This window comes from Streptosporangium nanhuense (assembly GCF_059358815.1).
Genome location: NZ_JCADBG010000015.1, coordinates 1 through 57394, shown reverse-complemented (window position 1 = coordinate 57394; position 57394 = coordinate 1). Strand labels below are relative to the sequence as shown.

Below are 57394 nucleotides of genomic sequence, written 5' to 3'. Positions count from 1 at the left end.
TTGACCTCGTCCACGTACAGGACGCCCCGGTGGGCGCTCGCCAGGAGGCCGGGTTCGAAGGACTTCACGCCCTCGGTGAGGGCGCGCTCGATGTCGAGGGAGCCGACGAGGCGGTCCTCGGAGGCGCCGACGGGCAGCTCGACCAGGCGGGCGGGCCGCGCGGCGCCGTCCCGCGCCCCGCCCGGCTCGGCTCCGTCCGGCTGAGCTTCACCGGGCTGGGGCTCCGTTCCCGTACGGGCCTCGTGCGGCCCGTCCGGGCAGCCGGGGTCGGGGGCGGCGGGGTCGCAGGAGAAGCGGCAGCCGGCCACCACCTCGACGGGCGGCAGGAGCGCGGCCAGCGCCCGCACGACCGTGGACTTGGCGGTGCCCTTCTCCCCCCTGACCAGCACTCCCCCGACGCGGGGGGAGACCGCGTTGAGGATCAGCGCGAGTTTCAGGTCCTCCAGCCCCACGATCGCGGTGAAGGGATAGCGGGAGTCACGCACCTTCGGGATCTCCTGTCCGTCTCGTCGGGTCAGTCGAGTCAAGGGGTCGCCGGGTGCTCGAACCGTCGGCGAACCGTCATGGGAAGTAGCTGAGCCGCCAGTGCCCGCCGCGCCCGGTGAGCGTCACACGGGCCAGTGGCGCGACGTCGACGCGCCAGAACGACCGGGCGGGGGCGCCGAGGGCGTGGACGACCGCGGCGCGGATGACCGCCGGGTGGGTGATCGCGACGGCCCTGCCGGGGGCGCGGGCGGCGAGCCAGCCGGACACCCTGGCCAGGAGCGCGGTGACCGGTTCCCCGCCGTGCGGCGCCGCGCCGGGGTCGCCGAGCCAGGAGGCGAGCGCCTCGGGCTCGGCGGCCTCGACCTCGCCGAGCGTCATCCCGCTCCAGCGGCCGTAGTCGCAGTCGGCCAGCAGCGGATCCCGCTCGGCCCGCAGGCCGAGCGCCGCCGCCGTCTGGACGCAGCGCAGCTCGGCCGGGCAGGCCGCGGGTCCCGGGCCGAGGTCCCGCGCCATCCCCTCGGCCCGGCGCAGGCCGCGTTCGTCGAGTGGTTCGTCACCCGGGAACGCGGCCCGTACCGTTGCCGAGGTGGAGGCGTGGCAGACCAGGAGCAGGCGGGTGACCCCCGAGGGGGTCGTCACACCGGGCCGCGCCTGCGGGCGGCGAAGGCGAACAGCGCGCCGACACCGGCCCAGAAGACCACCTGTGTCCCGATGGAGGCGACCCGGAAGTCCCACAGGAGGTCGGCGGGGAAGCCCTGGGGCACCTCCGAGATCTCCGGCAGGAGGATCCAGGCCGCGACGACGGGAACCAGGAGGGTGGCGCCCGCCGACAGCCAGCGCACCCACGGCTCGCTCCGCGAGGCGTAGCGGTAGGCGGCGACGGCCGCGGCGACGGCGAGGATCCCGATGACCACCGCGACCAGGTAGAGCACGGTGCGCTGGTTGATGGTCTCCGGGTCGCCGACAGCCGGCGGGTTGGCTGGATATTTCACGAAAGGGATGAGGACGACGGAGGTGAACGCGGCGGCGGCGAGGCTCACCGCGAGCACCGGTTCCGAGCGGGGCCCCGCCCGGCCGCGTACGGCCGCGTAGACGAGGGAGAACAGCCCTCCGACCGCCAGGCCGTACAGGCCGAGGGCGAGGAAGAGCCCGAAGCGCTGGCCGTCCCTGCTGACCAGGGCCTCCTCCTCGTCGTGGGAGTGGGCGGCGGCACCGGTGTCGTCGTGTGATCCGGCCGGGGCGGCGGCCGCGGCGGCCGCCTCCTCCAGCGCGATGGCCTGGTCGATGCGCGGTTCGCCGACGGTGTAGGCGAAGACGGCCGCGAGCAGCCCTGCGAGCAGTCCGGCGACGAGGCCCCGGACGATGAGTTTGGTGATCACCTGTGGCTCAGTGGCACGGAACGCCGAGCAGATGACGCCCGTCGTGCATGAGTTCGTGCAGGTAGTTTCCCGCCTGGGAGATCGCTCCCTGGTCGAAGGTGACCAGGTAGGCGAGGAGCAGCAGCACCGGTACGGCGAGCAGCCAGCGGGTGAGCGAGGGCCATGGGATGGGCTGAACGTGCGGTGCCGAGATCTGGCTCACGGCTACCTCCTCCGGGATTGACGCGTCCCTTTTCGTAGGTCGGTGGCGGCCGAGTGTGACCTGGCTTCCGGCTCCGGGGAGCCGGTTACAGTGGCGCGACCGCACCGGAATCTCACCGGATTTCCCTCGCACCGCCACAAAACACCCGGAACGTATCCCGGTTCTCCGTCCCTCGTCAATCCGAGTGTCCGGTTTGCCGGGATCCGGTCAGCGTGGGGTCCAGGCACGCCGAAGGAGGGGGCGGCCCGGCCGGGCCGCCCCCTCCTTTCAGGAGGTCACTGCTCGCCGGTCAGCGCCGTCACCAGCTCCGCGGCGGTACGGCAGCGGTCGAACAGCTCGCCCACGTGGGCCTTGGTGCCGCGCAGCGGCTCAAGGGTGGGGACGCGCTGCAGCGACTCGCGGCCGGGGATGTCGAAGATGACCGAGTCCCAGGAGGCTGCGGCCACCGACTCGCTGTACTGGCTCAGGCAACGGCCGCGGAAGTAGGCCCGGGTGTCGTTGGGCGGCACCTCGATCGCCCGCTGGACCTCTTCCTCGGTGACCAGGCGCTGCATGCGGCCCCGGGCGACCAGCCGGTTGTAGAGCCCCCGGTCGGGACGGATGTCGGAGTACTGGAGGTCGACGAGCTGCAGGCGCGGGTGCGACCAGGGAAGGCCGTCACGGGTGCGGTAGCCCTCCAGGAGCTCCAGCTTGGCCACCCAGTCGAGCTCCCGGGACAGCTGCATCGGGTCCTCCGCCAGGCGGGTGAGGACCGACTCCCAGCGCTCCAGGATGTCCTTGGTGGGCTCGTCCAGGCCGTTGGCGCTGCGCTCCTCGGCGTACTTGCGGGCGAGCTCCAGGTACTCCATCTGCAGCTGCACCGCCGTCAGCTTGCGGCCGTCGCGCATGGCGATCTCGTACTTCAGCGTCGGGTCGTGCGAGACCGCGCGCAGGGCCTGGACGGGGTTGTCCACGGCCAGGTCGCGGGTGAAGTAGTTGTCCTCGATCATGGCCAGGACGAGCGCGGTCGATCCCAGCTTCAGGTAGGTCGAGATCTCCGACATGTTGGCGTCGCCGATGATGACGTGCAGGCGGCGGTATTTCTCCGGGTCGGCGTGGGGCTCGTCCCGGGTGTTGATGATCGGCCGCTTGAGCGTCGTCTCCAGGCCCACCTCGACCTCGAAGAAGTCGGCCCGCTGGCTGATCTGGAAGCCCTCGCCCCGGGAGTCCTGGCCGATGCCGACCTTGCCCGCGCCGGTGACGACCTGCCGGGAGACGAAGAACGGCGTCAGGTGCCTGACGATGTCGGCGAACGAGGTGGCCCGGCGCATGAGGTAGTTCTCATGGCAGCCGTAGGAGGCGCCCTTGTTGTCGGTGTTGTTCTTGTAGAGCTGGATCGGGGCGTTGGCCGGCATCGCCGAGGCGCGGACCGCCGCGTCGTGCATCACCCGCTCGCCCGCCTTGTCCCAGATCACCGCCGCCCGGGGATTGGTGCACTCGGGCGTGGAGTATTCGGGGTGGGCGTGGTCGACGTACAGCCGGGCCCCGTTGGTGAGGATCACGTTTGCCAGGCCGAGGTCCTCGTCGGTCAGCTGGCTCTGGTCGGCCACCTCCCGCGCGAGGTCGAACCCCCGTGCGTCCCGCAGCGGGTTCTCCTCCTCGAAGTCCCATCGCGCGCGCCGTGCCCTGGCGGCCGAGGCCGCCAGATAGGCGTTCACGACCTGAGAGGAGGTCACCATCGCGTTGGCCCCCGGCTGTCCGGGCACGGAGATGCCGTATTCGGTCTCGATGCCCATCACCCGCCGTACCGTCATGCGCACCCTCTGTTCGTCAGGGACTGTTTCTCTCCGTGGTATCTATTCCCGACCCTAGACCCTTCACTATGCCCGGTGGTCGGACAGTTATGGCACCGAAGCCTTTTCGCCCGTTGAGAGGGGGATCGAGGAGAGCGCGGGGAACTGTGACGAGGGCGGGGATGTGCCCCTTCTCCGCCTCCTGGACTTGACGAATTCCTGAAGCGGGCGCTCGGCCACCCGGTACACCAGGTAGGAGAACGCCATCGCGGCCAGCACGGTGACCAGCGCGGTCAGCGCGGGCGGCAGCACGTCCCGCAGGGCGGGGACGATCAGCACCGCGGCCGGGGTGTGGAACAGGTAGAGCGGGTAGGTCAGCGCCCCCAGGACGACCAGGCCGCGCCAGCGCAGCCACCCCAGCCAGCCGAGTGCCACCATCGCCATGAGGGCGTAGAAACCCACCACGGTGGCGACCACGGCCCACTCGGGCACGGGCATCGCGGCGTAGCCGACGTTCTCGATCCGCCCGGCCACCCGGTCGAGCGCCGCGTTGACGGCCAGGCCCCCGCTGATCCCCGCCAGGCACCACAGGACGAGCCTGGGACCGAACCTCGTCATCAGGAAGAACGCCATGCCGCCGACGAAGTACGCCGCGTACTTGGGCATGACCACGAGATCGACCCAGGCCTCCTCGCTCCCGGTGAAGAACCCGGCCGCCAGCAGCCAGACGCCCATGAAGACCAGGCAGCGGTTGAGCGTCACCCCGATGATCACCAGGATCGAGATCAGCACGTAGAAGCGGAGCTCCACCCAGAGCGACCAGTAGACGCCGTTGGCGTCGTAGACGCCGAAGGCCCGCTGGAGCATCGTGAGGTTGACCCCGTACTCGCCGAGGCTGAGCTTGGGGTCCAGGGCCGTGGCGGCGGTCAGCCCGTAGACCGCGGCGGTGACGGCCACGCTGACCCAGTAGGCGGGAAAGAGCCGCACCAGCCGGGAGAGGGCGAACGCCCCCAGGCCCCGCCCCCAGATGCTCATCAGGATCACGAAGCCGCTGATCATGAAGAACAGCTCGACGCCGAGGATGCCGAGCCCGGAGACGGTGGAGATCGCCGGGAACAGCTCGGCCGGGCGCTCGCCCCACACCGAGGCGAAGGCGATGAAGTAGTGGAAGGCGAGCACCGCGATGGCGGCGAGGAAGCGCAGGAGGTCGAGCTCGGCGAGGCGGCCACTTCCCCGAAGCGCCTCGCGGGAGCCCGTGCCGTTCACCGGGCGGCCGGGCCGGAATGTTCACGCACGCCACTTGGACGGCATCTCGATCAGTTGGGTTCCCAGGGGCGGCTGTCTATTTCCTTTCACTTACGGGACGGGTGTGAAAGAAGGTACGGAACTACCAAGAAAAGGGGACAAAAAGGACTAAGGCTCACTAATCGCCAAATATCAGTGAAAGTTTTGAAAGACAGCGACGGCGCGGCTCTCACGAGGAGAGCCGCGCCGCCGGTCACCCGTGGCTACAGGTGGTTACAGGTACTGGCCGGTGTTGGCCACCGTGTCGATGGAGCGGCCGGCCTCGGTGCCCTGCTTGCCCGTCACGAGGGTGCGGATGTAGACGATCCGCTCGCCCTTCTTGCCGGAGATGCGGGCCCAGTCGTCGGGGTTGGTGGTGTTGGGCAGGTCCTCGTTCTCGGAGAACTCGTCCACGCAGGCCGCCAGCAGATGCTGGATCCGCAGGCCCTTCTGCCCGGTCTCCAGGAACTGCTTGATCGCCATCTTCTTGCCGCGGTCGACGATGTTCTGGATCATCGCGCCGGAGTTGAAGTCCTTGAAGTACAGGACCTCCTTGTCGCCGTTGGCGTAGGTCACCTCGAGGAAGCGGTTCTCCTCGCTCTCGGTGTACATCCGCTCGACGACCCGCTGGATCATGCCGGAGATGGTCTCCTGGCGGTTGGAGTCGTGCTCGGAGAGATCCTCGGCGTGCAGCGGGAGCTCGGGGATGAGGTACTTGGAGAAGATGTCCTTGGCCGCCTCGGCGTCCGGCCGCTCGATCTTGATCTTGACGTCCAGGCGGCCGGGCCGCAGGATCGCCGGGTCGATCATGTCCTCGCGGTTGGAGGCGCCGATCACGATGACGTTCTCCAGGCCCTCGACGCCGTCGATCTCCGACAGGAGCTGGGGAACGATGGTGTTCTCGACGTCGGAGGAGACGCCCGAGCCTCGGGTCCGGAAGATCGAGTCCATCTCGTCGAAGAACACGATCACCGGGGTGCCCTCGGAGGCCTTCTCGCGAGCCCGCTGGAAGACCAGGCGGATGTGCCGCTCGGTCTCGCCGACGTACTTGTTGAGAAGCTCGGGGCCCTTGATGTTGAGGAAGAAGCTCTTGCCGGACTGGCCGGTCTTCTCCGCGACCTGCTTGGCCAGGGAGTTGGCGACGGCCTTGGCGATGAGCGTCTTGCCGCAGCCGGGCGGGCCGTAGAGCAGGACGCCCTTGGGCGGGCGGAGCTTGTGCTCGCGGAAGAGGTCGGCGTGCAGGTACGGGAGCTCGATGGCGTCCCGGATCTGCTCGATCTGCCGCATGAGCCCGCCGATCTCCTCGTAGGAGATGTCGGGCACCTCCTCCAGGACGAGCTCCTCGACCTCGGACTTGGGAATCCGCTCGTAGACGTAGCCCGAGCGGGGTTCGAGCAGCAGGGAGTCGCCCGCCCGGATCGGCTGGTCCATCAGCGACTCGGCGAGCTTCACCACCCGCTCCTCGTCGGCGTGCGAGATCACCAGCGCGCGCTGGCCGTCCTCAAGGAGCTCCTTGAGCATCACGATCTCGCCCAGCTCCTCGAAGCCGAGGGCCTCGACCACGTTGAGCGCCTCGTTGAGCATGACCTCCTGGCCACGCTTCAACGCCTCGACGTCCACCGCGGGGCTCACGTTCACCCTGAGCTTGCGGCCACCGGTGAAGACCTCCACCGTGCCGTCTTCCCTGGTTTCGAGGAACACACCGAACCCGGACGGCGGTTGCGCCAGCCGGTCCACTTCTTCCTTCAAGGCGACGATCTGGTCTCTGGCCTCCTTGAGGGTGGCCACCAGACGCTCGTTCTGGCCGGTTACGGCCGCGAGGTTCGCCTGCACGTCATGGAGACGCTCTTCGAGAATCCTGGCCTGCCGGGGAGACTCCGTAAGCTTCCGACGCAACGCGGTGATCTCCTCCTGCAGGAAGGAGACCTGTGTTGTGAGGTCGGCGACCTCCCGTTCGCGCTGCGCGGCACGAGCCTCAGCGTCGTCGCGAGCTGCCACGGCGTCACCTCCTTCCCAGTCGAGACCGACTACTCAAAACCCTACCCATCTGAGGGCTGTCCCTTACCTGGCTGAGCAGTGTTCATATGACTACATTAAGTGCGTGATGATTAATCCCTTTTGGCGCTTTTAGTCCTAGAAGTATAAGAACACGAAGGTCTGCTTCCGTGTCACGCTCTCAAGGACCGTCGTGGCCGAATCGTCATCATGTGGCGGAAGACGTGGAAGTCGTGGACTCCTCGCCATGTGCCCCCTTCGCCGGACGTCTACGTCGAGGTGGTGGCGTCACCCCGTCGGCCATGCGACGGGCCGTGACCAGGAACCCGGTGTGGCCGACCATCCTGTGGTCGGGCCGCACCGCCAGCCCCTCGACATGCCAGTCACGAACCAGGGTCTCCCACGCATGGGGCTCGGTGAAACTCCCGTGCTCCCGCAGAGTTTCGACCGTCCGCGACAGCTGGGTTGTGGTCGCGACATAACAGCAGATCACACCACCCGGGGTGAGAGCCCGGGCCGCGGCGTCCACACATTCCCAGGGGGCGAGCATGTCCAGGATGATCCGGTCGACGTCGCTCTCGTCGAGATCCTCGACGAAGTCGCCGACCACCAGGCGCCACTGCTTCATCGGGCCGCCGTAGAACTTCTCCACGTTCTTGGTGGCGATCTCGGCGAAGTCCTGGCGCCGCTCGTACGAGGTGAGGGTGCCCTCGGCGCCGACGGCGCGCAGCAGGAAGCAGGTGAGCGCGCCGGAGCCGACGCCCGCCTCCACCACCTTGGCCCCGGGGAAGATGTCGGCCATGGCCACGATCTGGGCCGAGTCCTTGGGGTAGATCACCGCGGCGCCGCGCGGCATGGACAGCGTGTAGTCCTGGAGCAGGTGCCTGAACGCCAGATACTGGGTGCCGCCGGACGAACGCACCACCGAGCCCTCGGGCTGGCCGATCAGCTCACTGTGCGGGATCCCGCCCTTGTGCGTGTGGAACACGCCGTCTTCCTTCAACGTCACCGTGTGACGCTTGTTCTTGGGGTCGGTGAGCTGAACCTGATCCCCGGCCTGAAACGGCCCATGCCTGCGAAAACCCATGACGGCAAGGTTATCGGCGCGCGGCGGTGTCCTCGGACCGCCGGGGCGCCCCGGACGCGGGCACGAGGGGGCGTGCCGGGATCCCGCGACGCGAGAGGGGGACGGGCGGAGGTGATCCACGAAATGATTCGCCCCTTAAAGCGGCACCTGGTAGCTGTTGTGGTGTGTTCTCCCATGATGTGATTCCAGCCGGCCCCGTCGTCCTGAGGCCGCTGGCCCCCGACGACGCCGAGGCGATCGTCCGGGCCTGCGCCGACCCGGAGATCATCCGCTTCCTCCCCCTCATTCCCGTGCCCTACACCCGGGACGACGCGCTCCAGTATTTGGAGCTGACACGGCAGGAGTGGCAGACCGGAGGGGCGCCGTTCGCGATCGCGGACGCGGGCACGGGCGAGTGGCTGGGCAACATGGGTCTCATGGCCCGTCCCCGAGGCGTCACCGAGATCGGCTACCTGGTCGCGCCGTGGGCGCGGGGCCGCGGGGTGGCCACGGCCGCCGTCTCCGCGCTGGCCAGGTGGGGGTTCGACCACGGCGCCGGGCGCGTCGAGCTGTTCGCCAACGTGGAGAACCTGCCCAGCCAGCGGGTCGCCCTGGCCGCGGGTTTCCAGCGCGAGGGCGTGCGGCGCGGGGCCGAGGAGCAGCGTGACGGCACCCGCCACGACCTGGTGGCCTTCGCGCGCCTGCCCGGCGACTCCGGCGAGCGCGTGCGGCCCCTCCTGCCGGACTTCCCCGGCGGCTCGCTGACCGACGGGGTGGTGCGGCTGCGGCCGCTCACCGCCGCCGACACCGCCGACTACCTGGCGCTGCGGAACCTGCCCGACATCATGAAGTACAGCGTCCCCTCCGAGCCCACCACCTTCGAGCAGGCCGAGGAGCGCTGCCGCACCGCCGGCGCGAGCCGGCTGGCCGGCACGGGGGCGGAGATCGCGATCCTGGACGCCGAGACGGGCGCGTTCGCCGGGGACATCCAGCTCAGCGGGGTGATCCCCCCGCTGGGGCAGGCCATGACCGGCTACAGCGTGCTGCCGGAGTTCCGCGGCAGGGGCTTCGCCGCCAGGGCGGTGGACCTGCTGGTCGGCTGGGCCTTCGAGCACACCTCCCTGGCCCGGATCATCGCCGGCACCTCGCCCGGCAACGTCGCCTCGCACCGCGTGCTGGAGCGCGCGGGCTTCACCCGGGAGGCCCTGCTGCGCGGGCTGCTGCCCGGCCCCGGCGGCACGCGCCTGGACGACGTCCAGTGGTACCGCCTGCGGGGCGACGCCCGGCATTAGCCGCACACGGCTCACCCGTCCCGGCCCGCTCACCCGTCCCAGCGCGGGTCCGGGCGGGCCCCGGCGGGCCCCGGCGGGCTCAGTCGGCGCCGAAGCGGGCCCTGAGCTTGGCGTAGGCGGCGTCGGTGCCCTGGAGCGCCCGGTCGATGTCGGCGTCGGTGTGGGCGGCGGACAGGAACCAGTTGTGCCACGGGTGGAGGTAGACCCCCTCCTCCAGGCAGGCCGCGGCCCAGAACATGCCCTTGTCCAGCGTCGCGTCGCCCTCGAAGGAGAGCCACGGGATCTGCACCGGCCCCGTCTGGTTGACCGTGAAACCGTGGGAGGCGGCCTGGGCGGCGAGGCCCTCGCGCAGGCGCGTGCCCGCGCGCTCCATCAGGGCGATGCCGTCGATGGCGTGCAACGTCTCGATCGTGGCCTTGGCCGCGGCCATCGGGGCGGCGTTGAACCAGAAGGAGCCGGTGGAGTAGAGCGTCTGGGCGGGCCCGCGCAGGGAGTCCACCCCGGTGACGGCGGCGATCGGGTGGCCGTTGGCCATGGCCTTGCTGAAGGCGTACAGGTCGGGGCGCACGCCCAGGGGCTCCCAGGAGCCGCCCAGGTCGATCCGCCAGCCCCCGCGCACGTCGTCGATCACCAGCGCGGCGCCGATCCGGTCGGCCAGGGCCCGTACCCCCCGGGCGAACTCCACGGCGACGAGCTCCTGGTCCTCGAACGAGTCGTGCTTGAACGGCGTCACGATGATCGCGGCGACGTCGCCCTCCGCCTGGGCCGCGGCGGCCTCGGCGCTGGCCAGGTCGTTGTAGGTGAACTCGACCAGGTCCGCCCGCTCGTTGGGGGTGGTCCCCGCCGTGCCGGGCGTGCACCACGGGTCGGCCCCGTGGTAGGCGCCGTGCGCCATGAGGACCTTGGTCCTGCCGGTGGCGGCGCGGGCGACCATCAGCGCCTGGGTGGTGGCGTCGGTGCCGTTCTTGGAGAACATCACCCAGTCGGCCTGCGGGACGGTCTCCACCAGCAGCTCGGCGAGCTCCACGTAGACGGGGCCGGGGCCGTTGAGGCAGTCGCCCGCGGCGAGCTGGGTCGCGACGGCGCTCTCGACGGCGGGGTGACGGTGGCCGAGGACCATGGGCCCCCAGGAGCACATGAGGTCGACGTACTCGCGCCCGTCGGCGTCACGCTGGCGGCAGCCCTCGCCACCGACGAAGAACTGCGGGTAGGCGGGACCGTGCAGGGCCGCGTTCAGGTGGCCGTACATGCCGCCGGGGACGACCTTGGCGGCCCGCTCCCTGAGTTTGGCGTCGATGGACATGCGTCGTCCTTTCACGTCTGGGTTCACGTCCGGATGCGTTCCGGCGGCCGGGTGCCGCTTTCGCCGCCCGTACGGACCCCGGGGAGGTGGGTCCGTACGGGCGGCGAGGTCACTTCTCGTCCCGGAGCTCCCGCGCCCCGTCGAGGCCCGCGTCCGAGCCGAGGCCCCCGGCGACGCGGGCGGCCAGCGCGGTGCCGAGCCGCGCGGCGCCCTCCACGTCGCGGCCGTCGACCAGGCCGGCGACGAACCCGGCGCAGTAGGCGTCACCGCACCCGGTGGTGTCGACCACCGGCACGTCCAGGGCGGGAACACGGGTGAGGCCCTTCGCGTCGGCGATCAGGCTCCCGTCCGCGCCGAGCGTGACCAGGACGGCCGAGGGCCCCTCCGGCATCAGGGCCAGCAGGGACAGCGCGGCCTCCTCCACGTCGGCGGCGCCGCTCATCAGCAGCGCCTGCTCCTCGTTGGGCAGGAGGTAGTCGACGTGCGGCAGGAAGCCGCGGACCCCCTGCATGAGGTCCGGCATGTTGGACAGCAGGTCCATGGTCACGATCGTGCCCGCCGCCCGCGCCTCGTCCAGCAGCGCGTAGAACGCGGGGTCGTACAGGCCCCAGGTGACGTCCATGCCGCCCAGGTGCACGGCCCGCGCGCCGAGGACGGTCTCGCGGGCGACGTCGGCGGTGGACAGGCCCAGGTTGGCGCCGGGGACGTGGAAGGAGGGGCGTCCGCCGTCGGGACGGATCGGCAGGATCGAGGCGGCGGTCTGCTCCCCCGGCCTGCGGACGATCCCGGCCACCTCCACCCCGCGCCGCCTCATCATCATGACGAGCAGGTCCCCGAGCTCGTCGTCGCCGATCGCTCCCACCGAGGCCACCGGGACGCCGAGCGCGGCCAGATCGACGGCGGTCGCGGCCGCGGCGCCCGCGGCGGTGACGCGGATCTGCTCCAGCAGGTGGGTGTCCTGCCCGGCGGGAATCGACTCCACCGGTCTGGCGAGCACGTCCACGATGTGCACGCCGAGGGTGACGACGGTCATAGCGAGTCCTCCTCGTGTCTTCAGCGGATAATAGACGGGCGACCGACTAAAATGTCAACGAATCCGTTCGGGGAGGAAGAGATGCCGAAGATCGTCAATCACGGCGAGCGCCGCGAGGAGGTCGTCGAGGCCGCGCGCCGCATCATCCTGCGCGAGGGGATCGAGGCCGCCACCACCCGGGCCATCGCCAAGGAGGCCGGCTACTCCAACGGGGTGCTGACCCACTACTTCGCCGACAAGGACGACATCATGCTGTCGGCGCTGCGCTCCTCGCACCGGCGCATCGTGGAGCGCCTGCGCGGCAAGCTGGCGGGTCTCACCGGGCTGGCCGCGCTGCGCGAGCTCCTCCTGGACAACCTCCCGCTGGACGAGGAGCGCGCCGGGGAGAGCGGGCTGGAGATCGGCTTCTGGAGCCGCAGCATGACCAGCCCCGCGATGCTGGAGGCACAGCGCGCCGAGGCCGAGGAGCTGCGCTATCTGGTACGCAGCCTGCTCGGCGCCGCGGCGGGCTGCGGGGAGATCGCCACGGCCGACGACCTCGACGACGTCACGGAGCGGCTGCTCGCCCTCGTCGACGGGCTGAGCGCGCACCACCTGCTCTACCCGGACAGGCTAGGCGCCGCGCGCCTGGAACGGATGCTCGACGCCGAGCTGGACCGCCTCCGCCCCTCTCAGGCCAGCAGCGCGTAGAGCCGGTCGGCCACCCCCCTGGCGGTGGGCCGCTTGGCCACGTCGCCGAGGCAGGACTGGACCAGGTCCGACAGCTCGGGCTCCAGGCCCGGGTCGATCGACGGCGGCGTGCTGTTCAGCTTGCGCAGGGTCAGCAGCGGGTCGTGGGTGGGCAGCTCCCCGTAGAGCCCGTTGCCGCTCACCGCCCGGTGCAGCGTCGCGCCCAGCGACCACACGTCTCCCGCCGGTGTGGGGGTCTCCCCCTGCAACAGCGTGGGATCGGTGAACTCCACCGAACCGATGTCGCCCATCCCGGTCACCGTCGCGCCCGGCGTCAGCACCTGCGACAGGCCCAGGTCCGAGAGCTTGCCGCCGTCGCCGGTGAGCAGCACGTTGCCGGGGCGGATGTCACGGTGGACGATCCCCTCCTCGTGCAGCGCCTGCGCCGCGTGGGAGACGCAGGCGACCGCGCGCAGCACCCGCTCGCGCGAGGGGGGCTCCGCGGGGCGCGACAGCGAGCCGCCCGGCAGGTACTCCATCGAGTAGTAGAACACCCCGCCCTGCTGCCCGGCGTCGTAGAGCCGCACCAGATAGGGCGAGCGCACCGCGGCGAACGCCTTCAACTCCCTCGTCGCGCGGCGGAACGCGTCGTTCCCGGTGCCGCCCACCACCTTCACCGCGACCAGGTCCGCCTCGACCGGCAACCGTTCCGGCCTCTTCGCCAAGTAGAACTCGCCGTGGTTGCCCGCCCCCAGTGACCGGACGAACTCGTAATCGGCGATGCCTTCCACCAACGGTCTCCCTCCATGCCCGCATGACGTTCGCGACGACATTCCGCACACGGTAACGTCGCCCTCGATATTCTCGGGGCTTTTCTTCACATACGGAAAGCGTGCTGGCAAGTGCTCCATATGGACCTGCTTCTCCTCGACCTTGTCATCGTCCTCGCGGCGGCCCGGCTGTTCGGAGCACTGGCCAGGAAGCTCGGTCAACCACCGGTCATCGGTGAGATCGTGGCGGGCATCCTGCTGGGCCCCACCCTGCTGGGCCCCCTCGTCGGCGACCAGCTGTTCGGCCCCGAGATGCGGCCCCCGCTGCAGGCCCTGGCCAACGTCGGCCTCGTGCTGTTCATGTTCGTCGTCGGCCTCGAGCTGGACCAGAAGCTGGTCAGGGGCAAGGGCCGGATCGCGGTGACCGTGGCCCTCGGCTCGACGGTCGTGCCGTTCGTCCTGGGCTGCGTGCTCGCGCTGGCCATCGCGGGCGAGCACGTGGGCGGCGACAGGACCCTGCCGTTCGTGCTGTTCATGGGCGCGGCGATGGCGGCCACCGCGTTCCCGGTGCTGGCCAGGATCCTCACCGACCGGGGGATGCAGCGCATCACGCTCGGCGGCCTCGCCCTGGCCTCGGCGGCCGTCATCGACGTGCTCGCCTGGACCGTCCTGGCGGTGGTGGTGGGCATCGCCGGGGCGGGAGAGGCCGAGGGGCAGTGGAAGGTCCTGCTCGCCCTGCCGTACGCGCTGGTGATGTTCCTGGTGGTCAAGCCGCTGCTGGCCCGCCTGGTGCCCGCGTACGAGAGGGCCGGGCGGCTGACGCCCGGACTGCTCTCGCTGGTGCTCATCGGCCTGATCGCGTCGGCCTGGGCCACCGAGTGGATGCACGTCCACTTCATCTTCGGGGCGTTCGTGTTCGGCACGGTGATGCCCCGCGAGGGGGCGGAGCGGCTCAACCACGAGATCCTGGAGCGGCTGGAGCAGCTCGCCGTGCTGCTGCTGTTGCCGATGTTCTTCGTGGTGGCGGGTCTCAACGTCAACCTGCGCGAGCTCGACCTGTCCAGCCTCGGCACGCTCGCCGCGATCCTGGCCGTCGCGATCGGCGGCAAGGTGCTCGGCTCCTACGCCGCCGCCCGGACGCAGCGGCTGCCCGCCCGGCAGTCCTGGACGCTGGCCGCCCTGCTCAACACGCGGGGGCTCACCGAGATCGTCATCCTCACCGTCGGCCTGCAGAAGGGCGTGCTCGACGACGAGCTGTACTCGCTCATGGTGGTCATGGCCCTGGTCACGACCGCGATGACCGGCCCGCTGGTGCGCAGGCTCTATCCCGACCGGCGGGTGGCCCGCGACATCGCCGACGCCGAGCGCGCCGCCCTCGGGGTGACCGCCGCCCACCGGGTGCTGGTGATCGTGCCGGAACCTCCCGCCGAGCAGGCCCCGCTGGTCGGCCTGGCCACCACCCTGGCCCTCTCGAAAGTCCCGTCCGAGGTGGTCCTGGGCCACCTGCGCCCCTACCCGGCGGGCCGCCTGGAGGTCGGCAGCGGCCTCTCCTCGGAGCTGGCCGAGCTGGCCGAGACCCTTCAGGAGCTGGAGACGCTGGCCGCCACGGCCCGCGAACGCGGCTCGGACAGCAGGGTGGTGAGCCGGTTCAGCGCGGACGTGGCGGGCGAGCTGCCGGGGCTGGCCTCCGGAGCCCGTCCCGACCTGCTGGTGCTGCCCGCCGACGTCCCCGGCCACGCCGGCGTGCGCGACGGCGCCACCTGCCGCGTGGTGACCGTGACCGCGGCCGTGCCGCCCTCAGAACCGGAGTCCCCGGCCCTGTCCCCGGCCGCGCCCCCGTTCGACGGCTCCGGCCCTGTGGCGGTGCACCACGTCGCGGGGGGTGACGCGGCCGTCCACGTGGCGCTCGCCCTCGCGACGTCGCGGGGACGCCCCCTGGTCCTCACCGGGGGAGGCCGGGCCCCGGCACTGGCCCAGCGGCTGGTCAAGCTCGGGGTGGAGGCCACCTCGGGCCCGGTCCCGGAAGGCGCGCTGGTCGTGGCCGCCGACACGGCGAACGCCCCGGAAGGCGCCCACCTGCTGGTCCGCGCCGAGCAGGACGCCGACCCCGTCGACTGGAGCGAGGCCGTCTCCGCCCTGCGCGCCCTCGTCGCCCCGGCCGCGCGGCCCTGACCGTCCCGCCCGCCGGTCCGCCGGTCCGGCGGTGCCGGACCGGGCCGGCCCCGGACGCGCGCCGGGCGGCACGGCCGTGGCCGTACCGCCCGGAAGGCGAGAGTCGTTCTCAGCGGTTGCGGTGCGACTCGTAGCGCATGGTGCGCGAGACACCGATCCGCACGGTGGTGCCGGGCAGGATCGCGACCGGCTCGTTCGGCGGGATGTCGTAGAAGTTGGGGTCGCCGGGCGGCTGGATCTGGGTGCCGTTGACCGACCCCAGGTCGACCAGGTTGACGTCCCAGCCGTCCAGCGCCACCCGCAGGTGACGCCGGGAGACCGAGCCGTCGGGGCTGGTGACCTTGGCCGGGCGCACCGAGCCGTCGGCCACCTCCGGAGCCCGCTCGGGGTCGCGGCCCACCAGGTAGTCGGTGTCGAGCCGCAGCGTCAGGCCGTCGTCCAGGAGCAGCACCCCCAGCGGCGGGCGCGGCCCCTTGTAGGGGACCAGGGTGCGCTGGACCAGCGCGATGCCGCAGACCGCGCAGTAGGGCACGCGGGGGTCGTTGAAGTGGTCGTTCTTGCAGTCGACCCCGTAGACCAGCGGCCGCGCCTCGGGCTCGGCCACGGGACCTGCGGGGTCGTTGCCCGGCTGCGAGCCGCCGGGCGTCAGCAGCTCGTACTCGAACGGCTGGTCGCGCACGTCGATGGGGTCCCCGCCCATCCCGCTCGCCATCGCGGTGTCGATGTCCTCGTGGTGGACGACCGCCGGGGCGGGCCCGGTGGAGGGCCCGCCGGAGTGGCCGGGAGAGGAGTGGCCGGGAGAGGAGAGCGGGCCCTGCGGCGCCGGCTCGGAGTGCCACCCCTGCGGCTGCGGCTCGCGCCGCGGCTCGGCCGGCGGGGCCGCCGGGGGGTAGGACTCGGCCGGCCCCATCGGGTAGGGCGCGGGCGGGGCGGGCTCCGGAGGGGCCGACCACTCGGGGGGCGCCGACCGCTCGGGCGGCGCGGGCATCGGGGTGGGCGCGGGGGCCGAGGGCTCCATCCGGGGCGCGGCCTGCGGGACGTGCTGCTGGGCGTGCTGCCCCCGGGGCCCGGCGGACTCCGTCCGCGACACGGCCCGCGGGGCGGCGCCCGCCTCGGTCAGGTCGCACCAGACCCCGCCCGCGACGATCACCCCGGCGTCCAGCCGGGACAGCGGGTGGGCGTCGCCGGCCTCGGGCAGGCGCAGCTCCACCCGGGTCACCGGGCCGGGGACCAACCGGTCGGACCAGGTGAGCGCGTCACGGCCGGCGAGCTGGATCTCGCCGTTCGCGCCGGTCACCGACGCGAACGCCGGGCCGCTGACCAGGACGGCCACTCCCCCGCTGACGGGACCGGCGACGGCGCACGCCACCGGCTCGCCCATCATGACGGCGAGGATCTGGGCGACCCGGCGGGCCAGCGCCCGGCCGTCGCCGCCGGAGGCCGCGGTCTCCCGCATCGCCCCCAGCAGATCCTCGACGACGGCCTCGGCCGCGTCGCACACCAGCAGCAGGCCGCCCTCGTGGGCCACCAGCCCGTTGCCCGGAAGCGGACGCACCACCCCGAAGCCCTGGTCGGTCACAGAACTCTCCCTCCCCGGAAACGCCACCGGATGAACGGCACCCTCATGGGACCGTTCGTCACCAACCAGATGCTTACCCAGACGAGTGTGAAATGTGTCCAGAAGGCGGCCGGTGGGACCGGATCGATGAAATCAACTGCACCGGACCGTAGCAAAAAGTACAGCACAAGACCTTCGGGCACGAGTGTCAGCAGGCCGAACAGGGTCGGCCAGTCCTTCTCCCACCTGAACTGCATCAGGAAGTGGTATATCAGCTCCCAGAAGACCCCCAGCACGGCCACCGCCGCGATGACCAGGAGGCCGTTGACGTAGCGGCCGGAGAGAGAGCCGGAGCCGGGGAGCAGCGGGACGATCAGCAGGGTGATGACCACGCCGACGGTGGCGAGCATGAACAGGCGCGTCTGAATACGGCCCAGCAGGGTCGGAACCACGGGGGGATACTCCTTACACCGACGAGTTGCGGGCCCATTTGAACCACTGCGAGGTCGACCGCAGCGGTCCCATCTTCTTGACGAATCCTCGCCGTGCCAGGTCGTCGGCTATCTCCTGGGCCGCGATCTGCAGGCCGAGGAAGGTGTCGACGCCGGGGAAGTAGCCGCCGAGCGTGGCCGACCCGGAGGCGTAGAGGGCGCCGTCGCCGCTGGCGGTCCCCTTCACCTCGAAGTGGCGCTCCACGTCCAGCCTGCCCACCGGGTTGCGGCCCGCCCCGCCGTGCTGGAGCAGGTCGGCGAAGACCCGGTGCTCGGCGATGTCGGCCTCCAGGCCCGTGCAGTCGATGATGTAGTCGGACACCGGCTCCCTGACGATGCCGTCGCCGCTGCGCACGTAGCTGACGAGCCGCCCGTCGCGGCTCTCCTCCACGCGGTCGACGGTGCCCTGCACGGCGTGGTAGTAGCCGCCGCTGCGGCCCGCCCGCATCTGCTCCTGCCAGCGCCGCCTGAAGGGGGTGTTGGTGCCGCCCATCTGCTTGTACTTCTTCGCCCGCTCCGCCCCCTCCAGCTTGCGCATCTCCGCCTTGAGCTGGCCGCCCCACACCGACTTGGGGTAGTTGAAGCCCTGGTAGGCCCAGCCGTCGCCGCCCTTGCGGCGCGACCAGGCGTGCGGGCCGTGCGAGCCGCTGACGAACGTGCGGAAGATGTGGATGATCTGGGTCTGCAGGTTGTACTTCTCCCGGTCGTCGAACAATCGCTGGAGCACCCGGGAGGCGACGATGCCGCCGCCGCGGATGACCACGGTGCCCGGCCGGGTCTTCAGGAACTCGTACACCTGCTCGTGCGGCTCGTAGGCGTTGACGACGTGCTGGTAGTCACCGTGCTTGGTGCGGAACTCCTGCAGGTCGGGCAGGAACTTCAGGCCCGGGTAGCCGATCGCGACGTGCACGAAGCGTGAGCGGAAGATGATGCGCTTGGTCGGCGCCGCCCCGTCGGGCGGGGTGACCACGGTGAAGTAGCCGCCGCCCGCCCTGCGGCGGATCATCCGCACCTGGCCCTTGACCAGCATGTCCCAGTAGTTGATGCGCTTGGCCTCGCGTTCGAGGTTCTCGAAGACGGTGCCGGCGCGCGGGGTCCAGTAGTCGTTCAGGAGCGGCTCGGTGAGGATCTGCCACAGGTACGACGGCCTCTTCTCCTTCCACGCCTCCTCCAGGGCGTAGGAGGGGAATCCCCACAGGTTGTCCGGGCGGGAGGAGGAGTCGGAGCGGATCCGCTCGCCCCTGGGGATCTGCGAGCACCTGGTGAGGAACTCGTAGGTCTGCCACGGATGGTCGATGTTGGACACCACTCGCATCTGCGAGGTGGGAACGCCGTAGATCCTCAGATAGTCGAGCGTCACGAAGGATCCCATGCCGCCGCCGACCGTGAGGAAGGGGATGTCGTACATGGGGATGCCCGCGGCCGCGACCATCTGGTCGGTCCATTCGGGGGCGCCGAGGAGATCCGGCGTCAGATCACCGGCCGGAGCCGGCGTGTGGGGGGGTGCCAATTGACGTCCCTTAAGCTATTTGGCCAGCCCGTTGGCTGGCCAAAACCCTAGTCCTGGTGAGTGCCGAAGACGAGTGGGACGAACAGGCATGATCTTCTCCTGTCTCCCCCGATCCCGTCATCGGCGAGTATCCAGTGAGACGCCTGTGAACGACCTGTGGTTCGCTTAAACCCCGCTGAACACGCGGTTCACGTCCGAGGTGGCGAGCACGCCGAAGATCTCGCCGCCGCGCTCCACCAGGAGGTACTCCCCCGCCGGGGACTCCCGCATGGCGTCGATCAGCGGCTCCCCCTCCAGGTCGGCGGCGAGCACCAGCGACGGCTCCAGGCCGCGCGCCAGCGAGCCCGCCGTCACCCAGGGGCGGCGGTTCTCCGGGGTGGCCTCCACCGCGACCTCGTTGACGATGCCCGTGGGGTGGCCCTCGTGGTCGACGACGACCATCGCCCCCGCCTTCGCCTCCGCGGCCCGGCGCAGGGCCTCGGCCAGCGGCACGTCGCCGGTCACCGCGATGGCCCGCCGGGCCAGGGCGCGGGCGTTGACCTCGGGGATGCGGGCCCGCACGCGGGCGCCGCGCAGCGCCTGGGTGGCGCCGAACCAGATGAAGGCGGCCAGCAGCACCGACCAGATGAGCATCAGGTCCGGCTCCTGCCCGGTCACCAGGGCCGACCAGACGGTGAACACCACCAGGCCGACGGCGAGCACCCGGCCGGTCCAGGCGGCGGCGATCGTGCCGGTGACGGGCTTGCGGGTGATCTTCCAGACGCCCGCCCGCAGCATGCGCCCGCCGTCGAGGGGCAGTCCCGGCAGCAGGTTGAAGACCCCGACGATCAGGTTGGCGAGCCAGAGCTGCAGGACCAGGACGCCGACGATCGTGCCGGGGGGGATGACGTAGGAGGCGGCGAAGCCGAGCCCGGCCAGCCCGAGCGAGAGCAGCGGCCCGGCGAAGGCCACCATGAACTCCCTGCCGGGGGTCTCCGGCTCGCGCTCGATCTCCGAGACGCCGCCGAGCAGGTAGAGCGTGATGCGCCGCACCGGCAGGCCGTACATCCTGGCCACCACGCAGTGCGCCAGCTCGTGCAGGAGCACCGAGACGTACAGCAGCACCGCGAAGACGAACGCCACGACGTAGGTGAGCGGGACGCTCAGGTCGGGCAGCCACGAGGCCACCACGCCCTGGAAGGAGTAGGTGATGAACGCCGCCACGATGAACCAGGTCGGCGAGACGTAGACCGGGATGCCGAACGGGCGGCCCATCCGCAGCCCCGGACTGTCCTGGCGTGGGCTGTCGCTGCTCACCGCTGGCTCACCATTTCCTCGTCCCCTCCACCCTCAGGCCTCGATGGTACGCGCCATCGGGCCCCGGGCAGACGCCACGAGGGCACCTCCGGCGCAAACTGTCGTCACCGTGACCTACAGTGCGGTCATGTCACCGACCGAGCCCACGATCGTCGGAGCCCTGTCGCCGTCGCGCGCGGGTGACTTCATGACGTGCCCGCTGCTCTACCGCTTCCGGGTGATCGACCGGCTTCCCGAGCCGCCGTCGCCCGCCGCGGTGCGCGGCACGATGGTCCACTCGGTGCTGGAGCGCCTGTACGACCTGCCGGCCCCGCAGCGCACGGTCTCCGCGGCCCAGGACCTGCTGGAGCCCCAGTGGCTCAGGCTCCAGGAGGAGGATCCGTCGTACGCCGGCATGTTCACCGGTGACGACGACCGCGCCGAGTGGCTGGCCCAGGCCCGCGAGATGCTGGAGCGCTACTTCACCCTCGAGGACCCCACCTGCCTGGAGCCCGCCGAGCGGGAGCTCTACGTGGAGGCGGTGCTCGGCAGCGGCCTGATGCTGCGGGGCTACATCGACCGGCTGGACGTGGCGCCCACCGGCGAGGTCCGGGTCGTCGACTACAAGACCGGCAGCGCCCCGGGGCCCGCCTTCGAGGCCAAGGCGCTGTTCCAGATGAAGTTCTACGCGCTGGTCCTGTGGCGGTTGCGCGGCTCGGTGCCCCGCATGCTCCAGCTGATGTATCTCGGGGGCGGCGGCGAGGTGCTGCGCTACGTCCCCGACGAGGCCGACCTGCTGGCCACCGAGCGCAAGGTCCAGGCCCTGTGGCAGGCCATCGAGCGGGCCCTGGAGACGGGCGAGTGGCGCTCCAGGCCCAGCAGGCTGTGCGGCTGGTGCAGCTACCAGGAGCTGTGCCCGGAGTTCGGCGGCACTCCCCCGCCCGTCCCCGAGCGGCAGCCCGGCGACACCGTCCGCAGCAACCGGCGCCCGGCCAGGACCTCGCGGGCGGCCACCGACGAGCTGTGAGGGCCCGGCCCGGCCGCCCGGCTCCAGCCCCGGCCCCGGCTCCCCCGCCCCGCCCCGCGGCCGATCATGGTACGGCCCCGGGTCCCGGCACGCCCCGCACGGCGCCCCAGGGCCGCCGCCGGGCCGCCCCCCGGCGTGGCCTCGGGGTGTTCTCCCGGGGCGGATCCTTCGCGGGGATGAGGTCGATATCCACCTCTGGCAGGGTGGCGCCGGAGGGAGGGCGCCTAAATTGATTGTGTGCGCAACACCATCGGCAGCCTTCGGACGTGGTTCCGCGGGCACCCGCTGATTCCCGACGCGATCTTCGGTGGGGCGCTGGCCGCCGTCTCGGTCCCCTTCGCCCACGCGGCCCACGTCTTCGGCGACCCCGACCGCCTGAGGGCGCCCGACGCGATGGGGCTCGGCCTGGTCGTGGCGGGCTGCCTGTCGGTGGCGCTGCGCCGGCACCGGCCGTTCCTGATGCTCTTCCTGGTCTGCCTGGCCGAGGTCGCGCTGGCCTCCACGGGACGCGACCCCTCCCCGCTCTGGCTCGTCACCCTGGTGCTGGTCTACACGATCGCCGCCGGGCGCGGCCTGGCGCTCAGCCTGTGCGCCCCGGCGCTGGCCCTCACCGGTCACGTCCTGTCGTCGGCGGCGGCGGGCGGCGGGCCCGGCGGGTGGAACGGTGGATGGAACGGCGGGTGGAACGATCATCTGCTGATGGCCGTGTTCACCGCCTCCCTGTGGATCGCCGGCCGGAGCGTCCGGCTGCGCCGGGCCTACCAGGGGGAGCTGCGCGACCGGGCACGGCGCATGGAGCGCGCCCGGGAGGCCGACACCCGGGCGGCCAGGGCCGAGGAGCGCTCCCGCATCGCCCGCGAGCTGCACGACGTGATCGCCCACCACGTGAGCGTGATGACCGTCCAGGCCGCCGCGGCCCGGCGGGTGCTGGCGAGCAACCCCGACGGGGCCAGGGAGGCCCTGTCGGCGATCGAGGAGCTCGGCCGGACCGCGATGGCGGAGATGCGCGGCATGGTGGGCGTGCTCAGGACCGACGGGACACCCGCCGAGCGCAACCCGCAGCCGGGGGTGCGCGAGATCCCCGCCCTGGTCGACCAGATGCGCGAGGCGGGGCTGCGGACGCAGTTGTGGATCGAGGACGAGCGCGGAGACACGTCAGCGAAAGGGACAGAGGGAACAAAGAGAACAAAGGGAACACTGCCCCCCGGTGTCGACCTGGCCGCGTACAGGCTGGTCCAGGAGGCCCTGACCAACAGCCTGCGGCACGCGGGGCCGCAGGCGCGGGCCTGGGTGACCGTACGGCACGAGCCGGGCGAGCTGGCCGTCCAGGTCGAGGACGACGGCCTCGGCCCCGGGGCGCGCGACCCGGGAGAGGAGGTGGGCGGGCACGGATTGGTGGGCATCCGCGAACGTGTCGCCCTCTATGGTGGACTTCTGAGGATCGGCCCGCGTCCCGGGGGCGGATTCGAGGTCAATGCCCGGTTCCCCCTCAAGGACACGTGATGACGATCAGAGTGCTGCTGGTGGACGACCAGCCGCTGCTGCGCACGGGTTTCCGCCTGATCCTGGAGGCCGAGCCCGACCTGACGGTGGTCGGCGAGGCGGGCGACGGCAAGGCCGCGCAGGACCAGTCGCGGGCGCTGCTGCCCGACGTGGTGCTGATGGACATCCGGATGCCGGGGGTGGACGGCATCGAGGCGACCCGCAGGATCGTGCGGGAGGCCACCGTGGGCGCGCACGTGCCCCGGGTGCTGGTGCTGACGACCTTCGACCTCGACGAGTACATCGTGGAGGCGCTGCGCGCCGGGGCCAGTGGGTTCCTGCTGAAGGACGTGCCGCCCGAGGAGCTGGTGCAGGCCATCCGGGTGGTCGCGGCGGGCGACGCCATCGTCGCGCCGAGCGTCACCAGGCGGCTGCTGGACAAGTTCGGCGCGCACCTGCCCTCGGCGCACCAGCAGTCGACCCCCGCCCGCCTGGACCGGCTCACCGAGCGCGAGCTGGAGGTGCTCCGGCTGATCGCCAAGGGCATGTCCAACGCGGAGATCGCCGCCGAGCTGGTGGTGAGCGAGACGACGGTCAAGACCCACGTCGGCAACGTGCTCACCAAGCTGGGCCTGCGCGACCGCGTCCAGGCCGTCGTCCTGGCGTACGAGACCGGCCTGATCACGCCGGGCGCGCTTCCCTGACCCGCCGCGCGCCGCCGCCCGCACGGATGGTTCCGTACGGGCGGGAGGAACGGACGAGGACGGTCAGGCGGAGGCGGCCTTCAGGGGCTGCGCGGGGGCGTTCTCCGGGAAGTGGCAGGCCACCTGGTGCCCGGGGGCCAGCGTCTCCAGCGGCGGCTCCACCGTCTTGCAGATCTCCTGGGCCTTCCAGCACCGGGTGTGGAACCGGCAGGCCGGCGGCGGGTTGAGCGGGCTGGGCACGTCGCCCTGGAGGCGGATGCGCTCGCGGTCCTTGCGCCGGGCCGGGTCGGGGACGGGCACCGCGGACATCAGCGCGGTGGTGTACGGGTGCATGGGCGACTCGTACAGGCCCTTGCGGTCGGCCAGCTCGACGATCTTGCCGAGATACATGACCGCGACCCGGTCGCTGATGTGCCGGATGACCGACAGGTCGTGCGCGACGATGACGTAGGTCAGGTCGAGCTCGTTCTGCAGGTCCTCCAGGAGGTTGACCACCTGGGCCTGGATCGACACGTCCAGCGCGGAGACCGGCTCGTCGGCGATGATCAGCTTGGGCTTGAGCGCGAGCGTGCGGGCGATGCCGATGCGCTGGCGCTGGCCGCCGGAGAACTCGTGCGGGTAGCGGTTGTAGTGCTCGGGGTTGAGCCCGACCAGCTCCAGGATCTCCTGGACCGCCTTCTTGGTGCCCTGCTCGGTCTGGATGCCCTGGATGCGGTACGGGGCACCGACGATGGCGCCGACCGTGTGCCGGGGGTTGAGCGACGAGTAGGGGTCCTGGAAGATCATCTGCACGTCGCGGCGGAGCGGGCGGATCTTGGCCTGGGACATGTGGGTGATGTCGTGGCCCTCGAAGACGATCTTGCCGTCGGTGGGCTCCAGCAGGCGGGTGATCAGCCGTCCCGTGGTGCTCTTGCCGCAGCCCGACTCGCCCACCAGGCCGAGCGTCTCGCCCTTGCGGACGTCGAAGCTGATCCCGTCGACCGCCTTGACCGCGCCGACCTGCCTGCGCAGCAGGCCCTTGGTCACCGGGAAGTACTTCTGCAGGCCCTGTACGGACAGCAGCGCTTCGGAGTCGGATCCCCCGGCCGCGCCGCTCCTGTCGTCAACGACGTTGACCGAGGTCACGCGTCCTCCCTAACCCGGAGCACCCGGGGCGCCCGAGACGTGCTGTACTGACCGGCTCGCTCGCTCACGTGCTCTCCATCATCGGCTTGATCTCGTTCTCCCAGATGGACCGCCGTTCCGCGCGGGGCATGTGGCAGCGGACCAGGTGGCCGCCGTCGGTCTCCAGCAGCTGCGGAACCTCCGCGGTGGCCTTGCCCTCGGTACGGCCGGCGAAGGCGCAGCGGGGGTTGAAGGCGCAGCCGGACGGCACGTTGATCAGGGAGGGCGGTGAGCCCTTGATCGGGAGCAGCCGCTCGGTGGGCTCGCGGTCCAGGCGGGGCATCGATCCCAGCAGGCCCCACGTGTAGGGGTGCTCGGGCCGGTAGAAGGTGTCCTCGGCCGTGCCGTACTCGACGCACTTGCCGCCGTACATCACCAGGATGTCGTCCGACAGCTCGGCGACCACGCCGAGGTCGTGGGTGATGACGATCAGCGCGGAGTTGAACTCGCTCTGCAGGTCGCGCATCAGGTCGAGGATCTGCGCCTGGACGGTCACGTCGAGGGCCGTGGTGGGCTCGTCGGCGATCAGCAGCTCGGGGTCGCAGGAGAGCGCCATGGCGATCATCGCGCGCTGGCGCATGCCGCCGGAGAAGTGGTGGGGATAGTCGTCGACCCGCTTGTCGGGCTGCGGGATCCCCACCCGGCCGAGCATGTCGATCGCGTGCTTGCGGGCGACGGCCTTGCTGACCTGGTTGTGGATCCGGTACGCCTCGACGATCTGGGCGCCCACGGTGTAGTACGGGTGCATGGCGGACAGCGGGTCCTGGAAGATCATCGACATCTTCTTGCCGCGCAGGGTCCGCACGTGGTCGGCGCTCGCGCCGACGAGCTCCTCGCCGTCCAGCCAGATCTCACCGGAGATCTTGGCGCGCCCGCCCTTGTGCAGGCCCAGGATGCCGAGGCTGGTCACGCTCTTGCCCGAGCCCGACTCGCCCACGATGCCCAGGGTCTTGCCACGCTCGAGCTTGAACGACAGACCGTCGACGGACTTGACCAGGCCGTCCTCGGTCGGGAAGTGGATGCGCAGGTCGCGCAGTTCCAGGAAGGACTCCGGTGCGGGAGTCGTCATGAGAGCCTCACCCTCGGGTCGACCACCGCGTACAGGATGTCCACGATGAAGTTGGCCACGACGATGAAGATCGCCGCGAACAGGGTCACGCCCAGGACGACCGGCAGGTCGTTGCTCCGGATCGCGTCGATGACCAGCTTGCCGATGCCGGGGATGGAGAAGGTGCTCTCGGTGAGCACCGCGCCGCCCAGCAGCAGACCGAGGTCCAGGCCGAAGATGGTGAGGATCGGGGTCAGCGTGGCGCGCAGGGCGTGCTTGGTCACGACCGTCCGCTCCTTGAGACCCTTGGCGCGGGCCGTGCGGATGTAGTCCTCGCCCATGGTCTCCAGCATGCCCGCCCGGGTGAGCCGGGCGTACAGGGCGGCGTACAGGAGCGCCAGGGTGACCCAGGGCAGGACCAGCGACTGGAACCACATGACCGGGTTCTCGGTGAACGCCGTGTAGCTGCCGCCACCGGGGAAGATCCCCAGTGTGTACGCGAACAGTGACAGCGACACCAGGCCGGTGAAGTAGATGGGGAGCGAGACTCCGGCCAGCGCGACCGTCATGGCCGTCCGGTCGAGCACGCTGCCGCGTCTCAGCGCGGATATGACGCCCACGCTGACGCCGACGACGACCCAGGTGATCGCGGCGCCCAGGGCGAGGGAGATCGTCGCGGGGAGCCGGTCGAGCAGCGTCGGCCAGACCGGCTGGTTGTTGTTGAAGGAGAAGCCGAAGCATGGTGCCGGGCACTCCGCCTTGCGCGGGCCGAGCGAGTAGTCCTGGCCGGCGACGATGCCCTGCGCGAACCGGCCGTACTGCACCAGGAGCGGGTCGTCCAGGTGCAGCCGCTTGACTGCGCCCTGGATCGCCTCAGGGGTGGCATCTCGCCCGACGTAACGCGACGCCATGCCCTCGGGGGTCTGTCCCAGAGCACGCGGGATGAGAAAGAAGATCGCGAAGGTGGCCATGCTGACGATGGCGAGCATCAGCACGGCGGCGATCACGCGGCGGACGATGAATGCGACCACGATCGTTCGGCCCCGAAGTGCCCGGGAGGTTCGCTCCCGGGCACCGTCAGGCCTTCACCTGCCTTTGGCTAACTAGGGAAGGGCTACTGCTGGACACCGAGCCACGTGTAGTCGTACATGCCGTAGGCCGGGTGCACGTACACGTTGGTCAGGGTCGACGGACGGAAGATCAGGGTCTTCTCGTAGACGAAGGACATGAAGGCGGCAGACTCCATGACCTTCTGGTCGACCTGGGCCCAGATCTCGTTGCGGGCGGCGGGGTCGGTGGTCTGGATGCCCTTGTCCAGAAGGTCGTTCACCGACTTGTCGTTGAGCTCCATCATGTTGTAGTTGCCGGAGTCCTTGATGAAGCGACCGTCGACGATCTGCGACAGGAACCCGAAGCCGGACGGCCAGTCGGAACCCCAACCGGCGATCATGATGCCCAGCTTGTTGGCGTGCACGAACTCCGGCTTGCCGGCGTACTGCGCGCTCCAGTCACCCGAGGGGTACTTCTTGATGGTGGCCTTGATGCCGACCCGGTCGAGGGAGGCCTGGAGGGCCTCGGCGACCTGGACTTCCTTGGTGCGGTCACCGCGGACCGCGATGTTGGTCTCGAAGCCGTTCGGCTGGCCGCAGGCCGCCAGGTGCTCCTTGGCCTTGGCCAGGTCACCCTTGTGGTCGGCGCCGTTGGGGTACAGGTCGAACTGCTTGTAGCCGACCGTGGTCGGGGTCATCGCGGTGGTGCCGATCTCGCCGCCGAGCGGGCCGCCCCAGGGAGCCTGGGTGGCGGTCTTGTCGGTGGCGTACTGCACGGCCTTGCGGCAGTCGATGTTGTCGAACGGCTTCACCGCGGTCGACAGCATCGCGTAGCGGTTGAACGGCGTGAAGGGGTTGTCCGTGGAGTCCTTCAGCTTGGCGTCCGCGACGATCTGGGCGCGGGCCGCCGGCTGCACGCCGGTGCCGCCGAGGTCGACGTGGACCTGGCCGCTGATGAGGCGCTTGTCGATGTCCTCGGCGTTCTGCTTCAGCTGGACCTCGATGCGGTCGGGCAGCTGCTTGCGGGTGGTGTCGGTGGCCGGGTCCCAGTTCTCGTTCTTGACGAGGTTGAACTGCTTGCCGACCTCGTAGCTCTCGATCTTGTAGGGGCCGGTCGAGGCGACGGTCTTCTCGTAGTCGACGCCGGTGTCCTTGGCCTGCGGCACCGGGGCGGACTGCGGGTTGGCGACCAGGAAGTCGAACTCCGCGAACGGCGCCTTCAGCTTGAAGACGACGGTGTAGTCGTCGGGGGTCTCGATGCCCTTGAAGTCGTCGAGGTTCTTGTCCTTGTAGGGACCCTTGTAGTCACCGGCGTCGAGGTACTGGGCGAAGTACTTCGGACCGTCGGTGAGCTCTTCGGTGAAGTTGCTGCGGGCGATGGCGTACTTGACGTCCGCGGCCTTGACCTCGGTGCCGTCGTCGTACTTGATGCCCTTCTTGATCTTGTACGTCCAGGAGAGGCCGTCCTCGGCCATCTCGCCGGGGCCCTCGGCCAGGTCCGGGACCAGCTTCAGACCGGCGTCGCCGGGCTCGGCGGCGTAGGTCATCAGCGGGCGGGCGTACAGCCGGGTGAAGTTCCAGTTGAACGCGTAGTACGTGTTGCCCGGGTCCATCGAGTCGGGCTCGTCGGAGTAGGCGAACTTGAGGGTTCCGCCCTTGGCGTCGGAAGCGTTGACGACCTTGGTGTAGCCGTCGTTGTGCTTGGCCGCGGCGGCCGCGGCGCCGGTCCCCTGGCTGCCTGAGGACGTGTTGCCACCGCCACCGGCTGTTCCGCCACAGGCGGCCAGTCCCATGGACAGCGCGGTACCCAGCGCGGCGAGCGCCAGTACGTTGATCTTCCTCATCGTGGTGGTATACCCCTTGTCATGAGTGACGGTGATATAGAGGACGGTCGCTTGTTCGCTACCGGGCTCGCGGGTCGAGGGCGTCCCGGAGCCCGTCGCCCAGCAGGTTGAACGCCATAACGGTGATGAAGATCGCTAGGCCCGGGACAATCATGAAGTGCGGGGCGGTCTGGTAGTAGTCGACCGCCCTGGTGAGCATGCCTCCCCAGGAGGCCTGGGGCTCGTTCACGCCGACACCGAGGAACGACAGAGCCGCCTCGAACAGGATGTTCGTGGGGATGAGCAGCGTGGCGTAGACGAGGATCGGCGCCACGAGGTTGGGGAACATCTCACGGAAGATGATGTAGCTGTTGCCCGCGCCCAGGGATCGCGCCGCGTCGACGAACTCGCGCTCGCGCAGCGACAGGGTCTGGCCGCGCACGATCCGCGCGATGTACGGCCAGTTGAAGAAGCCGATGATGAAGACGATCACCGCGATCCGCAGGCCGTTGCCCTGCAGCCCGAGGGCCTGGTCGGGGACGGCGCCGACGATGGCGATCGCGAACAGCAGCAGGGGGAAGGCGAGGAAGACGTCCATCGCCCGGCTGATGAGAGTGTCGACCCAGCCGCCGAAGAAACCCGCGAGCACGCCCAGCAGGGAGCCGAGCACCACTGAGACCAGCGTGGCCAGGAAGGCGACCAGCAGCGAGATCTGGGCGCCGGAGAGGATGCGGGCGAAGATGTCGCGACCGTTGACCGGCTCCAGCCCGAGCGGGTGCTCGAGGCTGATCCCGCCCCAGGCGCCCAGCGGGGCGCTCGTCATGGGGTCGATGAGGTCGTTGTTGGGAATGTTCGGGGAGTCGCCGAACAGCGCGATGAGCCCGCCGAACGGACGCTCCGCGAAGATCGCGACAAGCGTCAGGAAGACCACGACGAAAGCGCCGATGATTGCTGCCTTATCGCGCTTCAGGCGCAGCCAGGCGATCTGGCCGAGAGAACGGCCCTCGATGGCTTTTCCGCCCACCCCTTCGAGAACAGCCTCCGGCTGGGCCTCCATGGCCGTGCCGGGGACGTCGAGCGGTGCGGTCATACAGTGGCCCCCTGGATCCCAGACGACGTTGTCCGTCAACGCGTCCCCCGGGTCGGGGCAGCGCGCCGTAAGTCTACGGGCCGTTATTAGTGGTCCCGTGCGCAGAATCTATGGGCTGAACTGCGCTGACCAGTCCTCTGAGGCGCTATGTGGCTCAACTGTGATTCACGTGAAATTCATTCGTTTTGATCTTGAAGGTAATGTCCGGAAGCCGTTCCGCTTATGTCTCGGATTCGTGACACGGAAACGGGGTGACGACACAGAGTCACCCGATCCCCCGGCGCTTGAGGATGTCCTCGATATCGGAGAAGTCGTCGTCGCCCGCCGGCTTCGCCGCGGGCCTGGCTCCGGCGGCGGCCCTGGAGACGGGCGAGGGGGCGGGCGTGCGCTTGGGCAGCGGCTGCGTGACGGCCGTCGCGCCCGGCGTCCCCGGTGCCGCCGACGGCGCCGACTGCACGGCCCTGTGCTGCCCGCCGGTGGCGCTCACGACGGGCGTCGAAGAGGCCGAGGACCTCGGGGAGGCCGCGGCCCTGAGCTTGCGGCCGCGCAGGAAACCCGAGACCAGGAAGAGCAGCGCGGAGAGCCCGGCCACCCCCACCCCGACCCACACCGTGGGGTTGAGCGCCAGATTGGCGACGAACGTGACGACCGCCGTGCCGATCTGCCACAGGGTCGGCAGCGCGCCGGTCAGGAACGCGGCGACGGGCAGCAGCGACCAGGCCGCGGCCCGCAACCCCGCCGCGGCGCCCCGGCGCCGCATCACCAGGAAACTCAGCACCAGCCCCACGCCGGTGACCCCGGCGCAGAGCGGCAACCACGCGATCTGTGTGAACGTCATAGCGGACCGCCCCTCGTATCGGCTTACCCGATCTCCATCCTGGCACGTGGAACCGTGACAGGCCCTCCTTCCTGAGGAGGGATCCCCCCTTAGGGGATACGGGCTGGTTCGCGCGAAAGATCAGGGATGATCCCCGACATCGGACGGCCCACCGGAGGACGGCCCGCCGAAGGACGGCTCGGCAGAGGAAGGCTCAACAGAGAAAAGCTCGGCAGAGGAAGGCTCGCCTGAGGACAGCGAGCGCAGGATCGCCACGTCGACCTCCAGCAGCGAGCCGACGACGAGGCGGCCGGGCGCGGCGGGGATCGGCAGCACGCTCGGCACCGCCACCACCCGGCAGCCCGCGGCGGTGGCCGACGTCACCCCATTCGGTGAATCCTCCAGGGCGACGCAGCGGGCCGGATCGACGCCCAGCAGCCCGGCGGCCGTCAGGTAGGGCTCGGGGTCGGGCTTGGTCCTGGCGACGTCGTCGCCGGTGACCACGCGGTCGAAGTTGTGCGCGCCGATGCTTCTCAGGCACGCCTCGGCGATCGTCCGGACCGACGAGGTGACCAGGGCGGTGGACAGGCCCGCCCCGCGCACCTCCGCCAGCAGCTCGGCGGCGCCGGGCATCATCTCCACCCCGCCCGCGAGCCTGTCGATCATGCCCTCCAGCATCCAGGCCTCCACCTCGGCGGGGGTGGCGCCCCCTCCGGAGACCCTGAGCATGTAGGCCACCGTGGCCGGCATGGAGCCGCCCACCAGATTCTCCTGGTGGGCCACCCCCCACTCGCCGCCGAGCCGTTCCATCACCTCGGTCTCGACCTGAAACCAGATCTTCTCGCTGTCGACGAGAAGCCCGTCCATGTCGAAGAGAACCGCTTCCATCATTCCCGCCGAACCCCCTTGGCCGACTGTGCGCCGGTCATACGTCTCACACGTTGAAATAGTTGGCCTCAGGGTGATGGACGACCAGCGCGGACGTCGACTGCTCGGGGTGGAGCTGGAACTCCTCCGACAGCTCGACGCCGATCCTGGCCGGATCGAGCAACTCCATCAGTTGAACCTGGTCCTCCAGGTTAGGGCAGGCCGGGTAGCCGAAGGAGTAGCGGCAGCCGGCGACGTTCACCTTGAGCATGTCCTCCAGGGACTCGCCGCCGCCGATGCCGAGCTCGGAGCGCACGCGCGCGTGCCAGTACTCGGCCAGGGCCTCGGTCAGCTGCACCGACAGGCCGTGCAGCTCCAGGTAGTCGCGGTAGGCGTCCTTGGCGAACAGCTCGGCCGCGGCCTCGGAGACCCTGTTGCCCATCGTCGCGACCTGAAAGGCGACGACGTCGACCTCGCCGGAGTCCTTGGAGCGGAAGAAGTCGGACAGGCACAGGTGCCGGTCGCGGCGCTGGCGCGGGAAGGTGAAGCGGGTGCGCTCGCCGCCCCCCTCGTCCAGGATGATCAGCGAGTCGCCGTCGCTGACGCACGGGAAGTAGCCGTAGACGACCGCCGCCTCCAGCAGCCCGTCGGTCTGCATCCGCTCCAGCCACATCCGCAGGCGCGGGCGGCCCTCGGTCTCGACCAGCTCCTCGTACGAGGGCCCGCCGCCGCCACGCGCGGCCTTGAGGCCCCACTGGCCCATGAACGTCGCCCGCTCGTCCAGGAACGCGGCGTACTCGGCGAGCGGCACGCCCTTGACGACGCGCTCGCCGAGGAAGGGCGCCGCCGGCACCGGGTTGTCGGCGGCCACGTCGGAGCGGGCGGGCAGCTCCTCCACCGGGGTCCTGGCCAGCGTGGCGCCGCCCTTGACGCGGCGCTCGCGCAGCGGCGGCAGGCCGGCGCCCTTGTCGCCGCGCTTGACCGCCATGAAGGCGTCCATCAGGCGCAGCCCCTCGAAGGCGTCGCGGGCGTAGCGGACCTCGCCCTGGAAGAGCTCCGCGAGGTCCTGCTCGACGTAGGCGCGGGTCAGCGCCGCCCCGCCGAGCAGCACCGGGAACCTGCCGGAGATGCCCCGGGAGTTCATCTCCTCCAGGTTCTCCTTCATGACGACCGTCGACTTCACCAGCAGCCCGGACATGCCGATGACGTCGGCCCGCTTCTCCTCGGCGGCCTCCAGGATGACCGACACCGGCTGCTTGATGCCGAGGTTGACGACCTCGTAGCCGTTGTTGGACAGGATGATGTCGACCAGGTTCTTGCCGATGTCGTGCACGTCGCCCTTGACGGTGGCGAGCACGATGCGGCCCTTGACCTCGCCCTCGACCCGCTCCATGTGCGGCTCCAGGTAGGCGACCGAGGTCTTCATCACCTCGGCCGACTGCAGCACGAACGGCAGCTGCATCTGGCCGGAGCCGAACAGCTCGCCGACGGTCTTCATGCCGTCCAGCAGCACGTCGTTGACGATCTCCAGGGCGGGGCGCCGGGCCAGGCCCTCGTCGAGGTCGGCCTCCAGGCCCTTGCGCTCGCCGTCGACGATGCGGCGCTTGAGCCGCTCCCACAGCGGCAGCGCGGCGAGCTCCTCGGCCTTGCTCTCCTTGAGCGCGGCGGCGTCGACGCCCTCGAACAGCTCCATGAACCGCTGCAGCGGGTCGTAGCCCTCCCTGCGCCGGTCGTAGACCATGTCCAGGGCGACCTCGCGCTGCTCCTCGGGGATGCGCGCCATCGGCAGGATCTTGGAGGCGTGCGCGATCGCCGCGTCGAGGCCGGCGTTGACGCACTCGTTGAGGAAGACCGAGTTCAGCACGACGCGGGCCGCCGGGTTGAGGCCGAACGACACGTTCGACAGGCCCAGGACCGTCTGCACCCCGGGGTGGAGCCGCTTGATCTCCTTGATCGCCTCGATCGTCTCCAGCGCGTCGCGCCGGGTCTCCTCCTGGCCGGTGGCGATGGGGAAGGTGAGCATGTCGACGAGGATGTCCTCGACCCTCATGCCCCACCTGCCCGTCAGGTCCTCGATGAGGCGGACCGCGATCCGGACCTTCAGGTCGGCGGTGCGGGCCTGGCCCTGCTCGTCGATGGTGAGGGCCACCACGGCGGCGCCGTACTCGCGGACCAGGGTCATGTTCCGGTGGAAGCGCGTCTCGGGGCCGTCGCCCTCCTCGTAGTTGACCGAGTTGACGACCGCGCGCCCGCCGAGCATCTGCAGCCCGGCCTCGATGACGGCGGGCTCGGTGGAGTCGAGGACGACCGGCAGCGTGGAGGCGGTGGCGAAGCGGAACGCCAGCTCCTTCATGTCGGCCACGCCGTCGCGGCCGACGTAGTCGACGCAGAGGTCGAGCATGTGCGCGCCGTCGCGGGCCTGCCCCCGCGCGATCTCCACGCACTCCTCCCAGTCCTGGGCGAGCATCGCCTCGCGGAAGACCTTGGAGCCGACGGCGTTGGTGCGCTCGCCGATGGCCAGGTACGAGGTGTCCTGGCGGAAGGGGACGCTCTGGTAGAGGGAGGAGGCCCCGGCCTCGGGGCGGGGACGGCGCGGGGCCGTCTCCTGCCCGCGGACCCGCTCGACGACCTGGCGCAGGTGCTCGGGGGTGGTGCCGCAGCAGCCGCCGACCAGGGAGAGCCCGTAGTCGCGGGTGAAGTTCTCGTGCGCCGAGGCCAGCTCCTCGGGGCTCAGCGGGTAGTAGGCGCCGTCGGAGGTCAGCACGGGCAGCCCGGCGTTGGGCATGCACGACAGGCGGACCCGGGCGTGGCGGGCCAGGTAGCGCAGGTGCTCGCTCATCTCGGCGGGGCCGGTCGCGCAGTTGAGGCCGATCACGTCGACGCCGAGCGGCTCGATCGCGGTCAGGGCCGCGCCGATCTCCGAGCCCAGCAGCATCGCGCCGTTGGTCTCGATGGTCACCTGGGCGATGACCGGCACGTCGCGGCCGGAGTCGGCGACGGCCCGGCGGGCGCCGATCACCGCGGCCTTGACCTGGAGCAGGTCCTGGGAGGTCTCGATGATCAGCGCGTCGGCGCCGCCGCCGACCAGGCCGGCGGCGTTGTCGTAGTAGGCGTCGCGCAGCACGTCGTACGGCTTGTGCCCGAGGGTGGGGAGCTTGGTGCCGGGGCCGATGGAGCCGAGCACGAAGCGCGGGCGGTCGGGGGTGGACCAGGCGTCGGCGGCCTCGCGGGCGACGCGGGCACCGGCCTCGGAGTACTCGAAGACGCGCTCGGAGATGTCGTATTCGCCGAGAGCTGAAAGGTTGGCGCCGAAGGTGTTGGTCTCGACGCAGTCGACCCCCACCTCGAAGTAGGCCTCGTGCACGGCGCGGACGATGTCGGGGCGGGTGACGTTGAGCACCTCGTTGCAGCCCTCATGGTCCTGGAAGTCATCCATGGTGACGTCGTGGGCCTGAAGCATCGTCCCCATGGCCCCGTCGGCGACCATCACGCGCTCGTTCAGGACTTCACGGAAAGACGGAGTGCTTGTCATGCGACAAGAATACTTGGGAGCCATTCGAGCCCCCTCGCTCCCGAGGGCACCCCTGGTGACAACTGGACCTTCCGTCCAATTGACCTGGTGAGCGCCCCGCCGGGCCCCGCACCGCCCGCCGGGCGACCGTACGCGGGCCGTGACGTCCTGATCGTCCACAGCATGTCGGGAAGGTGACGTGAAGGCCCCCTCACCGCATAGGCTTAGCCGGATAGGACGTGAGGTGAGAAGGAGGGGGCGCGTGATCGAGATCGAAGGTCTGCCCGAGCTCGTCGACCCGGTGATGATCGCCGCGTTCGAGGGGTGGAACGACGCGGGTGAGGCCTCGAGCGGAGTGATCGCGCACCTCGAGGAGCAGTGGAAGGCGACCCCGCTGGTCTCCCTGGACCCGGAGGAGTACTACGACTTCCAGGTGACCCGCCCGATCGTCGAGATGGGCGAGGGGCTGACGCGTTCCATCACCTGGCCGACCACCAAGCTGTCGGTGGCCAGGCCCCCGGGCGTCGACCGCGACGTGGTGCTGCTGCGCGGCATCGAGCCCAACATGCGCTGGCGGGCGTTCTGCGAGGAGATCGTGTTCGTCTGCCGCGAGCTGGGGGTCGAGCTCGCGGTCCTGCTCGGCGCGCTGCTCAACGACTCCCCGCACACCCGCCCGGTGCCGATCGTGGGGTCGGCGACCGACGAGGGCCTGGCCAGGGCGATCAACCTGGAGCTGAGCCGCTACGAGGGGCCGACGGGCATCGTCGGCGTCCTGCAGCACTCCCTGGGCGCCGCCGGGCTGCACGCCGTGTCGCTGTGGGCCTCGGTGCCGCACTACGTGGCCCAGCCGCCCAACCCGAAGGCCACCATGGCGCTGCTCAGCCGGATGGAGGACCTGCTCGACATCCCGATGCCGCTGGGCGAGCTGGCGGAGGAGTCCCGGGCCTGGGAGCACGGCGTCGACGAGCTGGCCTCCCAGGACAGCGAGGTCGCCGAGTACGTCAAGGAGCTGGAGGAGCGCAAGGACGCAGCCGAGCTGCCCGAGGCGAGCGGCGACGCCATCGCCGCCGAGTTCGAGCGCTACCTGCGCCGGCGCGACCGTGACTCCGACGGCTGAACTCACGGCGTACGGTTACCACCGGACGCTCTTTTTCGCCTAGGTTGAATTCAGAACGAGTCTGGGGCCGAGCCCGGGTCGACAGACACTGATCGGGCACGCCCCGGATCGACGGGGGCGTGCCGAGCGGAAAACCGGACGTCGGCGACTCCACGGCCGAAAGGCCACGGCCCCGTGGACACCGGCGGACGACACATCACCGTCACGACCATCTGTCCATGTGACTGCGCACGTTAGGGCGACCATGGCGACTCCCTATACCGACCCGTACCAGATCGATCCCTACCAGCGGACCACCCTCGACCCGCACCGCAACACCCAGGAGGCGCGGCGCCGCGTCCTGGAGCTGGCCGCGTTCATGAAGCGCGAGGAGGCCGACGAGGCCACGCACCCGCGCTCGCGCGGCACCGCGTCCGGACACGCCGTCGACATGTTCCTGACGCTGCTGCAGGACCGGCTCCCGGTCTGGCGGCGCATCCTCGACGACCTGATGTACCTGGTCGGCAAGGGCCGGGTGAGCGAGAACCTGCTGCCCATCGCGCGGGCGGGCATCGACTACTACTGCGAGGTCCAGGCGGCGGCGCTGCCCGCCTTCACCTCCCCCTCGGTCACGGTCCGCTTCCGCGAGGCGATGCGCGACAGCGACATCGGGCCGATGTCGGAGATCGTCCCGCTCACCGCGTACCTTGCGGCCGAGCAGCGCGCGGGGCGCGTCTCCCCCGACGTCGTCCCGGTCGCCAGCGCCCGGCTGTTGCTCGCCGGATGCTTCAGCCACGCCTACTACGAGACGCTTCTCGGCGCCGGCGACTTCCTGCCGTCGCGGGACGACGTCGCCGAGGAGATCGTCCGCGAGCTGAGGCTGGAGCCCCGGCAGGCCTGACCGTCCCCGCGATCAGCTCACCTGACCGTCCCCACGATCGGCCCGGGGCCCCGGCAGGACTGACCGTCCCCGCGACCGGACCGGGCCTCGGCGAACCTGGACCGTCCCCCGCGACCGGCCCGGAGCCCCGGCGGGCGATCACCGGCTCCGGGCGGGCTTCGCCGGGGTCCGCGGGCCCCGGTCGAGACCGGCCGCCACCGCCGCCAGGCGGGCCTGGTCGAACCGGGCCCACACCAGCGCGGCCAGGTCGGCGTCCACCCCCAGGGGGGCGGCGACCAGGTCGGCGCCCGACGCCTCCAGGCGGTCCTGGAAGAAGCCGGGGGCCAGCAGGTAGGAGGCCAGCGCGATCCGCGGCGCCGGTCCCGAGCGCAGCCGTTCCAGGGCCTCGGAGACCGAGGGGGCGCCCGACGCGGCGAAGGCCGCGGTGACCGGGCGGGAGAGCCGCACCGACAGCAGCCGGGCCGCCGCCCGCACGTCGGCCAGCGCGGCCGGGTCGGACGACCCCGCCGCGCCCAGGATCACCGAGTCGGTCGCCCGGAGCCCCGCGGCCGAGAGCCGCCTGGCGAGGACGGCGGTGAGCAGCGCGTGCGGCCCGAGCGGGGCCGCGACCACGGCGTCCGGCCTGGCCGAGGCCACCACGGAGGGCAGGTCGATGTGGACGTGGTAGCCGCCCGCCAGCAGCAGCGGGACCACCACGACGGGTCCGGGCAGGCCGGGAAGCACGTCGGCCAGCAGCGGCGAGCTGATCTCCAGGAACGCCTGCTCCACCCGCGTTCCCCGGCGGCCCCCGCGCACCAGGTCCCGTAGTCCGGCCAGGGTCTCCTCGCCTCGCGCGCTGCGCGTCCCGTGCCCGGCCAGGACCAGTGTCGTCACAGGCCTTCGCCCCGGTCGCAGGCCAGGCGGTAGCCGCGCTTGACGACCGTCTCGACGATCCCCGCGGGACCGAGCGCGCGGCGCAGGCGGGTGATGGCCATCTCGACCGCGTGCTCGGCCGAGTCGCGCGACGGGCCGCCGGGGAGCACGGTCCTCAGGTCGGAGCGGGCCACCACGTGTCCCGGCTTGTCGGCCAGGCGCTTGAGGACCGCCATCGGCGCCGGCGGCAGCGGCTTCAGCTCGCCGTCCACCGCGACGGCGTGGCCGCGGATCTCCAGCCGGTGGCCGCCCGCGACCAGGCGGGTGACGCTGTGCTCGGGCAGGTGCCTGGCGAGGGTACGGGCCAGCGTGCCCAGGCGGGAGCGCTCGGGCTGCACGGTGGGCACCCCGCGCGCCTCCAGCGGCCCGGCGGTGACCGGGCCCACGCAGGCGGCGACGACCGGCCCGGCGAAGGCCGCGACCAGCGCGTCCTCCAGGCCGTCCGCGCGGGCGGAGTTGAGCATGGCCAGCACGGCCGGGGCGCTGGTGAAGGCCACCGCGTCCACCCCGCCGGAGATCGCCTGGCTCACCAGGCGCCGCAGCGGCGACACGTCGCGGTAGGGCAGCCACCGGTAGACCGGCACCTCGATGACCTCCGCGCCCGCCTCGCGCAGGGCCGCCACGAAACCGGTCAGCGGCTCCCCGTGCAGCTGCACGGCGATGCGGCGCCCGCGCAGGTCCTGGGCGAGCAGGTGCTGCTTGACCTCCTCGCACGACTCCGTGGGCGGGGTCCAGTGGTCGGTCAGGCCCGCCGCCCTGACCGCGCCTCGCGCCTTGGGACCGCGGGTCAGCAGCCGGGCCGCGGTCAGGTGCTCGGCGAGGTCGCCGGACAGCCCCCAGCCCTCGGCCGCGGCCATCCAGCCGCGGAAGCCGACGCCGGTGGTGACCACCACGTCGTCGACCGGGGCGGCCAGGCTGGCGCGGGTCGCGGCCAGCAGGTCGGCGTCCTCGGCCAGGGGTACCAGCCGGATCGCCGGGGCGCGCACCACCCTCGCGCCCCGGCGTTCCAGCAGCGCGCAGAACTCCTCGCGCCGCCGGGTGGCCGTCACCCCGATCGTGAACCCGGCCAGCGCGTCGGGCGCGGTCTCGGGAGAGCCGATGGGACTTTCCAGAACGGCGGTGCTCATCTGTCGTTCACCACTCCTCGCTTGATGTTTCCTCGGTATCCGGCCGCCCGCGTCCGCATCCCGCCCCCGCCCGTGCTCACCGGGGGCCCACCTCCACCGTTCCGCCGGTGACGCGGATCGGGTAGGTCGGCACGGCCACCGCGGGATCGTCCAGGCACACCCCCGTCGCGAGGGAGAACACCTGCTTGTGCATCGGGGAGGCCACCACGGGCTCGCCGCCCCTGGTGCCCACGATCCCCCGGGACAGGACGTGGGCGCCGCTGAACGGATCGCGGTTGCCGATCGCGAACAGGGCGCCGTCGAAGGCGCGGAACAGCGCGATCTGGCTGCCGCCGACGAGCGCGCACGCCCCGCGCTCGGGCAGCAGGTCGGCGTAGGAGCAGACCGCCGTCCAGGCGGTCGTCTCCGGCCTCTCCAGGCCTTGTCTCGTCTCCAGGTCTTCTCTCAGAGCGGTCATCGGCGAAGGTGCCCTCTCTTTCGGTCCTCGGGTTCTCGGGGTGCGGCGGTGGCGATCAGGAGCGGACCACCTCCAGCGGGATCAGGACCGGCTTCACCTGGTCGCGCTCGGGTTCGAAGGCGATCGACGGGTCCGGGGTGCCGGGGGCGTTGACGAAGGAGACGAACCGCCGCAGCTTCTCCGGGTCCTCGATCGCGGCCCGCCACTCGTCGGCGTAACCGGCCACGTGCCGCTCCATCTGGGCCTCCAGGTCGGCGCAGATCCCCAGGGAGTCGTCCAGGACGACCTCCCTGACGTAGGCCAGGCCCTGGGCCTCCAGCCAGGCGGAGGTGCGCTGCAGGCGGTCGGCGGTGCGGACGTAGAACATCAGGAACCGGTCGATGACGCGGACCAGCTCCTCGGTGCTCAGGTCGGAGGCGAACAGGTCGGCGTGGCGCGGGGTGAAGCCGCCGTTGCCGCCCACGTAGAGGTTCCAGCCCCGCTCGGTGGCGATGACGCCGAAGTCCTTGCCGCGCGCCTCGGCGCACTCGCGGGCGCAGCCGGATACGGCCGACTTCAGCTTGTGCGGCGAGCGCAGGCCCCGGTAGCGCAGCTCCAGCGCGATGGCCAGGCCGACGGCGTCCTGCACCCCGTAGCGGCACCAGGTCGAGCCCACGCAGGACTTCACCGTGCGCAGCGCCTTGCCGTACGCCTGCCCGGACTCGAAGCCAGCGTCCACCAGCCGCCTCCAGATCAGCGGGAGCTGCTCGACCCGGGCCCCGAACAGGTCGATCCGCTGCCCGCCGGTGATCTTGGTGTAGAGGCCGAAGTCGCGGGCCACCTCGCCGATCACGATGAGCTTGTCCGGGGTGATCTCCCCGCCGGGGATGCGCGGCACCACCGAGTAGGTGCCGTTGCGCTGGATGTTGGCCAGGAAGTGGTCGTTGGTGTCCTGCAGGGCGGCCTGCTCGCCGTCGAGGATGTGGCCGTTGCCCAGCGAGGCGAGGATCGAGGCGACGACGGGCTTGCACACGTCGCAGCCGCGCCCGGTGCCGTGCTCGGCGATGAGGTGCGAGAACGTCGTGATGCCGCGCACCCGGACGATGTCGAACAGCTCCGCCCTGCTGTACGCGAAGTGCTCGCACAGGGCCTTGGAGACCTCGACACCCGAGGAGACGAGGAGCTGCTTGAGCGTCGGGACGCAGCTGCCGCAGGTGGTGCCCGCGCGGGTGCACGCCTTGATGCCCGGGACGTCGGTGAGGCCGTGCTCGGCGATGGCCGCGCACACCTGGCCCTTGGTGACGTTGTTGCAGGAGCAGACCTGCGCCTCGTCGGGGACCTCCATGTTCGCCGGCCCCCCGGTGAACAGCAGCTCACTCGGCGAGCCCGGCAGGTCGCGGCCGACGAAGGGCTTGAGGGTGTTGTACGGGGTGGCGTCGCCGACACAGATCCCGCCGAGCAGGGTGCGGGCGTCGTCGCTGACGAACAGCTTCTGGTAGACGCCGCCCACCGGGTCCATGAAGGTCACGTCCAGCGCGCCCTCCATGGCGCCGAACTGGGCGACCTCCACGCCGAGCAGCTTGAGCTTGGTCGACAGGTCCGCGCGGGTGAAGACCGCCTCGCCGCCGAGGATGCGGTCGGCGGCGACCTCGGCCATCGTGAAGCACGGGCCCACCAGCCCGTAGACCATGCCCTCGTGCAGGGCGCACTCGCCGATCGCGTAGATCGCCGGGTCGCCGGTGCGCATCCCGTCGTCCACGGCGATCCCGCCGCGCCCGCCGACCTCCAGGCCCGCCTGCCTGGCCAGCTCGTCGCGGGGCCGCACGCCCGCGGAGAAGACCACGATCTGCGCCTCGACGGTCTCGCCGTCCGGCTTGACCAGGCCCGCCACCCGCCCGTCCGGGCCCGCGACGATCTCCCTGGCCCCCGCCTCGGTGTGCACGCTCAGGCCGAGCGCCTCCACGTGGCCGCGCAGGACGGCGCCGCCGCCCTCGTCGACCTGCCGGGGCATGAGCCAGCCGCCCATCTCCACGACGTGCGTCGCCAGCCCCAGGCCGCGCAGCGCGTCGGCGGCCTCCAGCCCCAGCAGCCCGCCGCCGATCACGACGCCGCTCGTGGCGCCCGAGGCGGCCTCCCTGATCGCGTCGAGGTCGTCGATCGTGCGGTAGACGAAGCAGCCGTCCAGCTCCCTGCCCGGCACCGGCGGCACGAACGGGCTGGAGCCGGTGGCCAGCACCAGCACGTCGTACGGCTCGCGGTGGCCGTCGGCGGTGACGGCCTCGCGCGCCCGCCTGTCGATGTCCACGACCCTGGACGACAGCCGCAGCACGACCCCCTCCGGCGTCGGGTAGGTGAGGTCCTCGACGCTTTTTCCCGTCAGGTAGGAGGTCAGCGCCACCCGGTCGTACGCCGGCCGGGGCTCCTCCCCCAGCACCGTGATGCTTCCCGCGAAGCCCTTGGCGACCAGGGCCTCGATCAGCCGGTGCGATGTCGGTCCGTGTCCTACCACGACGAGCCGTGACATGGGTCGCTCTTCCCCTCTCGTCCGCTCCGCCCCAGCCTTCACAGGCGTCTGGGGGGGAAGTGAGACCGGCATGGATCCGATGGTGCTTTCAGGCCGTTTCACCGCGAGGTCTCCCCTGTTACCGATGTGCTACAAGCCGCTAACCGCGTTCACATTCGCGATGAGGCGGATGTGAGTTGTCCGTCGGCCGGGCCGGTGCCGGATGTGAGCACGGGCACCCGCCGCCTCGCCGGTCACACCCGGGCCGCGGCCAGGCTCGGCACGGATCCCGCGGTACGCAGGTAGCAGGCCCAGGTGATGGCCGCGCACACGATGTAGAAGGCGGCGAAGGAGGCCAGGGCCGCTCCCGCTCCCCCGGTCGCGGCGATGGAGCTGCCGAATCCACGGTTGATGAAGAACCCGCCGAAGGCACCGATCGCGGAGATGATCCCGATCGCGGCGGAGGCGTCCCGCTTCCCGACGGCGGCGGCGGTCTCGTAGGCGTCCGTACCGGGGGCGATGCCCGCCACGGCCTTGGCCCGGAAGATCGCCGGGATCATCCGGTAGGTGGAGCCGTTGCCGATGCCGGTGGTGGCGACCAGGAGCATGTAGGCGCAGAAGAACAGCGCGAAGGCGTGCTGGGACAGGCCCTGCCAGACCAGCGCCGCCGCGCCCGCCATCGCGGCGAAGTTGACGAGCGTCACCCGCGCCCCGCCGAGCCGGTCCGACAGCCAGCCCCCGACCGGGCGGATCAGGGAGCCGAGCAGCGGGCCGATGAAGGCCAGCGCCACCAGGGAGGCCTGCTCGGGGAACTGGCTCTTGATGAGCAGCGGGAAGGCGGTGGAGTAGCCGATGAAGGAGCCGAAGGTGCCGATGTACAGGACCGACATGATCCAGGTCTGGGCCCGGCCGGCGACCTTCAGCTGGTCGGCGGGACTGGCCTTGGCGGAGGTCAGGTTGTCCATGAAGAAGTAGGCGCCGATCGCGGCGGCCAGGATGAACGGGATCCAGAACAGCCCGGCGGCGGCCAGGCCGAACGCCCCGATCACCAGGGGCATGACGAGCTGTACGGAGCTGACCCCGATGTTGCCGCCCGCCGCGTTGAGCCCGAGCGCCGACCCCTGCCTGTCCTGGGGGTAGAAGTAGGTGATGTTGGCCATGCTGGAGGCGAAGTTCCCGCCGCCCAGGCCCGCTGTGGCCGCGATGACCAGGAACACCCAGTAGGGGGTGGCCGGGTTGCCGACCGCGACGGCGAGCAGCACCGCGGGCACGAGCAGCAGCAGGGCGCTGACCACGGTGAAGTTCCGGCCGCCGAACCTGGCCGGGGCGAAGGTGTAGGGGATGCGCAGCGCCGAGCCGACCAGGTTGGGCAGGGCGACGATCCAGAAGAGCTGGTCGGTGGAGAAGTCGTAGGAGCCCAGTTGCACGGCCACGATGCTCCACACGGTCCACAGCGTGAACCCGAGGTGCTCGGCGAAGATGGAGAAGACCAGGTTCCTGCGGGCCACCTTCCTGCCGTGCCCTTGCCAGAAGCCGGGGTCGTCGGGTCGCCAGTCACTGATCCAGGGCTTGGCCATCTTTCCTCCTGCGGGTTTCGGGGGCTTCGATCCCGAAACCTAGGAGGGTGGCGTTACGCACATTCACTATCTGTGATGGTGCGCCGGTTACGTGTGACTAACCACGGAAATACGCAATGCATACGTCGCACATCCGCAATCTCCCGGAAACGCGGAGGGTGACGGGGCAACGGTTGAGCCGGCGCGACAACGGGAATCGTCTTCGGTGCCGATTCGTTCGCCTCGGGGAGTGCGCGTGGCCGTCCAGCCGATCCGACCGTTCAGCGATCCCGTGCTCCGCACGGTGTCCGAGCCGGTGACCACCTTCGACCGCCCGTTGCGCGTCCTGGTCAAGTCGCTCCTGGCCACGATGCGGGCCGGCGCGGGCCGCGCGGGGCTGGCCGCCCCGCAGATCGGCGTCCCCCTGAGGGTCGTCGTCTACGAGCTGGACGGCAAATCCGGCCATCTGGTCAACCCGCGCCTGGAGCTGTCGGAGCGCAGGATCGTGGCCGACGAGGCCTGCCTGTCGGCGCCCGGCCGCTGGTGGCCCCTGGAACGCTCCTACATGGTCACCGCCCGTGGTCGCGACATGTTCGGCAAGCCCGTCACCGTCCGCGCCCTGGGCACGCTCGCCCGCGTCCTGCAGCACGAGGCCGACCATCTCGACGGCACCCTCTTCGTCGACCATCTCCCTGGGGACGAGCGCGAGCGGTTCTTCGCCACCATCTCGTGACTTGCGCACCTTGGAGTCGTCGGATAGTCTCGTATGGTTGCAGTCGTAGTTCTCAGTTTAGCCTTATCATCTCAAGTGCTTATGAGAAGTCCGCCGACAGCGGACGTTACACAGTTTCTCCGGATGGTTTCCGCGGGTGCATGGTAGGGTCCGCAACGCAGCCCCGTGCCGCCGACCTGGTGGTTCGGTGAGGCTCCCAATGAGGAGAAGTAGTTTTGTCTGAGGGCACCGTTAAGTGGTTCAACGCCGAAAAGGGCTTCGGATTCATCGCACCGGATGACGGCACCGCCGATGTCTTCGTGCACTACTCGGCTATCAACTCCGGCGGCTACCGCAGCCTGGAGGAGAACCAGCGTGTCAGCTTCGTCACCACGCAGGGCCAGAAGGGCCCGCAGGCCGACCAGGTTCAGGTCATCTGATCCGGTCTGACCTCAAAGGCTTCAGATAGGGCCCGCACCGCGCAAGCGGTGCGGGCTCCGTCGTTTTCAGGGTCGTTCTCAGGCCGTTTTCCGGCGTGGGCGACCAGGTGCCGTCCGTGACGGACGCCACGCCGCGGGCTCCGTCGCCTTCCGGCGTGGGCGACCAGGTGCCGTCCGTGATGGACGCCACGCCGCAGGCTCCGTCGCTTTCCGGCGTGGGCGACCCGGTGCCGTCCGTGACGGACGCCACGCGCGGGCTCCGTCGTCTCCCAGGCCACATCCGGCGCGGGCCACCTGGCGCCGTCCACGGCGGACGCCACGCCGCGGGTTTCCCGGCTCCGGGGGGCCGGGCGGCGCACCTGAACCGAGCCGGGCGCCGCCGCCTCCAGGGGCCCTCACGCCCCCGGGCACCGGACCCTAGAGCGCGACCCCGAGCAGCGCGTCCACGGTCTCCCTGACGAGGACGGGGGCGTCCGGGTCGCTGCCCCCCTCCGACAGGGCGCGCTCCGCCCAGTCGTCGACGGCCGCGAGGGCCCCGGGGGCGTCCAGGTCGTCGGCCATCCGGGCGCGCACCCTTTCGAGCACGACACCGGCGTCGGGGCCGGTCTGCAGCCCCGCGGCCGAGCGCCAGCGCGCCAGCCGCACCTCCGCCGAGCCCAGCTGCTCGGAGGTCCACTCCCAGTCGGAACGGTAGTGGTGCGCCAGCAGGGCCAGCCGGATGGCCATCGGGTCGGCCTCCCCGCGCAGGCGGGAGACGAAGATCAGGTTGCCCTTCGACTTGGACATCTTCTCGCCGTCCAGGGCGACCATGCCCGCGTGCACGTACGCCTTCGCGAAGGGCCACTCCCCGCACGCCACGTGGCCCTCGTGGGCGCCGCACTCGTGGTGGGGGAAGATCAGGTCGGAACCCCCGCCGGCGACGTCGAAACCGCTGGACAGGTTCGCCAGGGCGATCGCGGTGCACTCGATGTGCCAGCCGGGCCTGCCGGGACCGAACGGCGAGGGCCAGGACGGCTCCCCCGGGCGCTCCGCGCGCCAGAGCAGCCAGTCGAGCGGGTGCTTCTTGCCCGGCCGGTCCGGGTCTCCCCCGCGCTCGCCGAACAGTGCGAGCATGCGCTCCTCCGGGTAACCGGAGACGGCCCCGAACTTGGGGGCGGCGGCCACGTCGAAGTAGACGTCGCCGTCGAGGACGTAGGTGGCGCCCTTGTCGCGCAGCGACACGATCAGGTCGGCGACCTGGTCGATCACCTCGGTCACGGCGACGTAGTCACGCGGCGGGAGGACGCGCAGCGCCTCCATGTCGGTCCGGAACAGCTCGATCTCACGCTCGGCCAGGTCTCGCCAGTCGATGCCGGTCCGCTCGGCGCGTTCCAGCAGGGGATCGTCGACGTCCGTGGCGTTCTGGGTGAAGTGCACCTCGTGACCGGCGTCGCGCCAGGCCCGGTTGACCAGGTCGAAGGCGAGGTAGGTGTTGGCGTGGCCCAGATGGGTGGCGTCGTAGGGCGTGATGCCGCAGACGTACATCCGTGCCGTGCGGCCCGGCTTTGTGGGGCCGGTCTCTCGCGCGGCGGTGTCGAACAGCCGCAGCGGGACACCGGCACCGGGAAGCCGGGGAACCTTCGGCTCAGACCACGATCTCATAAAATGAAGCCTATCCAGCGGTTAGACCACCCCGGTTGGCTCGGGGTGGTGGAATACAGGGGCACTCACCTCAACTCCGGGAGCCGACCGGATCATTCCGTGCGGATCTCGCGGAAGGCGCCCGGATCACGAGGGTCGGCGGTGAACTCGTAGCGGACCCCGCCGGGAGCCAGGGCCAGCAGGGTCACGGAGCCGGAGGCGAAGGTCCGCCCGTCGGGCAGCTCGTGACGGACGATCATCGTGCGGGGGTCCTCGGAGGGAATTCCCGCCCCGGTGGCGAGCTCCCGCCACTCCTCCCAGGGGCCGTCGAGCTCCAGGGGACGGCCCGCCTTGGCGAACAGCGGGCGGAAGAACGCCACCCGCTCGTTCTCCGCCCCGCGCTCCCAGCCGCTGTTGACGATCATGTGGGTCCCCGGGGGAAGGTCGTCCCGCTCCAGGGTGATCCCGTCCCAGTGCCACAGGCGGGCCCCCGCGGGATCGGCCCGTAGCAGGTGGAAGGGGTCGTAGCGTTCGAGCTCGCTCTCCACGGGCCCGTCCCCGGCCGCCGCAAGGAGCGCCAGGTCGCCCCGCGAGCGGCGGACCTTCTCGGGGGCGAGCACGCCGAGCCCGTTGAGGAGGGCTCCGACCCGTCTGGCCCCGGGGTCGACGGCCAGCCAGGTGCCGCCTCCCTGGAGGTCACGCCCGCCGATCAGGCCGGGCCCGTCGTCCGGCCAGTGCCGGGCCGGAGGGACCCAGGGGCGGCCGACGAACTCGTCGCGCACCCCGACCACGATCAGGGGGATCTCGGCGCTCGGATCGATGCTGACGACAACCGTGCACATGCCCGGAGGCTACGCCCTCGCGGGAGGCGGGCTCGGACCGGGGCCCTCCGCCGGGAGGGAGTCCGAGGTCACCGAGGCCGCCACCGGGAAACCCCGCCTCCTCGCGGGAGGCCGGCGCCCGGGGCGGGAGACCGCCCCGCGAGGCCTCAGATCGGCGGCCAGGGGATGGCGGGCCAGTCCTTGGAGGGGAGGGGGTGCAGACCGGTGTCGAGCAGCCTGCGGACCCGCGACCAGGTGGCCTCGACCTCGTGGAGGGTAAGGAGCTCGCGCAGGCGGCGGCCGAGGCGGCCCTGCTCCAGGTCGGACTCCAGGCGGGTCAGGACGTTCATGGCCTCGCGGGACAGGGGCTTGCCGCGCCACTGCCACAGCACGGTGCGGAGCTTGTCCTCGGCCGAGAAGGAGACCCCGTGGTCGACGCCGTAGACGTGGCCGTCGGCGAGCGGCAGCAGGTGGCCGCCCTTGCGGTCGGCGTTGTTGACGATGGCGTCGAAGACGGCCATCCGCCGCAGCGAGGGCTGGCGGCTGCGGATCAGCACCATCAGGTCGGTCTCGGGGTCGGTGTCGATCCAGAGCTGGCACATCCCCGGGCCGAAGGGGCCGTCGCGGTAGACGGTGGGCGGCACGATCCGCCAGCCGATCGCCGCGGAGACCTCGTAGGCGGCGACCTCGCGGGCCGCCAGGGTGCCGTCGGGGAAGTCCCAGAGGGGGCGTTCGCCCCGTACCGGCTTGTACACGCAGGCCGCCGCGAGCCCGCCGAGCCGGACCGAACAGTAGAGCGTCATGTTGGTCGCCTCGACCAGGCGGCCCGCCACGTCAAGTTGGCCGTCACGGAGCAGACGCGTCGCGGTCTCGTCGTCCAGCCCCGCGGCCGGCGCCGCACTCAGCGTCGGCTCGCTCTCAGCACTCATTCGCCTCCTCCAGCAGATGAAGCGCTACTACCCCGGTAACCGTTGAGCCGCACACAAATATGCCCCTCGGCATCGAGAGGCTGGGCGCAGAGCGGGCAGGGCGGGCGCCCGGCGGCGACGAGCGCCATGGCCCGCTTGGTGAAGGCCCTCGCGGCGCCGGCGCTGATGTGCACACGCAGCACCGTGGGCTCGACGAGCGGGGACGGCTCGAACTCCTCGTCCTCGGCGACGGCCTCCTTGGCCTCGATGACCACCTGCGAGGCCTCGGAGTCCCAGGCCAGGGCCATGACGCCGACGCGGAAGTCCTCGCTGATCGGCACGTCGAGGGGGGCGTTGTCCGCCAGCGCGGCCGGGGCGACGGCGGGCACGGGGACGCTGCCCTCACCGCGTCGCAACACCTCGTCGAGCAGCTCGTCGAGGCGGTCGGCCAGCGCCGCGACCTGGAACTTCTCCAGGGCCACGGTGGTCAGCCTGCCCTGGCCCCGGGCCTGCAGGAAGAAGGTTCGTGATCCCGGTTGCCCAACGGCACCGGCCACGAACCTCTCGGGTGGATCGTAGTCGAAGACCGGCATAGCCCGACCTTACGTGGTTCCGGATCCGCCGCCGACTGCGGCATCGCTCCCGGTGGAATTTTCTCCCCCTTCCGCGCCCTCCGAACCCTCCCTGGGGCGCAATCCGGCCACATCCCCACCCAGGTCGTTGAGCCTGAGCACGAAGGGGCGCAAGGGGGTGTAGCGAATGGCGGTGAGCGACGCCGGATCAGCGGTTATCCGTTGGAACTGGTCCAGATGGAGCCCCACGGCGTCGGCCACGATGGCCTTGATCACATCCCCGTGGCTGCAGACGAGATAGACCGCCTTGGGGCCGAGGCGCTCGTTCCACTCCCTGACGGCCGTCACGGCGCGGTGCTGGACGGCGGACAGGGATTCCCCGCCGGGGAACGTCACCGCGCTCGGGTGGGCCTGCACGACGGGCCAGAGGGGGTCCTTGGCGAGCTCGGCGATCGGGCGGCCCGTCCATTCGCCGTAGCGGCACTCGCCGAAGCGCTCGTCGGTCAGCACCTCCGCCCCCGGCCGTCCTCCCGCGACCGCCTGCGCGGTCTCCTGGCAGCGCTCCAGCGGGCTGGAGACGATCGCGTCGAGCTCCAGGGTGGTCAGCCGCGCGGCGAGCGCCTCCGCCTGGGCCCGTCCCGCGTCACTGAGGTGCACGTTCGGGGTCCAGCCCGCGAGGACCGGACCGGTGAGGTGGGTAAGGCCGTGTCTGGCCAGCAACAAGGTCGTCACGCGGGCAAGTCTTGCAGCCTTCGCTCCACTACTTTTAAGTGGCCGGGCGGTAACCTGGCCGGATCATGGAGCAGCGCTATGTGGGCCGGAGCGGCTTGTCGGTGTCCCGCCTGGGACTGGGGACGATGACGTGGGGACGTGACACCGGCGCCGAGGAGGCCGCGGCGCAGCTCCGCACGTTCGCCGAGGCCGGCGGCACGCTCATCGACACCGCCGACGTCTACACCGGCGGCGACGCCGAACGGCTGCTCGGGCGGCTGCTGCGCGACTCCGTGCCGCGTTCGGAGCTGGTGCTGTCCACCAAGGCCGTGCTCACCCCCACCGGGCGCAGGCCCCGCGACGCCTCCAGGAAACACCTGGTCGCCGCGATCGACGCCTCACTGACCCGCCTGGGCGTCAACGAGGTCGACCTGTGGCAGCTGCACGCCTTCGACCCCGACGTCCCGCTGGAGGAGACCCTGGCCGCCGTCGACGCCATCGTGTCCTCGGGACGGGCCGCGTACGCCGGGGTGTGCGACTACGCGGGCTGGCAGCTGGCGACGGCCGCCGTGGGGCAGCGGGCGGTCCCCGGCAGGGTGCCGATCGTCGCGGCCCAGGTCGAGTACTCGCTCCTGGCCAGGGAGGCCGAGCGCGAGCTGATCCCCGCCGCCGAGCACGTGGGCGCGGGCGTGCTCGCCTGGTCGCCGCTCGGGCGCGGTGTCCTCACCGGGAAGTACCGGACGGGCATCCCCGCCGACTCCCGGGCCGCGACCCCGCACTTCGCCGACTTCGTCACGCCCTACCTCGACGAGCGGTGCCGCCGGGTCGTGGAGTCGGTGACGACCGCCGCCGAGGGGCTCGGCGTCTCGCCGCTGTCGGTGGCCCTGTCGTGGGTACGCGACCAGCCGGGGGTGGCCTCCGCCATCGTCGGCGCCCGCACCCACGCGCAGCTGTCCGGGGTGCTCCAGGCCGAGGATTTGTCACTGCCCGTGGAGATCAGGGAGGCGCTCGACGACGTGTCCGCGGACTGAGGCGCGGGACCGGGGAGGCTCCGGAGAGACACCGGGGAGACACAGAGGAGACACCGGCTCGGACGGCCTCCCCGGAGAACCGAACGAGAATTCGTCTCGCGTATCACTAGTCGATACCGAATGACGACTTTCCGTGGAAAAAACGAGCCTCCCTACAAAACTGTCAAACAGGTGGCAGGGGGCACCTGGATGTCGGCGAGATCTCATGGCCGGCATCCGGTCCGGGGTGAAGGAGACGAGTGCGAACTGCGATGGCGGCAGGCGTTCTGGCGCTGGCGCTGGGGGGTGGGATTCCGGCTGTCGCGATCGTTCCCGTGAGCGCCGCCCGGGCGAGCGCGCGGACGGACGACTGTGACCCCGGGGGGCTGCTGGGCACCGTGACGGGCACGGTCTGCCAGATCGTGGACGACGTCGTGCACGGCCTCACCGAGAAAGACTCCCCGAGCTCCCCCTCACCCCTGCCCTCCGGCGACGGCGCCGCCGAGGACAACTCCCGGATGCCCGCCGAGGAGGCACCCGCCGAGACGGAGACCGCGGAGACCTCGACGACCCCGGAGACCTCGGCACCGGCCCCCTCCTCCTCCAGGACCCCGTCGGGGAAGAGGCCGTCCGACACGAAGGACGAGGAGAGGTCCTCCGGCGACACTCAGACGTCCCAGCCCCAGGGCCCCGCCGACGCCTGCCGGTCCGTGGCCTCCTCCAAGTGCGCCGACCCGTCGGTGGCCCTCCTCACCCAGGATCCGCAGCAGCCGGGTGTCTCCACGCAGACGCCCTCGCCCAAGGCCTCGCCGACCCCCAGCCCGTCGGCGACGCCCTCGGCCGACCCCTCGCGGGAGCAGGGTGTCGCCCCGGTGCGGAAGAGCCCGGTTCCGGTGCCGACCGACCGGGTGCCGTTTCCCGTGCCCCACCCGGAGAACAGGACGCTCACGACCGACGTGGGCGAGCCGGTGACCCCCAGGCCGTCGTCGCCCGTGGTCGACGCCGAGGCGCCCCGGGTGGAGCTGCTGTGGCCCGCCCCGCTGATGCAGGAGCTCCAGCGGCAGATGCCGCGGGCGCGGCCGGTGACCCCCACCCGGTCGTCCGACACGGCGAGCACCGTGCTCACCACGGCGGTGCTCGTCTCGGCCATCCTCGCGGTCCGCCTGCTGTACAGCAGGCGCAAGGTCAGGGAGTCGATACCGTTCGAGCCCGCTCCGCCGGGACACCACCGGGTGGCCTGACCGCGCCGCCACCGCCCCTGATCCTCGCCTGATCTTCGACTGGTCCTCGGCCCGGTCGTTCCGTGAACGCCCACGGCTCACCCCGGCCGGCCGCCGGCCCGCCGGGGTGGGGGCGGCTCAGCCTCCGATGGCGTGGACGCCGCCGTCGACGTGGACGATCTCGCCGGTCGTGGCGGGGAACCAGTCGGACAGCAGCGCGACGCACGCCTTGGCCGCCGGGATCGAGTCGTTGATGTCCCAGCCGAGGGGGGCCTTGGCGGGCCAGCTCTCCTCGAACTCGACGAAGCCGGGGATGCTCCTGGCGGCCATGGTCCTGATCGGGCCCGCGGCGACGAGGTTGACCCGGACGCCGTGCTTGCCGAGGTCGCGGGCCAGATAGCGGGAGCAGGACTCCAGGCCGGCCTTGGCCACGCCCATCCAGTCGTACACCGGCCAGGCCTTCGTGGCGTCGAAGTCGAGGCCGACGATCGCGCCGCCCTCCTTCATGAGCGGGAGCGCGGCCACCGCGAGCGACTTGAACGAGTACGTGGAGACCTGGACCGCGGTCGCCACGTCCTCCCAGGAGGTGTTCAGGAAGTTGCCGCCCAGGGCGGTCTGCGGCGCGAAGCCGATGGCGTGCACCACGCCGTCCAGGCCGTCGAGGTGCTCGCCGACCCGGTCGGCCAGGGAGTCGAGGTGCTCGGTGTTGGTGACGTCGAGCTCCAGCACGGGGGGCGGCTCCGGCAGGCGCTTGGCGATGCGCTCGACCAGGCTGAGCCGGCCGAACCCGGTGAGCACGATCTGCGCGCCCTCCTCCTGGGCCAGCTTGGCCACCGAGAAGGCGATGGAGGCGTCGGTGAGCACCCCGGTGACGAGGAGCCGCTTTCCTTCGAGAATTCCCACGTCAGTGCCCCATTCCCAGGCCGCCGTCGACGGGGATGACGGCCCCCGTGATGTAGGCGGCGTCCTCGCCGGCCAGGAACCTGACCACGCGCGCGATCTCCTCCGGGGCGGCGTATCGGCCCAGGGGGATGTTCTTCCTGATCTGCTCCTGGTAGGCCTCGTCGAGCTCGGCCGTCATGTCGGTCTCCACGAAGCCGGGGGCGACCACGTTGACGGTGATGTTGCGCGAGCCCAGCTCCCTGGCGGCCGACCGGGCGAAGCCGATCATGCCCGCCTTGGAGGCGGCGTAGTTGCTCTGCCCCGCCGAGCCGAGCATGGCGACCACCGAGGAGATCAGCACGATGCGCCCGCGCTTGAGCCGCAGCATGCCGCGGGTGGCGCGCTTGGCGACCCGGTAGGCGCCGGTCAGGTTGGCGTCGATGACGTCGGTGAAGGTGTCCTCCTTCATCATCGGCAACAGCGTGTCCCTGGTGATGCCCGCGTTGGCGACGAGCACCTCGACCGGGCCGTACTCGGCCTCGACCTTCGCGAAGGCGGCGTCCACGTCGGCCGTGCTGGTCACGTCGCAGCGCACGCCGAACAGGCCCTCGGGAGGCTGGCCGGAACGGTAGGTGACGGCGACGTCGTCGCCTGCCTGGGCGAGTTCGCGGGCGATCGCGAGGCCGATTCCACGATTGCCGCCGGTTACGAGAACAGATCGAGCCATGGTCAGACGATAACGGCTACCGGGGGGTAACCGTCTTGTCCGGGAGGGACAAGATCACAGGGTTAGGATCGTCGACATGCGCCAGATCGACTCCGACTTCCTCGCCCTGCCTCTGCGCCGGCTGGCGGACGCGGCCCTGCAGCGCGCCCGTGACCTGGGCGCCGAGCACGCCGACTTCCGGCTGGAGCGCATCCGCGGGGAGACCCTGCGCCTCTCCGACGCCGCGTTGGAAGGTTCCATCGACGCCGACACCCTCGGTTACGCCGTACGGGTCGTCAAGGACGGCACCTGGGGCTTCGCCGGGGGTGTCGAGCTCACCCCCGAGGCGGCCGTCAGGGTCGCCGAGCAGGCGGTGGAGGTGGCGGTCGTCTCCGCGGCGGTCAACCGCGAGCCCGTCGAGCTGGCCCCCGAGGCGGTCCACTCCGACGTCACCTGGGTCTCCTCCTACGAGGTCGACCCGTTCGAGGTGCCGATGCGCGACAAGGCGGCGCTGCTCGCCGACTGGTCGGGCGCCCTGCTGAGGGATCCCGGGGTGGACCACGTCCAGGCGTCGCTGATGCAGGTCAAGGAGCAGAAGTTCTACGCCGACACGGCCGGGACCTCCACCACGCAGCAGCGGGTGCGCGTCCACCCCCAGCTGAAGGCGACCAGGGTGCTGGAGGGCCGCTTCGACTCGATGCGGACCCTCGCCCCGCCCGTCGGCCGGGGGTACGAATACCTCACCGGCACCGGCTGGGACTTCCCCAAGGAGCTGGCGCGCATCCCCGAGCTGCTGGAGGAGAAGCTCCGCGCCCCCTCCGTCGAGGCGGGGCTGTACGACCTGGTGATCGACCCGTCGAACCTGTGGCTGACGATCCACGAGTCGATCGGGCACGCCACCGAGCTCGACCGCGCCCTCGGCTACGAGGCGGCGTACGCCGGAACGAGTTTCGCCACCTTCGACCAGCTCGGCACGCTGGTGTACGGCTCCGAGCTGATGAACGTGACCGGCGACCGCACCGTCGAGCACGGCCTGTCCACGATCGGCTACGACGACGAGGGGGTGGCGACCAGGGAGTTCGACATCGTCTCCGACGGCGTCCTGGTCGGCTACCAGCTCGACCGGCGGATGGCGTTGCTGAAGGGCCTGGGCGCCTCCAACGGCTGCGCCTTCGCCGACTCCCCCGGCCACACCCCGATCCAGCGGATGGCCAACGTGTCGCTGCGCCCGGCGCCCGGCGGCCCCACCACCGAGGAGCTGATCTCCGGCGTCGACCGGGGCGTCTACGTGGTGGGCGACAGGAGCTGGTCCATCGACATGCAGCGCTACAACTTCCAGTTCACCGGTGAGCGGTTCTACCTGATCGAGAACGGCAGGCTCGCCGGGCAGCTGCGCGACGTCGCCTACCAGGCCACGACGACCGACTTCTGGCGGTCGATGGCGGCGGTCGGCGGGCCGCAGACGTACGTGCTGGGCGGGGCGTTCAACTGCGGCAAGGGGCAGCCGGGCCAGGTCGCGCCGGTCAGCCACGGCTGCCCGTCGGCGCTCTTCCGCGGGGTGCGCGTCCTCAACACCGTCCAGGAGAGTGGCAGTTGAGCACGTACGACGAGCGGGTGGCGGAAGGCGCCGGCCGAGAGGTCCGGCGGGAGAGGAACGGGATGACCCCTCAGGAGATGATCGAGAAGGCCCTCGAGCTCTCCACGGCCGACGACAACGTCGTGATCGTGGACGAGACGTCGAGCGCCAACCTGCGCTTCGCTGGCAACACCCTCACCACCAACGGCGTGTCCCGTTCCGCGCAGCTGACGGTGATCTCCATCGTGGGCCGCGGCGTGGGCGTGGTGTCGCGGGCGGCGGTCCGTCCCGAGCAGCTCGACGACATCGTCGCGGCCGCCGACCACGCCGCCGAGGACGCGCGGCCGTCCGAGGACGCCCGGCCGCTGCTGGAGGCCACCCGCTCCGACGACTGGGACGCCCCCGCCGAGGCGACCTCGATCGGGGTGTTCGCCACCTTCGCCCCCGCCCTGGGCGAGACCTTCGCCACGGCCGAGGCGGGCGGGCGCAGGCTGTACGGGTTCGCCGAGCACACCGTCACGACGACCTTCGTGGGCACCTCGACCGGCACCCGGCTGCGGCACACCCAGCCCACCGGCCGCCTGGAGCTCAACGCCAAGTCCCCCGACATGAGGCGCTCGGCGTGGACCGGCGTGTCCACCCGCGACTTCGCCGACGTCGACGTGGCGGCCCTGGACGCCTCGCTGGCCCAGCGCCTGGAGTGGGCGAGGAACCGCGTCGAGCTGCCCGCGGGCCGCTACGAGACGCTGCTGCCGCCGACGGCCGTGGCCGACCTGATGACGTACCTCTACTGGACGGCCGGAGCGCGCGACGCCCTGGAGGGGCGCACGGTCTTCTCCAGGCCCGGTGGCGGCACCCGCGTGGGCGACGTCCTCTCCGAGCTGCCGGTCCGCCTGTACGGCGACCCCTCGGCGCCGGGCGTCGAGTGCCCGCCGTTCGTGGTGGCGCACGCCTCCGGCCGGGAGAACTCGGTGTTCGACAACGGGCTGCCGCTGGGGCCCACCGACTGGATCTCCGGCGGCAGGCTGGCCAACCTGCTGCAGACCCGGCACTCGGCCGAGCTGACCGGCCTGCCGGTGACCCCGGCCGTGGACAACCTGATCATGCGGGGGCCCGAGGGCGGGCGGTCGCTGGAGGAGATGATCGCCTCCACCGGGCGCGGCCTGCTGCTCACCTGCCTGTGGTACATCCGCGAGGTCGACCCGCAGACGCTGCTGCTGACCGGGCTGACCCGCGACGGCGTCTACCTGGTGGAGAACGGCGAGGTCGTGGGCGAGGTGAACAACTTCCGCTTCAACGAGAGCCCGGTGGACCTGCTCCGGCGCCTCACCGAGATCGGCGCCTCCGAGCAGACCCTGCCGCGCGAGTGGAGCGACTACTTCAACCGCGCGATCATGCCTCCGATCCGGGTGCCCGACTTCAACATGTCGACGGTGAGCCAGGCCAGCTAGCCCCTTGCCCGGTACGGGCCGTCCGGCGCCGGGCGGGCCGGAGGAGAGGACGCGCCGCGTCCGTCTCCGCCCGGCCGGGTGCTCAGCGCTGGACGAGCGGGATGGTGTGCACGGTCTCCCAGCGTTGGCCGGCCACCACGCGGGCGGTGGCGTCGGTGAGGTCGTAGACGACCGACCAGCGGGTGTGCGCCTGGGCCACCCGCCGCAGCAGGCCCATCGCGCCGCGCCAGTCGCGGGTGGCGGGCAGCCCCTCGGCGAGCGTGCGGTAGCGGTGGTCGGCCCGGCGCTGGGCGGCGGAGGTGCCCGTCATGCCGAAGTTGGTGAGCATCCGGTCGTCGATGACGTTGAGCCTGCCCCCGGCGTACTCCACGACGGCCGACTTGCCCGCCGCGTCGGCGATGAGGTAGTGGATCTGCGGCCCGATCGTGAAGTCGACGTCGTAGCGGCGCATGATCGCCAGTGCCTCGTCCACGGTCGCGGCCTTGTCGAGCATGATCCTGATGACGCGGACGCTGGTGATGTCGGGGCGGTCGGGAGAGCGGGCGGGCAGCCCGCCCTCGGGCGAGGTGGCCATCCCGATCGCCAGGCCCTTCTCGTTGACCCCGTCGTAGGGGGCGAGCACCGCGTGGGCCATCCTGCGGCGGTCGGGCGCGGCGGACAGGTCCGGCGGGCCGGAGCCTCCCATCAGGTGGAACAGGTCGACGACGGAGACCGAGGCGTAGCCGTCCGGCGGGTCGGCGTGCACGATCAGCGCCGGGTTGGGGTCCCAGTCGAAGTTGCGGCCGAACAGCGGCCGGTCACCGCCCAGGGCGAACAGGGAACAGGCCCAGCCGTCGGCCCGTCCCGCCAGCTCCTCATCCCCTAAGGGCGCCTCGCGGTCGTACGACCCGTGGTAGGTCATCTCGTACAGCGGCAGGTCGTCGATCTTGCGGAGACTGCCGACCGTCCGCGCGACGTCGGCGGCGCTCTGGCGCAGCAGGGGCTCCTCCTCGGCCCCGGCTCGCGACGCGACAGCCGTGGGCGCGGTGATCGTGGGCGTCGCGGTCGTGGACGCGTCGAGCGTGGGCGTGGCTCGCGGGGCGACGGCGGTGGCAGTGGGCGCGGCGGCGGGCGGGGGTGCGGACACAGGGGCGGACACGGGGGCGGACACGGGGGGCGCGCCGCCCGCCGGGGCGGCGCAGCCAGCCGGGAGGATCACCGCCGCGGCCAGCGCGGCCCGCATCACCGCCCCCGTCCCCGTGCCGCGCGGCCGTCCCGCCCTCGCGGCCCGGATCTCTTCCATGCCCGCAGTCTGCGGCACCGGGCACCCGTCGTACAGGCTCACTGGTGCACCATCGTCTTGTCGGCAGTTGAAAGACCGCCGATGCACCCCAGGTGCCGCCGGATCACCGCCCT

50 protein-coding genes and 1 riboswitch (1 of these 51 cut by a window edge) are annotated in these 57394 nt (G+C 71.1%); of the genes, 14 read left to right on the top strand and 36 right to left on the bottom strand.

What is annotated here, in order from left to right; genetic code table 11:
• The 8 genes from AC5L38_RS26935 to AC5L38_RS26900 all read right to left on the bottom strand — a co-directional run.
• Window positions 1-485: the beginning of a VWA domain-containing protein gene (locus AC5L38_RS26935; protein WP_495245604.1), read on the bottom strand. The gene continues 1684 nt to the left of window position 1, outside the view; 485 of the gene's 2169 nt are visible here — the first part of the coding sequence; its start codon is at window positions 483-485; the stop codon falls past the left edge of the window.
• 76 nt (window positions 486-561) lie between these two features.
• Window positions 562-1125, bottom strand: a complete 564-nt coding sequence (locus tag AC5L38_RS26930; protein ID WP_495245603.1) for a histidine phosphatase family protein — start codon at window positions 1123-1125, stop codon at window positions 562-564.
• The gene (locus tag AC5L38_RS26925; RefSeq protein ID WP_495245602.1) at window positions 1122-1865 is read right to left on the bottom strand and encodes a CbtA family protein; all 744 of its coding nucleotides are present in this window, start codon (window positions 1863-1865) and stop codon (window positions 1122-1124) included. Before AC5L38_RS26925 ends, AC5L38_RS26930 begins: the two co-directional genes overlap by 4 nt.
• A gap of 7 nt (window positions 1866-1872) precedes the next feature.
• A complete protein-coding gene (locus AC5L38_RS26920; RefSeq protein ID WP_350967788.1) occupies window positions 1873-2067 on the bottom strand; it encodes a CbtB domain-containing protein in 195 nt (64 codons plus the stop codon).
• Between the two features lie 17 nt (window positions 2068-2084).
• Window positions 2085-2218: riboswitch (adenosylcobalamin (AdoCbl) riboswitch) on the bottom strand.
• A 124-nt stretch (window positions 2219-2342) separates the two neighbouring features.
• Window positions 2343-3860, bottom strand: coding sequence for a depupylase/deamidase Dop (gene dop, locus AC5L38_RS26915; protein ID WP_495245601.1), 1518 nt, complete (start codon window positions 3858-3860; stop codon window positions 2343-2345).
• A gap of 87 nt (window positions 3861-3947) precedes the next feature.
• On the bottom strand, window positions 3948-5105 hold the full coding sequence (locus tag AC5L38_RS26910) for an acyltransferase family protein (protein ID WP_495245600.1): 1158 nt from the start codon (window positions 5103-5105) through the stop codon (window positions 3948-3950).
• Window positions 5106-5357: 252 nt separating this feature from the next.
• Entirely contained in the window at window positions 5358-7121 is a 1764-nt protein-coding gene (gene arc, locus AC5L38_RS26905; protein WP_495245599.1) for a proteasome ATPase, read from the bottom strand.
• Window positions 7122-7326: 205 nt separating this feature from the next.
• A complete protein-coding gene (locus AC5L38_RS26900; RefSeq protein WP_495245598.1) occupies window positions 7327-8205 on the bottom strand; it encodes a tRNA (adenine-N1)-methyltransferase in 879 nt (292 codons plus the stop codon).
• A gap of 179 nt (window positions 8206-8384) precedes the next feature.
• Between AC5L38_RS26900 and AC5L38_RS26895 the strand changes: the two genes are divergently transcribed.
• A complete protein-coding gene (locus AC5L38_RS26895; protein ID WP_495245597.1) occupies window positions 8385-9476 on the top strand; it encodes a GNAT family N-acetyltransferase in 1092 nt (363 codons plus the stop codon).
• A gap of 79 nt (window positions 9477-9555) precedes the next feature.
• Here AC5L38_RS26895 and AC5L38_RS26890 read toward each other — a convergent pair whose 3' ends face one another.
• Entirely contained in the window at window positions 9556-10779 is a 1224-nt protein-coding gene (locus AC5L38_RS26890) for an aminotransferase class III-fold pyridoxal phosphate-dependent enzyme (RefSeq protein ID WP_495245596.1), read from the bottom strand.
• Window positions 10780-10888: 109 nt separating this feature from the next.
• Window positions 10889-11812 (bottom strand): carbohydrate kinase family protein, encoded by a 924-nt coding sequence (locus tag AC5L38_RS26885; RefSeq protein WP_495245595.1) that lies wholly within the window; start codon window positions 11810-11812, stop codon window positions 10889-10891.
• 81 nt (window positions 11813-11893) lie between these two features.
• On the opposite strand from AC5L38_RS26885, the gene AC5L38_RS26880 reads away from it, so the two are divergent.
• Window positions 11894-12502, top strand: coding sequence for a TetR/AcrR family transcriptional regulator (locus AC5L38_RS26880; protein WP_495245594.1), 609 nt, complete (start codon window positions 11894-11896; stop codon window positions 12500-12502).
• Here AC5L38_RS26880 and AC5L38_RS26875 read toward each other — a convergent pair.
• On the bottom strand, window positions 12484-13272 hold the full coding sequence (locus AC5L38_RS26875) for a serine/threonine-protein kinase (protein ID WP_495245593.1): 789 nt from the start codon (window positions 13270-13272) through the stop codon (window positions 12484-12486). The genes AC5L38_RS26880 and AC5L38_RS26875 overlap by 19 nt on opposite strands.
• Before the next feature lie 120 nt (window positions 13273-13392).
• Between AC5L38_RS26875 and AC5L38_RS26870 the strand changes: the two genes are divergently transcribed.
• The gene (locus AC5L38_RS26870; protein WP_495245592.1) at window positions 13393-15423 is read left to right on the top strand and encodes a cation:proton antiporter; all 2031 of its coding nucleotides are present in this window, start codon (window positions 13393-13395) and stop codon (window positions 15421-15423) included.
• A 109-nt stretch (window positions 15424-15532) separates the two neighbouring features.
• Here the strand turns inward: AC5L38_RS26870 and AC5L38_RS26865 are convergent, their stop codons facing one another.
• The 4 genes from AC5L38_RS26865 to AC5L38_RS26850 all read right to left on the bottom strand — a co-directional run bounded on the left by AC5L38_RS26865 (window position 15533) and on the right by AC5L38_RS26850 (window position 20236).
• Window positions 15533-17002, bottom strand: coding sequence for an FHA domain-containing protein (locus AC5L38_RS26865; protein WP_495245591.1), 1470 nt, complete (start codon window positions 17000-17002; stop codon window positions 15533-15535).
• The gene (locus AC5L38_RS26860) at window positions 16999-17433 is read right to left on the bottom strand and encodes a hypothetical protein (protein WP_495245590.1); all 435 of its coding nucleotides are present in this window, start codon (window positions 17431-17433) and stop codon (window positions 16999-17001) included. The genes AC5L38_RS26865 and AC5L38_RS26860 overlap by 4 nt, the downstream gene beginning before the upstream one ends.
• Window positions 17434-17446: 13 nt before the next feature.
• Window positions 17447-18982: a hypothetical protein gene (locus AC5L38_RS26855; protein WP_495245589.1), complete on the bottom strand. Its 1536-nt coding sequence runs from the start codon at window positions 18980-18982 to the stop codon at window positions 17447-17449.
• Between the two features lie 165 nt (window positions 18983-19147).
• Window positions 19148-20236, bottom strand: coding sequence for a site-2 protease family protein (locus tag AC5L38_RS26850; RefSeq protein WP_495245771.1), 1089 nt, complete (start codon window positions 20234-20236; stop codon window positions 19148-19150).
• A gap of 169 nt (window positions 20237-20405) precedes the next feature.
• Between AC5L38_RS26850 and AC5L38_RS26845 the strand changes: the two genes are divergently transcribed.
• The 3 genes from AC5L38_RS26845 (at window position 20406) to AC5L38_RS26835 (ending at window position 23470) form a co-directional block, all read left to right on the top strand.
• The gene (locus AC5L38_RS26845; RefSeq protein WP_495245588.1) at window positions 20406-21284 is read left to right on the top strand and encodes a RecB family exonuclease; all 879 of its coding nucleotides are present in this window, start codon (window positions 20406-20408) and stop codon (window positions 21282-21284) included.
• Window positions 21285-21521: 237 nt separating this feature from the next.
• A complete protein-coding gene (locus AC5L38_RS26840; RefSeq protein ID WP_495245587.1) occupies window positions 21522-22787 on the top strand; it encodes a sensor histidine kinase in 1266 nt (421 codons plus the stop codon).
• Window positions 22787-23470 carry a response regulator gene (locus AC5L38_RS26835; RefSeq protein ID WP_495245586.1) on the top strand — a complete coding sequence of 228 codons (684 nt, stop codon included), beginning with the start codon at window positions 22787-22789 and terminating at the stop codon, window positions 23468-23470. Before AC5L38_RS26840 ends, AC5L38_RS26835 begins: the two co-directional genes overlap by 1 nt.
• 63 nt (window positions 23471-23533) lie before the next feature.
• On the opposite strand, the gene AC5L38_RS26830 is transcribed toward AC5L38_RS26835, so the two are convergent.
• The 8 genes from AC5L38_RS26830 to metH form a co-directional block, all read right to left on the bottom strand.
• Window positions 23534-24595 (bottom strand): ABC transporter ATP-binding protein, encoded by a 1062-nt coding sequence (locus tag AC5L38_RS26830; protein WP_495245585.1) that lies wholly within the window; start codon window positions 24593-24595, stop codon window positions 23534-23536.
• Window positions 24596-24659: 64 nt separating this feature from the next.
• Window positions 24660-25703 carry an ABC transporter ATP-binding protein gene (locus AC5L38_RS26825; protein ID WP_495245584.1) on the bottom strand — a complete coding sequence of 348 codons (1044 nt, stop codon included), beginning with the start codon at window positions 25701-25703 and terminating at the stop codon, window positions 24660-24662.
• Window positions 25700-26713: an ABC transporter permease gene (locus tag AC5L38_RS26820; protein WP_495245583.1), complete on the bottom strand. Its 1014-nt coding sequence runs from the start codon at window positions 26711-26713 to the stop codon at window positions 25700-25702. The genes AC5L38_RS26825 and AC5L38_RS26820 overlap by 4 nt, the downstream gene beginning before the upstream one ends.
• An 83-nt stretch (window positions 26714-26796) precedes the next feature.
• On the bottom strand, window positions 26797-28575 hold the full coding sequence (locus tag AC5L38_RS26815; RefSeq protein ID WP_495245582.1) for an ABC transporter substrate-binding protein: 1779 nt from the start codon (window positions 28573-28575) through the stop codon (window positions 26797-26799).
• Window positions 28576-28633: 58 nt separating this feature from the next.
• A complete protein-coding gene (locus AC5L38_RS26810) occupies window positions 28634-29644 on the bottom strand; it encodes an ABC transporter permease (RefSeq protein WP_389913148.1) in 1011 nt (336 codons plus the stop codon).
• Window positions 29645-29909: 265 nt separating this feature from the next.
• Complete coding sequence (locus AC5L38_RS26805; RefSeq protein WP_495245581.1) at window positions 29910-30482, bottom strand: cellulose synthase; 573 nt, start codon at window positions 30480-30482, stop codon at window positions 29910-29912.
• Between the two features lie 120 nt (window positions 30483-30602).
• The gene (locus AC5L38_RS26800; protein WP_495245580.1) at window positions 30603-31349 is read right to left on the bottom strand and encodes an HAD family hydrolase; all 747 of its coding nucleotides are present in this window, start codon (window positions 31347-31349) and stop codon (window positions 30603-30605) included.
• Between the two features lie 46 nt (window positions 31350-31395).
• A complete protein-coding gene (metH, locus tag AC5L38_RS26795; RefSeq protein ID WP_495245579.1) occupies window positions 31396-34860 on the bottom strand; it encodes a methionine synthase in 3465 nt (1154 codons plus the stop codon).
• Between the two features lie 241 nt (window positions 34861-35101).
• Between metH and AC5L38_RS26790 the strand changes: the two genes are divergently transcribed.
• Window positions 35102-35956, top strand: a complete 855-nt coding sequence (locus tag AC5L38_RS26790) for a PAC2 family protein (protein ID WP_389913159.1) — start codon at window positions 35102-35104, stop codon at window positions 35954-35956.
• Between the two features lie 244 nt (window positions 35957-36200).
• Window positions 36201-36836: a hypothetical protein gene (locus tag AC5L38_RS26785; RefSeq protein ID WP_495245578.1), complete on the top strand. Its 636-nt coding sequence runs from the start codon at window positions 36201-36203 to the stop codon at window positions 36834-36836.
• 138 nt (window positions 36837-36974) lie between these two features.
• On the opposite strand, the gene AC5L38_RS26780 is transcribed toward AC5L38_RS26785, so the two are convergent.
• The 5 genes from AC5L38_RS26780 to AC5L38_RS26760 all read right to left on the bottom strand — a co-directional run bounded on the left by AC5L38_RS26780 (window position 36975) and on the right by AC5L38_RS26760 (window position 43391).
• Window positions 36975-37709, bottom strand: a complete 735-nt coding sequence (locus AC5L38_RS26780) for a sirohydrochlorin chelatase (RefSeq protein WP_495245577.1) — start codon at window positions 37707-37709, stop codon at window positions 36975-36977.
• Window positions 37706-38875, bottom strand: coding sequence for a uroporphyrinogen-III synthase (locus AC5L38_RS26775; RefSeq protein WP_495245576.1), 1170 nt, complete (start codon window positions 38873-38875; stop codon window positions 37706-37708). The genes AC5L38_RS26780 and AC5L38_RS26775 overlap by 4 nt, the downstream gene beginning before the upstream one ends.
• 76 nt (window positions 38876-38951) lie before the next feature.
• Window positions 38952-39332 carry a nitrite reductase small subunit NirD gene (gene nirD / locus AC5L38_RS26770; protein ID WP_495245575.1) on the bottom strand — a complete coding sequence of 127 codons (381 nt, stop codon included), beginning with the start codon at window positions 39330-39332 and terminating at the stop codon, window positions 38952-38954.
• Between the two features lie 55 nt (window positions 39333-39387).
• On the bottom strand, window positions 39388-41835 hold the full coding sequence (nirB, locus tag AC5L38_RS26765) for a nitrite reductase large subunit NirB (RefSeq protein WP_495245574.1): 2448 nt from the start codon (window positions 41833-41835) through the stop codon (window positions 39388-39390).
• A gap of 233 nt (window positions 41836-42068) precedes the next feature.
• Window positions 42069-43391 carry an MFS transporter gene (locus tag AC5L38_RS26760; protein ID WP_495245573.1) on the bottom strand — a complete coding sequence of 441 codons (1323 nt, stop codon included), beginning with the start codon at window positions 43389-43391 and terminating at the stop codon, window positions 42069-42071.
• Between the two features lie 235 nt (window positions 43392-43626).
• Between AC5L38_RS26760 and AC5L38_RS26755 the strand changes: the two genes are divergently transcribed.
• Both AC5L38_RS26755 and AC5L38_RS26750 read left to right on the top strand, forming a co-directional pair.
• Complete coding sequence (locus tag AC5L38_RS26755) at window positions 43627-44103, top strand: peptide deformylase (RefSeq protein ID WP_495245572.1); 477 nt, start codon at window positions 43627-43629, stop codon at window positions 44101-44103.
• Window positions 44104-44318: 215 nt separating this feature from the next.
• On the top strand, window positions 44319-44522 hold the full coding sequence (locus tag AC5L38_RS26750; protein ID WP_344903117.1) for a cold-shock protein: 204 nt from the start codon (window positions 44319-44321) through the stop codon (window positions 44520-44522).
• 417 nt (window positions 44523-44939) lie between these two features.
• On the opposite strand, the gene mshC is transcribed toward AC5L38_RS26750, so the two are convergent.
• The 5 genes from mshC to AC5L38_RS26725 form a co-directional block, all read right to left on the bottom strand.
• A complete protein-coding gene (gene mshC, locus AC5L38_RS26745; protein ID WP_495245571.1) occupies window positions 44940-46163 on the bottom strand; it encodes a cysteine--1-D-myo-inosityl 2-amino-2-deoxy-alpha-D-glucopyranoside ligase in 1224 nt (407 codons plus the stop codon).
• Between the two features lie 92 nt (window positions 46164-46255).
• Window positions 46256-46984 carry an NRDE family protein gene (locus tag AC5L38_RS26740; RefSeq protein WP_495245570.1) on the bottom strand — a complete coding sequence of 243 codons (729 nt, stop codon included), beginning with the start codon at window positions 46982-46984 and terminating at the stop codon, window positions 46256-46258.
• A gap of 146 nt (window positions 46985-47130) precedes the next feature.
• A complete protein-coding gene (locus AC5L38_RS26735; protein WP_495245569.1) occupies window positions 47131-47892 on the bottom strand; it encodes an SCO1664 family protein in 762 nt (253 codons plus the stop codon).
• The gene (locus tag AC5L38_RS26730) at window positions 47889-48464 is read right to left on the bottom strand and encodes a DUF3090 domain-containing protein (RefSeq protein ID WP_495245568.1); all 576 of its coding nucleotides are present in this window, start codon (window positions 48462-48464) and stop codon (window positions 47889-47891) included. Before AC5L38_RS26730 ends, AC5L38_RS26735 begins: the two co-directional genes overlap by 4 nt.
• A 9-nt stretch (window positions 48465-48473) precedes the next feature.
• Window positions 48474-49175, bottom strand: a complete 702-nt coding sequence (locus AC5L38_RS26725) for a histidine phosphatase family protein (protein ID WP_495245567.1) — start codon at window positions 49173-49175, stop codon at window positions 48474-48476.
• A 65-nt stretch (window positions 49176-49240) separates the two neighbouring features.
• On the opposite strand from AC5L38_RS26725, the gene AC5L38_RS26720 reads away from it, so the two are divergent.
• Complete coding sequence (locus AC5L38_RS26720; protein WP_495245566.1) at window positions 49241-50185, top strand: aldo/keto reductase; 945 nt, start codon at window positions 49241-49243, stop codon at window positions 50183-50185.
• Between the two features lie 239 nt (window positions 50186-50424).
• Window positions 50425-51405, top strand: a complete 981-nt coding sequence (locus AC5L38_RS26715; RefSeq protein WP_495245565.1) for a hypothetical protein — start codon at window positions 50425-50427, stop codon at window positions 51403-51405.
• Between the two features lie 117 nt (window positions 51406-51522).
• On the opposite strand, the gene fabI is transcribed toward AC5L38_RS26715, so the two are convergent.
• Window positions 51523-52287, bottom strand: coding sequence for an enoyl-ACP reductase FabI (fabI, locus tag AC5L38_RS26710; protein WP_495245564.1), 765 nt, complete (start codon window positions 52285-52287; stop codon window positions 51523-51525).
• A 1-nt stretch (window position 52288) separates the two neighbouring features.
• Window positions 52289-52993: a beta-ketoacyl-ACP reductase gene (locus AC5L38_RS26705; protein WP_495245563.1), complete on the bottom strand. Its 705-nt coding sequence runs from the start codon at window positions 52991-52993 to the stop codon at window positions 52289-52291.
• A 76-nt stretch (window positions 52994-53069) separates the two neighbouring features.
• Here AC5L38_RS26705 and AC5L38_RS26700 point away from each other — a divergent pair, with 76 nt between their 5' ends.
• The gene (locus AC5L38_RS26700) at window positions 53070-54569 is read left to right on the top strand and encodes a TldD/PmbA family protein (RefSeq protein ID WP_495245562.1); all 1500 of its coding nucleotides are present in this window, start codon (window positions 53070-53072) and stop codon (window positions 54567-54569) included.
• A 62-nt stretch (window positions 54570-54631) separates the two neighbouring features.
• Window positions 54632-55999, top strand: coding sequence for a metallopeptidase TldD-related protein (locus AC5L38_RS26695; RefSeq protein ID WP_495245770.1), 1368 nt, complete (start codon window positions 54632-54634; stop codon window positions 55997-55999).
• An 82-nt stretch (window positions 56000-56081) separates the two neighbouring features.
• Here AC5L38_RS26695 and AC5L38_RS26690 read toward each other — a convergent pair whose 3' ends face one another.
• Window positions 56082-57281 (bottom strand): carcinine hydrolase/isopenicillin-N N-acyltransferase family protein, encoded by a 1200-nt coding sequence (locus tag AC5L38_RS26690; RefSeq protein WP_495245561.1) that lies wholly within the window; start codon window positions 57279-57281, stop codon window positions 56082-56084.
• Between the last annotated feature and the right edge of the window lie 113 nt (window positions 57282-57394).

What these genes read in the sequence shown, in the direction of transcription:
- dop (WP_495245601.1), bottom strand. Translation starts at nt 3,860, where the DNA reads ATGACGGTACGGCGGGTGATGGGCATCGAGACCGAATACGGCATCTCC.
- AC5L38_RS26900 (WP_495245598.1), bottom strand. Translation starts at nt 8,205, where the DNA reads ATGGGTTTTCGCAGGCATGGGCCGTTTCAGGCCGGGGATCAGGTTCAG.
- AC5L38_RS26890 (WP_495245596.1), bottom strand. Translation starts at nt 10,779, where the DNA reads ATGTCCATCGACGCCAAACTCAGGGAGCGGGCCGCCAAGGTCGTCCCC.
- AC5L38_RS26885 (WP_495245595.1), bottom strand. Translation starts at nt 11,812, where the DNA reads ATGACCGTCGTCACCCTCGGCGTGCACATCGTGGACGTGCTCGCCAGA.
- AC5L38_RS26880 (WP_495245594.1), top strand. Translation starts at nt 11,894, where the DNA reads ATGCCGAAGATCGTCAATCACGGCGAGCGCCGCGAGGAGGTCGTCGAG.
- AC5L38_RS26870 (WP_495245592.1), top strand. Translation starts at nt 13,393, where the DNA reads ATGGACCTGCTTCTCCTCGACCTTGTCATCGTCCTCGCGGCGGCCCGG.
- AC5L38_RS26850 (WP_495245771.1), bottom strand. Translation starts at nt 20,236, where the DNA reads ATGGGCCGCCCGTTCGGCATCCCGGTCTACGTCTCGCCGACCTGGTTC.
- AC5L38_RS26845 (WP_495245588.1), top strand. Translation starts at nt 20,406, where the DNA reads ATGTCACCGACCGAGCCCACGATCGTCGGAGCCCTGTCGCCGTCGCGC.
- AC5L38_RS26835 (WP_495245586.1), top strand. Translation starts at nt 22,787, where the DNA reads ATGACGATCAGAGTGCTGCTGGTGGACGACCAGCCGCTGCTGCGCACG.
- AC5L38_RS26825 (WP_495245584.1), bottom strand. Translation starts at nt 25,703, where the DNA reads ATGACGACTCCCGCACCGGAGTCCTTCCTGGAACTGCGCGACCTGCGC.
- AC5L38_RS26815 (WP_495245582.1), bottom strand. Translation starts at nt 28,575, where the DNA reads ATGAGGAAGATCAACGTACTGGCGCTCGCCGCGCTGGGTACCGCGCTG.
- AC5L38_RS26810 (WP_389913148.1), bottom strand. Translation starts at nt 29,644, where the DNA reads ATGACCGCACCGCTCGACGTCCCCGGCACGGCCATGGAGGCCCAGCCG.
- AC5L38_RS26805 (WP_495245581.1), bottom strand. Translation starts at nt 30,482, where the DNA reads ATGACGTTCACACAGATCGCGTGGTTGCCGCTCTGCGCCGGGGTCACC.
- AC5L38_RS26800 (WP_495245580.1), bottom strand. Translation starts at nt 31,349, where the DNA reads ATGGAAGCGGTTCTCTTCGACATGGACGGGCTTCTCGTCGACAGCGAG.
- metH (WP_495245579.1), bottom strand. Translation starts at nt 34,860, where the DNA reads ATGACAAGCACTCCGTCTTTCCGTGAAGTCCTGAACGAGCGCGTGATG.
- AC5L38_RS26785 (WP_495245578.1), top strand. Translation starts at nt 36,201, where the DNA reads ATGGCGACTCCCTATACCGACCCGTACCAGATCGATCCCTACCAGCGG.
- AC5L38_RS26775 (WP_495245576.1), bottom strand. Translation starts at nt 38,875, where the DNA reads ATGAGCACCGCCGTTCTGGAAAGTCCCATCGGCTCTCCCGAGACCGCG.
- nirD (WP_495245575.1), bottom strand. Translation starts at nt 39,332, where the DNA reads ATGACCGCTCTGAGAGAAGACCTGGAGACGAGACAAGGCCTGGAGAGG.
- nirB (WP_495245574.1), bottom strand. Translation starts at nt 41,835, where the DNA reads ATGTCACGGCTCGTCGTGGTAGGACACGGACCGACATCGCACCGGCTG.
- AC5L38_RS26760 (WP_495245573.1), bottom strand. Translation starts at nt 43,391, where the DNA reads ATGGCCAAGCCCTGGATCAGTGACTGGCGACCCGACGACCCCGGCTTC.
- mshC (WP_495245571.1), bottom strand. Translation starts at nt 46,163, where the DNA reads ATGAGATCGTGGTCTGAGCCGAAGGTTCCCCGGCTTCCCGGTGCCGGT.
- AC5L38_RS26740 (WP_495245570.1), bottom strand. Translation starts at nt 46,984, where the DNA reads ATGTGCACGGTTGTCGTCAGCATCGATCCGAGCGCCGAGATCCCCCTG.
- AC5L38_RS26735 (WP_495245569.1), bottom strand. Translation starts at nt 47,892, where the DNA reads ATGAGTGCTGAGAGCGAGCCGACGCTGAGTGCGGCGCCGGCCGCGGGG.
- AC5L38_RS26730 (WP_495245568.1), bottom strand. Translation starts at nt 48,464, where the DNA reads ATGCCGGTCTTCGACTACGATCCACCCGAGAGGTTCGTGGCCGGTGCC.
- AC5L38_RS26720 (WP_495245566.1), top strand. Translation starts at nt 49,241, where the DNA reads ATGGAGCAGCGCTATGTGGGCCGGAGCGGCTTGTCGGTGTCCCGCCTG.
- AC5L38_RS26705 (WP_495245563.1), bottom strand. Translation starts at nt 52,993, where the DNA reads ATGGCTCGATCTGTTCTCGTAACCGGCGGCAATCGTGGAATCGGCCTC.
- AC5L38_RS26700 (WP_495245562.1), top strand. Translation starts at nt 53,070, where the DNA reads ATGCGCCAGATCGACTCCGACTTCCTCGCCCTGCCTCTGCGCCGGCTG.
- AC5L38_RS26695 (WP_495245770.1), top strand. Translation starts at nt 54,632, where the DNA reads ATGACCCCTCAGGAGATGATCGAGAAGGCCCTCGAGCTCTCCACGGCC.
- AC5L38_RS26690 (WP_495245561.1), bottom strand. Translation starts at nt 57,281, where the DNA reads ATGGAAGAGATCCGGGCCGCGAGGGCGGGACGGCCGCGCGGCACGGGG.